This is a genomic window from Photorhabdus luminescens subsp. luminescens, assembly GCF_001083805.1.
Lineage (GTDB): Bacteria > Pseudomonadota > Gammaproteobacteria > Enterobacterales > Enterobacteriaceae > Photorhabdus > Photorhabdus luminescens.
This window is the reverse complement of the sequence record NZ_JXSK01000004.1, coordinates 230,687-288,357: the sequence shown is the minus strand read 5'-3', so window position 1 is coordinate 288,357 and position 57,671 is coordinate 230,687. Positions and strand designations below refer to the sequence as shown.

Sequence of the window (57,671 nt, the reverse complement as noted above, 5' to 3'; positions counted from 1 at the left end):
CTTCTTCTCCGCGGGTATAAGGTACGACGCAGAAAGTACAGTATTTGTTGCAGCCTTCCATAATGGAAACGAATGCAGACGGACCTTCAGCGCGTGGTTCAGGAAGGCGGTCAAATTTCTCAATTTCTGGGAAGCTGATATCAACAACCGGGCTGCGAGTGCCTTTCACCTGATTGATCATCTCAGGTAAACGGTGCAATGTTTGCGGTCCGAAAATAATATCTACACATTGAGCGCGTTGACGGATGAAATCCCCTTCCTGAGAGGCTACACAGCCACCGACTCCAATGATGATATCTGGATTAGTATCTTTTAGGTTTTTCCAGCGGCCTAATTGATGGAAAACCTTTTCCTGTGCTTTTTCGCGGATTGAACAGGTATTTAATAGTAAAATGTCTGCTTCTTCGGCGACATCGGTTAACTGATAACCGTGAGTACTTTCCAGCAGGTCGGCCATTTTAGATGAATCATATTCATTCATCTGACAGCCCCAAGTTTTAATATACAGTTTTTTTATCGTCGACATTTTCTTGTGCATCCGAGCTTTCTACCGTGCTGAAAGGTGTTATTACACGGCAAAAGCAATTGTGTATTAGGCATAAAGTTGTCGGATATTGTAGTCATTTGCAGGAGCAGTGACCAGACTGTTAAACAGGATATTCTCTACCGGAGAATTAAAAATTCGGTACACTGTACTAATCAATGGGTTAATAGCATGGCTGAGATGAATAATTCACAACAGATTTTTGATGTAGTGGTGGTTGGTGCTGGCATGATCGGCGCTGCAACAGCATTGGGGTTGGCACAGGAAGGTTGGACAGTTGCTTTATTGGATCATCAACCGCCACAATCATATGATGCACAGAGTCAACCTGATGTACGTGTGTCAGCGATCAGTTGTGCTTCTGTAGATTTGTTCAAACAACTTGGCGCGTGGGATGCGGTATTACAGATGCGCAGCGCGCCGTATCGAACATTAGAGACTTGGGAGCAGAATGATTCTAATTTGGTGTTTGATGCACAAAGTCTAGGGCTGCCTGAATTGGGCTATATGGTTGAAAACCGTATTTTGCAATTGGCTCTGTGGCAGCAGTTTGATAAATATCCTAATTTGACTTTGCTGTGCCCGGCAGTATTGCAATCAATGCAGCGGCAGAAAGAGGGGTGGTTAGTGACTCTGGCTGACGGATCGGAAATGACTGCCCGCTTGATTGTCGGGGCTGATGGTGCGCGTTCTCAGGTTCGGCAAATGGCGGGAATTGGCAGTCGTGGCTGGCAATACAGACAGTCTTGTATGTTGATCACAGTAAAAACAGAACGGCCGCAGCAGGATATTACCTGGCAGCAGTTTTTTCCCTCTGGTCCAAGAGCGTTTCTTCCACTGTTTGATCAATGGGCCTCGCTGGTATGGTACGACAAACCGGCACGCATACGACAATTACAGGCAATGTCAATGGCTCAACTTGAACAGGAGATTTTCCAGGCATTTCCTGTACGGTTAGGTAAAGTGACTCCTGTTGCCGCCGGTTCATTTCCTTTGGCTCGTCATCATGCTAACAGTTATGTTCGTGAAGGATTAGTGTTGTTGGGTGATGCGGCTCATACCATTAATCCACTGGCTGGACAGGGAGTAAATCTTGGTTATCGGGATGTGAATACTCTGCTTAATATTTTGGTAAGGGCGAAGGAATTAACAGAGCAGTGGGATTCATTGGAGGTATTGATGCGTTATCAACGTCGCAGAATGCCGGATAACCTAATGATGCAAGCTGGAATGGATCTATTTTACACCGTGTTCAGTAATGAGTTGCCAGGGCTGAAAGTCGCTCGTAATCTGGCGCTGATGGCAGCTCAACGGGCTGGCGTAATGAAAAAAGCGGCGCTTAAGTATGCACTGGGATTGTAACGTATAAATTGGTATTGAAGCTCACAAGCACGTCGTAAATCTATTTATGGCGTGGATAATTTGCTTTTTTTAATATGCAGTTAATTGACAGGAGAGAAAAGTAACACATTGATAAATATGGCTGGGGTACCAGGATTCGAACCTGGGAATGCTGGAATCAGAATCCAGTGCCTTACCGCTTGGCGATACCCCAATGAATGGTGGCTACGACGGGAATCGAACCTGTGACCCCAGCATTATGAGTGCTGTGCTCTAACCAGCTGAGCTACGTAGCCTTATTTTGATGCGAGAAATTCACGACAAAACATTGAGTGAACAACATTCAGTTAATGGCTGGGGTACCAGGATTCGAACCTGGGGATGCCAGGATCAAAACCTGGTGCCTTACCGCTTGGCGATACCCCAACTGAAAGTAGTTACTGTACAACGTGTTGTCAGAATTGTGTTATCAGGATTATGGCTGGGGTACCAGGATTCGAACCTGGGAATGCCAGGATCAAAACCTGGTGCCTTACCGCTTGGCGATACCCCATCTGAATAACGACAACTCGATGAATGAATGGTGCGGGAGGCGAGACTTGAACTCGCACACCTTGCGGCGCCAGAACCTAAATCTGGTGCGTCTACCAATTTCGCCACTCCCGCAAAGATGGTGGCTACGACGGGAATCGAACCTGTGACCCCAGCATTATGAGTGCTGTGCTCTAACCAGCTGAGCTACGTAGCCATCTTTTTTGCATTACCTTCATCGGCGTTGCGGGGCGCATTATGCGTATATCAGCTAAATGCGTCAACTGCTTTTTTCTCGAAATCTGCTTAAAGTCGCTTGTTTGTTTGGCATATAAGCATTTTGCTGACAAAACCAACAAAAAATGGTGTTACCCTTCGAGTAAGTGTTGTAACAGAACACCATTAAGCATAGCACGTTTAGTCAGAGCGAAGGCGCCAATAGCAGAACAGTGAACTAATTCAGAAACAACGATCGGCAGATCTTGACGAAATTCTTTCAAGACTTGAGAGTTGATACAACTTTGAATAGCGGGTAAGAGCACTTTCTGAGCTTCAGTAATTTCTCCCGCCAGAACAACCTTCTGTGGATTAAATAAATTAATCGCGATAGAGATGGCTTTACCGAGGTAATGGCCGACACTTTTTATCACTTCAGAGGCTAGAGGGTCATTTTGATTAGCGGCTTGGCAGATAGCTCTGATATTGCAATTATTCAATGTTAGCTGGCTTGGAAAACCTTGCTTTAATTGATGCTGAACTCGTGCTTCTATTGCTGAGTTAGCGGCGATAGTTTCCAGGCAGCCAAAATTGCCGCAGTGACAGCGTTCACCGAGTGGATCAATTTGAATATGACCAATTTCACCTAAGTTTCCTCTATTATTGAGAAGTATCTGGTTATTGATAATCACCCCGGCGCCGGTACCTCGATGAATACGTACCAATATTGAGTCTTCACAATTACGGGTGGCGCCGAAATAGTGTTCAGCTAATGCCAAACTGCGAATATCATGACCAACAAAACAGGTAATGTTGAAATGCTTTTTCAAATTATCGACCAGAGTCCAGTGAGTCACTTTAATATGGGGCATATAACGGACGATGCCAGTATCTGGGTCAACTAATCCCGGCAGAATAACTGAAATGGCGATGAGTTCACGGATCCTTGGTTGATTTTGTTGAATAAAGTTTTCTATTGCGTTGATGAGCTGGTTTTCAACTTTTTGCTGAGTGGCTTCAGGCAGTGGATAATGTTCTTCAACCAAGGCTTTACCACTCATATCATAAAGAGCAAGAGTAGCATCATGGCGGCCAAGACGAACACCGATAGTATGGAAGTGACGATTTTCTGTAACGATGGAAATGGCGCGGCGGCCTCCGGTGGAGGCTTGCTGATCGACTTCTTTAACCAAGCCCCGTTCGAGTAGCTGACGAGTAATTTTAGTCACACTGGCTGGCGCAAGTTGACTTTGCTCAGCAATTTGAATGCGAGAGATTGGCCCTTGTTGATCAATCAACCGATATACCACAGCCCCGTTAAGTTGCTTTACAAGGTCAATATTACCAATTTGTTTTTGTGTGTTGTTATAATTCATCAGCTATTTCGTCCGTCAAAGTTCAGTTTCTTTTCCGTTAACAATGGTCTTGCGGATTTTAAAGTCGTGACTGAAAACACTAAGGTTAGCGATTTTCCCGGTTTCGACGGCGCCAAGATATTTATCAACACCAATTGCGCGGGCAGGGTAGAGAGTTGCCATTCTCAGTGCTTCATCTAGTGCAATACCAACATGTTCAACGCTATTTTTAACGGCATCCATCATAGTGAGAGAGGAGCCGCTTAGAACGCCGTTTTGATCAACACATAATCCGTTGCGATAGTATATGGTCTTACCTGCGAAGGTGAAATGCGCCATTTTACAGGTGGTAGGATCGAGCCCGGCAGGAGCCGTCGCATCCGTTACCAAAATTAATTTATCATTTTTCAAACGTTTAGTATTACGAATATTGGGCCATGAAACGTGCAAACCATCAGCGATGATTCCAGCATAGATTTCAGGTGTATCAAAGATAGCGCCAATCAAGCCAGGTTGACGCCCGGAAATAGCTGGCATGGCATTATAAAGATGGGTTGAGATAGTAATCCCGTTTTGGAATCCCTGTCGGGCTTCTTCATAACTGGCATTTGAATGACCGGCGGAAACAACAATACCGGCTTCTACCAACTGCTGAATATATTTTTGTTCAACCATTTCCGGTGCGAGGGTCAACTTAGTGATGACATCAGCGTTATCGCACAGAAAATTTATCATTTTAGATGTAGGTTTACGAATAAGTTCTGGATTATGAGTGCCTTTCTTTACCGGATTGAGATAAGGCCCTTCCAGATGCAGGCCTAAAGCTTGATGTCGATTATGCTTAAGATAAGTGCGCATTACTTCAACAGAAGCCATCATCAATTCGTCTGTGCTGGTAATCAGAGTTGGTAAGTAGCTGGTGCAGCCAGAGCGTTCATTAGTGCTTTGCATGATATCCAGCGTTTTTTCTGAAATGTTTTCCAACTGATCGTTGAACTGAACGCCGCCACAGCCATTCACTTGCAGATCAATAAAGCCGGGGGAAAGAATTGCGCCATTTAGATCACGTTTTTCAATATGTTCGGGCAATTGTTGTGTTGGGCAAATGTGTTTAATTAAGCCGTCTGCAATTATAACGGCATGCTCATCTAATCTGTTATGACCGGTATATATGATGCAGTTGGTTAAAGCATACATCTGAGCCTCCTATGGGATCGGGAGATGATGATTGAAGGTAATGACGGTAATCAGGCTGCGTAGATTTTTATTTTTTACTGGCGAATTCGCCGATAATATCTGCTTCCAGTTGGTAGAAGTATTTGACTGTTTTTACCTTCAATTCCATTGTTGCCGGTTCGTCACAGACAATGATGGATTTAGGGTGCATTTGCAGACAGCTTATTGTCCACATATGGTTGACATTGCCTTCAATTGCCGCCTGAATGGCTTGGGCCTTATTTAGACCTGTTGCCAGGATCATAATTTCTTCTGCATCCATTAACGTACCTACACCTACGGTCAGGGCGTATTTAGGCACCTGATTAATATCGTTATCGAAGAAGCGGGAGTTAGCTGTACGGGTTTCTACGGTAAGTGTTTTAATGCGTGTACGGGAAGTCAAGGATGACGCAGGCTCATTGAAAGCAATATGACCGTCGTTACCGACACCTCCTATAAATAGATGAATTTGGCCGTAAGATTTAATTTTGTCTTCATAACGTTGACATTCCGCTTCGACATCAGAGGTATTACCATTGAGTAGATTGATATTTTCTTTTGGGATATCAATATGATCAAAGAAATTCTGGTGCATAAACCTATGGTAGCTTTGGGGATGATTTTCGGCAATACCGACATATTCATCCATATTGAATGTCACGACATGTTTAAAACTGACTTTCCCTGCTTTATGCAGAGCAATGAGTTCTTTATAAGTTGCCAGTGGTGTACTGCCGGTTGGCAACCCCAAAAGAAAAGGATGCTCGGCGGTGGGGTTAAATGCATTGATTTTGCTAACGATATAGTGTGCGGACCATTTACCAACGTCACTTGCATTCGTTAGGGGGATCAGCCTCATAAGTGCCTCTTAAAACAAGAAATTATAGCGGTTGGATAAATTAGCTGATTAACTAATCTTCTTATCGTGCGAATACTTAAATCATTTGTATAAGCAAGAGATATGCTGTACCTCAAAGATATTTTTTATCTTAAAATAAGATCCAAAAAATAGCCAGAAAATTCCTGGCGGAAGTGATGATTTTTACGGATTTTATCACTTATTAAGCCACCTTATTTTTGCAAGAAAAATAAAAGGGAACGAGAGATGTGTTCCCTTTTAAGTTCGAGGTGTTTTTAACTACAACCTTTTGTTTAACCTATCTGAAGGTAGTTGAGTACGTATCTGCTCGGCAATGCTTTCTGCCTGGGGGCCCAATACAACTTGAACACTTTGTTTACCTATTTTCAGTACGCCTTTTGCGCCTAATTGTTTTAACCGGTGTTCATCCAATTGTGTATTGTCTTCAACGGTTAAGCGAAGACGGGTAATACAGGCGTCTACCGTATGAATATTTTGTGCGCCGCCAAGAGCGGTAATGTAGTGTTGGATTGTTTCGTTATCTTGGGCGGCGGAAACCGCTTGAGTTGTCTCTTCAATTTCGCGGCCTGGCGTACGGAAGTTGAAAATACGAATCATGAGGGTGAAGCAAACAAAGTACAGCACAAAGAACAAGGCGATTAACGGGATTAATAACCACGGCTTAGTTGCCAGACCCCAGCTCAATACAAGGTCAATTAATCCGGCAGAGAATCCAAAGCCATGCAGAATACCCAATGAATTGACGATAACCATGCTAACGCCAGCTAATATTGCATGCAGAACATATAAAGCTGGAGCTAGGAATAAGAATGAAAATTCTATTGGTTCCGTTATACCGGTTAAGAATGCTGTCAACGCGACGGATAATAGCATCCCGCCGATCTGAGGACGACGTTCCTTTGGTGCTGCGAAATACATTGCCAGTGCAGCGCCGGGCAAACCACCCATAAAAATAGGATAAGCCCAGGCCATGTAAACTCCAGCATGTGGATCACCGGCAAAGAAACGGTTCAAATCGCCGCGGCTCATATCGGTGGCTATTTGGGTAATCGTTGAGCCATCAATACCGGGAACTGCTGCGCCGATGGTCAGAGAACGGGCAACATCTGGCGCCAGGCAGATATTATGTACAGAACTGGCTAAGTCATAAGTAATTTTCAGACAGTCACCCAAACTAAACCAAAAAACAGAATGCAGGATATAGTGCAAACCAAATGGAATGAGAGAGCGGTTAAGCACACCATAAGTAAACCATCCGACCGTACCGCTCTTTGATACTAAAAGGCTAAAAGAATCAATACCGTGCTGGACATATGGCCATGCATAACCACATATCCACGCAATGAATAGACAAATAATGCCTGTCATGATGGGGACTAATCGCTTGCCTGCGAAGAAGGCAAGAAACTCTGGCAAACGTGTATCTGAAAAACGGTTATAACAGTGACCAGCAACAATACCCGAGATAATTCCGGCGAAAAAAGACATATTGATAGTCGAGTCTATGACGGACGTGGCTTTAGTGAGTACTAAAAAGCCAACTACACCTGCCAGTGCGGCAGCGCCAGCATTATCTTTTGCTAAGCCTACTGCGATACCTAGTGCAAATAGCAGAGGAAGGTTTTCAAAAATACCACCGCCAGCGCTGGCGATGAAAGGAATATTAAATACATCGGGTTGGCCGAAACGTAGCAAAAGCGCAGCTACGGGAAGCGTGGCAATGGGAAGCATTAATGCTTTTCCCAATCGCTGCAAATAATTGAATATACCCATAATGCTTACCTTAGTTGTAGGACGTTTTATTGAAAAAATAGCTCGCTATGAACAACAGCAATACAACTTATTTTTAGTTGAAAAATAATAAAAAGCTACACATAAATGAGTAATTGTGATCACTGTAGCGATATTGTTTAAAATTGCATAAATTAAGTCATCTGTAGTAAACGGATTCAAACTTTCAATTGAATTAACATAATGATTTATTTGATTTTATGGCTTTTAGCTATCGAAATAGATTGAGTGACATAAAACTTGATTATGAAAAACATATAATTAGACAAGAAAATCACAGGAAAGTACTGATAACCGTTTTATAAATGGGAGCCTGTCTGTGCACATTGATTTGGCGAATAGTTGAAGTGTCATTATAGACACTCAGAAATGGTTTTTTTGTTTGTCATATCATTTATTGAGATTTCTTTTATTAGTCTAATTGTAAATTTATTTTCAAATAAATATCCATTAGAATCATGGTGTAATTTAGATTATTATTAATATTGTTTCAATTATAAATTTTTATATATAATTATTTATTATATTTTTAGAGTGGAAGTATTAATTAATAGATAATTTATAAATTTAAAATATAGATTTATTTTAATCTTATCAAATAGTTATTTCTAATAGGTATAGTGCCAATTATTTATTCTTTAAAATTGGTGGTTATTATTCATAAATATTTATTATGGTTGAATTAAATATTAAAAACGGTTTCACTGATTATTTCATATCGTAAATTACTCAATGCTACTTCGTTTTCACGGATAATTATCATAAAACGTACTGTATTGTTGATATGTGCTATTGTTGAGTGTTTTTTCGACATTAAGAAAGTTCTATTCTTAACTATTTGTTCTATATAAGATTATAGGAACTTGGATAAATGAGTTTGGATTGCTAAGTATCGTGCTTATTTTTCAGTAAAAAATTATAAAAACTGTTCCTTTTCGACAAAGAGTCGTTTTTTCGCCTCAACTTTGCACTGAATCGCCATTTTACATGAACAAACGGTTGTTTCTCATCACTGCTTGTTGGATTATAGGCGGTTATGTGACGCATTTTTGCATTATTGAGGTATAAAAAATGAGTGAGGCAGACGCCCGCCCGACAAACTTTATTCGTCAGATAATTGACGAAGATTTGGCAACTGGTAAACATACATTGGTACATACTCGTTTCCCGCCTGAACCCAATGGTTATCTGCATATTGGTCATGCGAAATCTATCTGTCTGAACTTTGGTGTTGCAAAAGACTATCAGGGCCAGTGTAATCTGCGTTTTGATGATACCAACCCAGTTAAGGAAGATGTTGAATACGTCGATTCTATTAAAAATGACGTTCAGTGGTTAGGTTTTGAGTGGAGTGGCGATATTCGCTACTCTTCTAATTATTTCGATACGCTGTATCAATATGCTATTGAATTGATCAACAAAGGTTTGGCTTATGTTGATGAATTGAGTCCGGAAGAGATCCGTGAATATCGTGGCACATTGAAAGAGCCAGGTAAAAACAGTCCGTACCGTGACCGCAGTATTGAAGAAAATTTGGTGTTGTTCGAAAAAATGCGTGCCGGTGAATTTGACGAAGGCAAAGCTTGTCTGCGTGCCAAAATTGATATGGCATCACCTTTCATTGTGATGCGTGATCCGGTTTTGTACCGGATTAAATTTGCAGAACATCATCAATGCGGTGATAAATGGTGCATCTACCCAATGTACGATTTTACTCACTGTATTTCTGATGCGCTTGAAGGGATTACACATTCGCTGTGTACGCTGGAGTTTCAGGATAACCGCCGCCTGTACGACTGGGTGCTGGAAAATATCACCATTGATTGCCACCCTCGGCAGTATGAATTCTCGCGTTTAAATCTTGAATACACGGTTATGTCTAAGCGTAAGTTGAATCTGCTGGTGACAGATAAGATTGTTGAAGGTTGGGATGACCCACGTATGCCAACGATCTCAGGCTTGCGTCGTCGTGGTTATACTGCCGCATCTGTTCGTGAATTCTGTCGTCGTATTGGTGTCACCAAGCAGGACAACAATGTGGAAATGGCAGCGTTGGAATCTTGTATCCGTGATGATCTGAACGAAAATGCCCCTCGTGCAATGGCGGTTCTCGATCCGGTTAGATTAGTGATCGAAAATATGCCGGAAGGGGAGCAGATTTTGAGTATGCCTAATCATCCGAACAAACCGGAGATGGGTAGTCGTGAAGTGCCATTTAGCCGTGAGATCTATATTGATCGGGCAGATTTCCGCGAAGAAGCGAATCGTCAATATAAGCGTCTGGTATTGGGTAAAGAAGTTCGTCTGCGTAACGCTTATATCATTAAAGCGGAGCGCGTTGAGAAAGATGCTGACGATAATATTACGACAATCTATTGCAGCTACGATGAGCAAACGTTGAATAAAGATCCAGCGGATGGCCGGAAAGTAAAAGGTGTTATTCATTGGGTTAGCGCGGCTCATGCGGTTCCCGCGGAATTCCGTCTGTATGATCGTCTGTTCAGTGTACCAAACCCAGGCGCAGAAGATGATTTTCTGGCGACAATTAACCCAGAATCATTAGTGATCCGTCAGGGCTTTGTTGAGCCGAGTTTAGTGGATGCTAAGTCGGAACAAACTTATCAGTTTGAGCGTGAAGGCTATTTCTGCGCTGATAGTTGTCATTCTAGTGCAGAAAATTTGGTATTTAACCGTACTGTTGGTCTGCGTGATACCTGGGCAAAGATTTCTCAGGATTAATTAAGATAATGAACTGTACCTCACAAGTTGGACATTTAATCCAGCAATTGAGGTGCAGTTTTTTTGTGTATACCCGTCATCTTTCAAATTGCCTCTTTGTTGGCTGCGCTCACTCACCCCGGTCACATAGTTATCTATGCTCCCGGGGATTCGCTCCCTTGCCGTCGCGATGCATCTTGAAATCCATTGGGTATATATAAGTTATTGATAAATAATTTATTTCTCTTTTGGGAATAAATTATCTGCCATGAAATCGACAAAAGCTCTGACTTTAGGTAATACCCAACGGTTAGATGGCCAGAGAACACGGAAGATGGTTGAAGTACCCGCCCATTTATCCAGGATGGTTAACAATGCACCGCTAGCCAAGGCTTGTTTAACGGTAAAATCAGGCAAACAGGCGATGCCGTGACCTTGGATCGCCATGTGTAGCAGTGTTTCGACATGATTGCTGGTTATTTTTGCTTGAAGATGTATGTCTATTTCAGATTTTCCTAAGCACAGTGGCCATTTTTCTAAAAGACCGGTAGTTGGAAAACGATGCATCAAGCAGGCGTGGTGCAATAATTCTCCGGGGTGTGATGGTTTACCGTGTTGTGCAAAGTAGCTTGGAGCGCCAACGTAGACAAAATGGCTAGACCCTATACGTTTATTCATTAATCGTGAATCATTTAGTTCTCCAGTGCGAACAACGGCGTCGAACCCTTCATCGATAACATCAACTAATCGATCACTAAAATCCAGTTCTAGTTCTATCTGTGGGTAACAAGCGGCAAAAGCAGATAATACGGGTAACATCAGGTTACTGAGCGATGGCAAACTTACTCGCAGGCGGCCTTGAGGGACAGAGATGGAGCTTAATAGTTCATGTTCCGCAGTGGAAATCTCGTCCAGGATACGTTTGCAGCGCTCAAGGAACAGTGTGCCTTCAGCCGTCAGACTGACACTACGGGTGCTACGTTGAAGCAGACGGACACCTAATTTCTCTTCTAATCGGGATATGCTTTTGCTAACGGACGAAGGAGAGAGTCCGAGTTGCCGGGCTGCTGTCGCGAAGCTACGAGCTTCGGCTACATGGATGAAAATTATGAATCCACTCAAATTATTCATTTGGGCCTCCTGGGATTTTTTTAGGTCACTATTGGTGACAAGAAAGTCACTTCAGAAGTGATTGTAGGTCTATTTATCCACTATTAGCGAATCTGTAGTATGAAATAAAATTCATTTTGTTTTAGCTGCTATATAGCGGAAAGACACACAGATTCAAGGCTGAAAATCGAAATGGTCATGAAAACTAAAATGGATACGGGAGCGAGTGTAAATAAAATTTCACTCGTCTTGTTTTATGGCTGTGATTATCCCTTTGAATATGGTGCGTGATCGAAGCACAGTAGAGCTAAATTGGGTCATTAACATTTATATTCTTACCTACAGCGTTGCAGCAATCTGTGCTAACAGATTGATAGAATTGTATAAACATAGAACGACTATTTTTGGCTTGAGAATAGCCTATATATCATCCATTTCGTCGGTTGAATGTTACTAAAAGGGTTTATTATGGAACTCGCTATCAACACTCAAAACGAGCTTAAAAAAGAAACTGGTTACTTTTTATCTCCACTATGGGAAGACGTTTTCTCTAAAGAACTATTGGAGGAACTTAATTCGAATATATTTCTGGTCGCTTGCCGTTCTGGACAGGTGGACCAGAGTTTATTAAGAAAGTTTATGATCCAGCACCATTACTATTCACAATATTTCACTCGCTATCTCTGCTCATTAATGGGAGGGTTAGCAGACCAAAAAGATTTTACCCTGCTTTCTCACAATCTGTTAGAAGAGCTAACAGGAACCGATGCTGCAAAGGTATCTCACGCAGAGTTATATAAAAAGGCGATGGCGGCTATTAACGCTGCTCCTAAAAGTGACCCGATGCTTAACAGCACTCAGCAACTGATTGATGCTATGTTTCGCCACTGCCGCAGTGATGACTCTCTAAGAGGACTTGCGGCACTGTGTTTAGGCGCTGAGGCAATCGTACCTTTGGTTTATGGCCCGATTTTGGATGCCTTACAATTCATAGAGGCGCCTGATGATGCATTGCATTTCTTTAGAATCCATGTTGAAGAGGATGAAGATCATGCAATTGCGATGAGAAAAATTATTGATCGAATGGTTGAAGAGAAACCTTACCGGAGGGTGGATGTTATAGCCGTTGGTGAAGAAATGGTGCGTTTTCGCATTGCGATGCTTAATGAACTATATCAAAGCAATATCAAGGTAAATACAGATGTGGTGACACTTTTATCCGAATGTGATTGAGGTACTTGGCGTCATAAATGATATGTACAGCAAAAGTACTTGAGATGGTTTCTAGCGATGAAATATCAGCATAAGATGTTGATGGATATATTTCTGGCGAGAGAGATGATACAAACGTTCGTGATCATATATAATGCAATAATTATTGGATTGAATTCATATGATGTCAAAAATAAAAAATGAAATTAGTAATTATTGGTTTTATTGAATGGGGAATTAAATTTAAATGCGAATATTGTAGGATAACAAATTATGCAGCTAATATTGGAAATGGCTGAGAATAAATACTATATTAGAGGGTGTGTGATTATTGTGAATAGCTTTTAAAGTTTCTATGAAGATGATAAGTGAAATTCGAAAACCATATCTAATAATTAGGATTGATTATAAATAAGGTAATATATTGTCAATGGAGTTTTTCATGATAATGCTGTTATCGAAGTTGTAAAATAAAAGTTGACTCTTGTTGAATCTCCCGATGTTTCTGAGTTTGAACGTATGGAGTGGTTCTTTAACATTCACAAAGATGTGTTCCCACCAACTCATTTTCAGTCCACCGGTGTTTTACTAAAAATTCTAGATACCTCTTTTGGCGAATTAGGCTACGGCGTAAGAGTTATTGTTGCCTTAATAGCATTAGAGGTACTATCCATTTGTTGTTTCTGATATTGAAGAAATGATGAACAATACCTTGTTTAGTATAATGCGATATAGGGTAAATAAATTCGTTTCTGTGGGAAATAGCAATATATTTTAAATATTAAAGAATGGTGGAAATTTTGATGCTATTTTTTTGAATGCTAATCTTTTATTTATTCTTGAAAGTCACCATTTTTAAGAGGAAACTTATCATGTGCCTAATAGTCTAGAATATATAATACATAAATGCTTCTTTAAGAAAGTATCTCAATTCTAAAGGGAAGAGGTTTGTGAAGTTTAGCTATTAGGGAAATGGAGCAACGTTTAATCAATGATTCATAGAACATGGTTATAATGATTTTTTTATATGAAGAGAGGGCAATAATTCACAGATATATAAAAATTTTTAACTGATATCTTTGGCCTGAAATATTTATTGCTATATACCCTATGGATTTCAAGATGCTTCGCGGCGGCAAGTGAGCGAATCCCCAGGAGCATAGATAACTATGTGACTGGGGTGAGTGAAAGCAGCCAACAAAGCAGCAGCTTGAAAGATGAAGGGTATAGAACGATAATATAGTCCAACCACCACTGTTATTACTCAGAATGATGCAGTTAATATGATTAAAAAAATTTATAAGTAAACTTGATAGAATTTCTTGCACTTTTTTCAGAACTAATAGATATATAATATAGTATTACCAGGATAATTAGAGAGCATAGGCAGAAATGATGACTGAGATATTTGTAAGATAAAATATTTTGAGTATTATTTCAGAATGAAAATTTCACAATAAACTACGATATTGGAGGTAATTATAGTGAATAAAACATTTTTCTCATCTGGAGACTTTGGCAAAGTTCCCGAAAAATTAATTGAAGATAAGCCTGCTAAATTGATTCATGAAGATGTATTGAATTCTGAAGTGAGCCAAGATTTAAATTTCTCAAATGAAAGACGCCATAAAGTGGCTATGGTTAATTTACCCAGTAAAGTTCTCAGTATGACTCTGGGAGGGTTACAACCTGGACAATCAACCCGTAAACACAGACACAGTTATGAAACTATAATATATATCGTTAATGGTGAAGGGTATTCACTCATTGGTGAACAACATGTTGCGTGGAAAGCCGGTGATGCGATATATGTGCCTGTGTGGGCATGGCATCAGCATGTTAATAGTAGTGCTATTAATGAGGTACTCTATGTTGCATGTGAGAATGCGCCAATGTTACAAAACTTAGGTCTTGCTGTTCGTGAAGAGCTTTAAATTCAAGTAAATATATGTTTTATGTGAAAACAGATAATGATCTAACCGGGATAAAAGCTTATTAGCAACATCCCGGTATTTTATATATATTAATTGCCTTAACTGGATCTTTAATACTATTTATAATATATTTACTGTCATGTGCTGAATGGGGATAATGGTAGTTTCTTCGAGTTTAATTCTGATGGAAATATGCTGCTCACCTCAATTGCTGAGTTTTTTATTTAATTAAAATCGGATTGCTTAACTAAGAATATAAAAAATCACAATGGATAGTTTATTTTTTTGAATATTATCACTGGTAAATAATTTTACATCTATTTTAGTTGGAAAATATTTTTATCAATCAATCTATTTTTTAGTGCGTTTTTTATATTGTTGACTTTGTGTTTTTGTATTATTTTTTATTTTTATATCAATAGCATATATAGTTTTGATTGCGTTTATTTGTAATGTGTTCTCTGTCATGTTTTACAAAAAATCCCTTTTTTACCATTGATAATTAGTGATGCGAAAAATAATCTTTATAGATGTTGATTAAGTGACTTTAATTTTCTTTCTTAATATAAGATTTTTTATTTTATAAATCGATTTACATTTTTGGCAGTAATTCTATGGTTACACATGGCACAAGATTGGCATTTATCTTTCCAAAATGAGAAAGAGATTAAATTCAACATCATCATGCCATTTATTGTCTTCTCATGGCTCATTGTCGCTGCACTCAGTGTTTCTGGGCAGTGACTTACCTTACATAACTTTTGTGTTTGAAAGAGGTAATTAATGAAGAAATTTAAATTGCATACATTAGCAGCACTGACTGCAACAGTTGGACTTATGGGCTTTGCATATGCCTCCCAAACAGCGCAGCAAGTGGTTGATACACTGAGTCAATTAAAAGTTAATTATAAAGTTGTTGATAATCAGGCTGGAGATCACGGCGTTAACTGTGCGGTACTCGGGGCAGACTGGGCTAAATGTAATCGAGTAGATATTACTTTAACCAATGGTAATCAGACGATTGACTCTTCTGACTGGGCGATTTATTTCCACAGTATCCGCCAGGTTCTGAGCGTAGATAATGAACAGTTCAAAATCACGCGCATCACAGGCGATTTACATAGACTGGAGCCAACCGAAAAATTCGCCGGTATTAAAGCTAATGAGCAGGTAAAACTGCCGTTTATTGGAGAGTATTGGCAGATTTACAGTACTGATTTTCTACCCCGCTGGTATGCAACGTCAGGTGATGCGAAGCCTAAAGTGCTTGTTAATACGGATACGGAAGATCTAAGCCAATTTTTATCTGATTTCACCGGTGATCAATGGAAACGCACACAGACAGATAACAATATTCTAATGACGCCTGAAAATCGTTATATGAAGAATTTGCAGGTTAAAAAGGTTGGATCAGAAAAATTGCGTGGGCAAATTATCCCGACCCCAAAAGAGGTTCAGATTTTTACCGAGGATGTTGATTTATCTGGCGGGGTGAGGCTGGAGTTAGGTGGTTTAAATGACGAGGCGGTTATTCTCGTCAGAAAACGTTTTACTGATCAAGGAATTAAATTAGAGAATAGTGGCTACCCCGTTGCGACTCAGATTGTTTCTTCAGATTTTATCGGTGATTGGAAGACTAAAGGGGCTTACCGTCTGAATATTACCCAAAATGGGGCGCAAATTGTCGCTTTTGACCAATCAGGCGTGTTTTACGGTCTTCAATCTCTGTTGTCATTAATTCCGGCTGATGGCGATAGGAAGATTGCTACTTTAACGGCAAAAGATGCGCCCCGCTTTGAATATCGTGGGGTTCTCCTTGATGTAGGGCGTAATTTCCACAGTAAACAGGCTGTTCTGCGTTTGCTTGACCAAATGGCAAGTTACAAACTGAATAAATTCCATATTCATCTGTCTGATGATGAAGGTTGGCGTTTGGAAATTCCTGGATTACCTGAGTTGACGGAAGTTGGCAGCCAGCGGTGTCATGATTTAAGTGAAACTCAATGTTTATTACCACAACTGGGTTCAGGCCCTGATAACAACAATATGGGGAGCGGATATTTCAGCCGTCAAGATTACATTGATATTCTGAGATACGCTAAAGCCCGTTATATCGACGTTATTCCTGAAATTGATATGCCAGCCCATGCTCGTGCCGCCGTTGTTTCTATGGAAGCCCGCTATAAGAAATTAATCGCTCAGGGGAATGTGAAAGGGGCGAATGAATATCGTTTGCTGGACCCAGAGGATACCACCAGAGCAACGTCTGTTCAGCTCTATGATCGTCGCAGTTATTTGAACCCGTGTATGGATTCTTCAAAACGATTTGTTGAGAAAGTCATTGGTGAAATTGCTGCTATGCATCAGGCAGCAGGCTCACCATTGGAGACCTGGCATTTCGGCGGAGATGAAGCGAAGAATATCCGTTTGGGAAATGGATTCCAGGATAAAAATGGCCCTATCGTACCGGGTAAGGGCATTATTGATAAAAGTGTGGAGGATAAACCTTGGGCTAAATCTCCGGTTTGTCAGAAGCTGATAGCACAGGGCGTTGTGAAAGATATTGATCAACTTTCCAGCTACTTTGCAATTGAAGTGAGCAAGATTGTCAATGCTAACGGTATTGAGAGGATGCAGGCATGGCAGGATGGTTTAAAACATGTTGACAGCGCTAAAGATTTTGCCACTAAACGCGTTGGGGTGAATTTCTGGGACACTCTCTACGATGGCGGCTTTGATTCAGTCAATGATTGGGCGAATAAGGGCTATGAGGTGGTGATATCTAACCCAGATTATATTTATCTGGATATGCCATATGAAGTTCATCCGCAGGAGCGTGGCTACTATTGGGCAGCCCGTTTTAACGATGAAGCTAAGATCTTTAGTTTTGCGCCTAATAACGTTCCACAAAATGCTGAAACTTCCGTTGACCGTGACGGTAATGTATTCCGTGCGAAAAGTGATAAGCCGTGGCCGGGCGCTTATGGGCTTTCAGGTCAAGGATGGAGTGAAACGGTTCGGACGGATGAACAGATGGAATATATGATTTATCCACGCTTGTTACCACTGGCAGAACGGGCATGGCGCCGGGCCGGTTGGGAGTTGGATTATGTTCCGGGCCAGGTATATAAGCGGGGAGAAACGTATAAAGTCGATATCGATGCGCTTAATCATGATTGGACCCGGTTCGCTAACCTGATAGGGCAACGTGAACTTAGTAAACTGGATAAAGCAGGCATTGCTTACCGTCTGCCGGTTCCGGGGGCTAAGGTAAAACGTGGCATTTTGCGAGCTAATGTTGCGTTGCCGGGGTTGGTAATTCAGTATTCGACTGATGGCGGCCGTCACTGGGAAGTTTATAACAACCATAAACGTCCAAGAGTGAAAGGTGATGTGTTGATCCGTTCTGTCAGTCCGGATGGTAAACGTTACAGTCGAATTGATAATGTAAAGGCATGATCATGTTGTAGCAATAGGGGAACCCTTGATGGGTTCCCCTCTCTAGGTAGATAAAAAATTAGAGGTTCAGGCGTGAATTACTTCTCGTCATGTGCACTACTATCTTCGCGGCAATTACCGGCGGAGCAGTGACCATATAAATAGAGGCTGTGGTTTGAAAGTTTAATCCCATAACGCTCAGCAATGTTCTTCTGGCGTCTTTCGATATATTTGTCACTGAATTCAATGACTTTACCACAGTCCAGGCAGATTAAATGGTCGTGGTGGTGTTGTTGAGTGAGTTCAAAAACCGATTTGCCGCCCTCAAAGTTGTGACGGGTGACAATACCGGCATCATCAAACTGATTCAACACGCGGTAGACAGTAGCAAGTCCAATCTCTTCACCGTTATCAATCAGTTTCTTGTAGAGATCTTCCGCACTGACATGGTGGTATTCAGGCTCCTGTAACACTTCCAATATCTTAAGACGAGGAAGTGTAACTTTAAGTCCAGCATCTTTTAATGCTTTATTGTTGTCGGTCATGCGGATTCAGTCCTGTTACTCAGTAAAGTGAGCTTAGCGATACTTCAAAAAGTACCAGTTAGTTATCAGATTATGATTATAGGCATGGCTAATGAAAATGAAAACCACGTTAACCTTAACTTTCATTACACATTTTGCCAGAATAATCATTTATAAAACGCAGGAATAACCTTACTGTTTATCATGTTTAGGCTGTTTTTTACCGTTCTTCGTAATAAAAAGCGGATTTAAACAGTGTTCTGATAAAAGTAATAGCCTTTGAGTGCGATCCCACAGGGCGAGTGAAGCGAGTCACTTCTCACCTACCGTGGGTTCACTATTGATAAGAAATGGCCTGCATCCATTATGCTTATTGGGATAGGCCGCTATCCTGCAAGAATTTCTGACAAACTCAGCTCTTCGTAAATCTGCTTAGTCCAGGCATTAACACGCTCTTCGGTTAATTCTGGTTGGCGGTCTTCATCAATAGCAAGCCCGATAAAATGGTTATCATCAGCCAGACCTTTTGATTCTTCGAAGTGATAGCCCTCAGTTGGCCAATGACCAACGATAACGGCGCCGCGGGGTTCAATAATGTCACGGATAGTTCCCATAGCATCACAGAAATATTCCGCGTAATCTTCCTGATCGCCGCAACCAAAAAGGGCGACTAACTTCCCTTCAAAATCGATCTCTTCCAGAGTAGGGAAGAAATCATCCCAGTCGCACTGTGCTTCACCGTAGTACCAGGTAGGGATGCCGAGTAGCAGAATATCGAACTGTTCGATATCTTCTTTGCTGCTCTTGGCAATATCATGGACTTCTGCAATGTCGGAACCCAGAATTTTTTGGATCTTTTTGGCAATATTTTCTGTGTTGCCGGTATCGCTGCCGAAAAATATACCTATAATTGCCATAGGATAATATAACCTCTTGTTTTATTTGTGTATTTCTGTATGAGATATACGTATAAAATGTTAAAAATCAGTGAAAAAGATTCTGATTGTATTAATAAAAAAATAAAATCCCATTTTGACTAAACAGTCAGGACAATTCTGTCAAGTTTGTGTGATTTCGTGCCTTCAATGCTATCAAGTCGTGATGTTACTTTCTGCTAACTGGGCCAGCAAAATTTGCTCGATGAGTTCACTGCGGCTGATGTTGCGTTGCTGTGCAAGAAAGTTAAGCGCATCTACTGCATCAGCATTTATTTTCAGTTCCACACGACGCAGACCACGCACTTTGTCACGGCGAAGTTGGTTACGCTTGTTGACTCTGAGTTGTTCATCCCTGGAAAGTGGGTTAGTTTTTGGGCGCCCCGGTCTGCGTTCATTTGCGAACAAATCCAGAGTGGTGCGATCCATTTGTTCTTTTGCCATAAATTCAATTAGTAAAGGGCGTATACCATAAAATATAGCACGCCATGATACCCCAGCTTCTAGTGTATCGCTACTGCCTGACAAAGATAAAGGCGGCGTCATTGCTTATCTGTAAAGGATTGTGATTGAGTTTCCGTTTTAGCGGTGCTGGTATTTTCTGCGGTACTCTATTGGTGTTAACCCATTAAGTTTCTTGAATAACTCTCTGAAATAACGAGTATCTTCATAGCCAACTTCATGGCTGATCTCTTCTATGGTTTTGTTCGATTTTTCTAACCGACATTTCGCCAGAGATAATCGAATCTGTTGGATATATTGAATAGGTGTCTGGCCGGTTGCGGTCTTAAAGCGCCGCTTCATTTGTCTTTCACACAGATGAATTTTATCGGCCAAATTGCCAACCGATAATCTGTCTGATGGGGCAGAATGCATCCAGTCTTGCAGTTTGTGGATTAATGTATCTGAATGTTGGCGATAGGGAATAAAACTTGCGAGAGTATGCGAAGGCAGACCTTCCATATCGCCAAATATAAGTTGACTACAGGTTTCCCTGGTATTTTGACCATATATCTGTTCAACAATATGCATCATGACATCGTTGTATTCATAGGTGCTAGAAGTACAAAAGATATTATTATCTCTGGTGACTTTTATTTCCGAGTGTAACTGTACTTGTGGAAACATATCCTTAAATAAGTTGGTAAACAGCCAGTGTGTGGTGGCTTTACGGTTGTTGAGCAAGTTAGCTTTAGCCAGGATAAATGAACCAGAGCAAATGGAGACAATAGGGATATTTTTTTGTTCCATCATTTGCAGCCAATCTAAGGTTTCCTGATTGCAAGAATCGAGATCGTTGTAGGGAAGCCCGATAGCCCCCACCAAGACAATATCTGTTTGTTTAATTTCTCCTATGAGTTTGTTGGGCTTTAGCCGAACACCGCCTAGCCCGATAACATCTTGATTATCCTGGGTAATGATATTAATTTCTGGTTCCGGCGCTCCGGCTAAATGAGCGGCGGTGGTTAAAATTTCTATCGGGCCGGTAATAGAAGTTAGAGATCCTCCTGAAAATGCTAAAGCGCTTAACGAAACTGGATTCCTATCCATAAGAATTCTCCAACTTAAAAGTTAAGATGTATAAAGATATTTGATTTATCTAACATATTAATAACTGAACGTTACAATTTAAATAATTTATTTACATTTTGTTAAATTATTGGTCGAATAAATAAAAATAGACACATTTTGAGTCAAAATTTATGCTCCTTTTTTAAGCAATGAAACTGAATGTCAATTCAGCTTTCGCCAATTTGTTGATGCCATAAATGGGCGTATAAACCGTCTTGTTGAAGTAGTTGATCATGTGAGGCAAATTCGACGATTTGCCCTTGATCTAATACGCAGATTTTGTCGGCATGGCGAATCGTGTTGAGCCGGTGAGCAATGCTAATAACTGTTCTGTCACGGCATATTTCATCCATATTTGCCATGATTGCGGCTTCGGATTCGTAATCTAATGCTGAGGTGGCTTCATCGAGGATTAGAATAGTCGGGTTGACCAAGAGTGCTCTTGCTAATGCAATGCGCTGTCTTTGACCGCCAGAGAGATTTGCTCCTTTCTCCCCGACCGGATGAGCAAAACCGTGAGGAAGCGATTGGATAAATTCAGTGGCGCCGGATAACTTGGCAGCGCGATAGACTTCTGCATCAGTGGCGTTGGGTTTACATAGTCGAATGTTATCGATGATGCTGCCGGAAAAGAGGATACTTTCCTGGAGTACAACACTCATATTGCGGCGTAAAGAGACGGGATCGGCAATAGCCAGATCCATACCATCAATTAGAACTTGCCCATGTTGAGGGACATATAGTCTTTGTAGTAAACGGGTGAGAGTACTTTTACCTGAACCTGATGGTCCTGTTATTCCAATAAATTGGCCGGATTTTATTGATAACGATAAATTTGCCAGAACCTCCGGTGTGTCGTCATGGTAGCGGAAACGAATGTTTCTGAATTCAATCTGGCCTTCCAGCTTAGGCACAGAAGCTAATCCCTGTTTACTGTTCTCCATTGGTTCATCAAGAATATCCCCCACACGTTTCAGGGCGATTAACGTATGCTGAAAATCTTGCCAAACCTGCGCCAGCCGGAGGATAGGTTGGGTGACATGTCCGGCTAGCATATTAAAAGCGATAAGTTGCCCCGGAGTCAGTTCCCCGCGTAAAACCTCTGTCACTCCCCACCATAAGAGGATTGCGGCGGTAAATTTCTGGACAAAATCGATTCCTTGCCCGGCAATTAAACCGCTTTTTTGTGCCGCAAAGCTTTTAGTCAATTGTTGACTGAGAATGCGTTGCCACTGATGTAAAAAACGATTTTCAGTAGCGGTGGTTTTGATGGTTTCAATGCCTGTTACGGCTTCGGTCAGAAAGCTCGTGGCATTCGCATCGGTTTCATATTCTGCTTCTACTTTGCGGCGAATAATTGGCCCGGCGATAAGCCAGAATACGAAATAAATAAAGAGTGATCCAATAACGATCAAGGTCAATATCTTGGCATAGTAAAACATGACGCCAATAAACATGATGACGAAAACCAGATCTAACAGCAACATCAGAGTAGAACCGGTCAAAAACTGGCGGATTTGAGACATTTCTCTGACTCTGGCAATAATCTGCCCGGTTTGCCGTTGCTTAAAATATTGCAGCGGCAAGCTTGTCAGATGACGATACAGCCGTCCGGAAAGTTCAGAGTTTATCTGGCTTGCCATGTGTCCAAATACGGTGTTGCGCATAAAGCTATACAAAGGTTCGGCAAGGGCGATTGCGAGCATAGCCATACCTAATACATGCAGGCTGGATAAACTTCGTCCTACCAATACTTTATCAATGATATTTTCAAACAGGATCGGGCTAACTAGCGCAAATAATTGCAGCACAATGGCAAATAAAAATAGATCTCTTATCTGACTTTTCTGACGGAAAATAGAGGGGTAAAACCAATTCAGGCCGAATTTGACATGTTTTTTAGTTAATTCCTGATCAGCGATCAAAAGGATCTTATAGACATGCTTTTTATTATCAACAAATAAAGAAAACGACCGCGTTTGTTCAGTCGCAGGATCGAGAATAATAATATGGGTATTACTGACCTCAATCAGGACCCACCATTGCTGTTCCAGTTCAATCAATGCCGGCAAGGGTAACGTTGGTCCTGTATTGGCAGTTAATTGCTCAATTTTACTGTGTAGTCCAATAGCGTCAGCGGCTTCGCGTAGTTGTAAGTCATTCAGATATAAAGAATCAAAACCCAAGCTGTGTTGAAGTTGATCGACAGTGGCCGATTTATGAAATTGTTTTCCCACATAGACAATGCAGTCTAGCGCCTGATTATGGATGTTGTTACCGGAATTGGTAGCAGAAGAGGGTAATATGTTCACGATTATTTCTCCCTTAATGCTTCAGATTGATACTCTCTGATAGGGCTCAAGAGATAATCGATAACGCGGCGTTGATCAGTTTTGATTTCAGCGACGATTGACATACCTGGGGTAATGTCAACACGTGTGTTGTCTATGACGATATTATTACTCTTAAGGCTTACCTGAGCCGGGAAGACTAACCCTAACCGTTCATCGGTGGTTGAGTCTCTGGATATACTCAGCAGTTCGCCATCAATCGTGCCGTAACGTGTATAGGGGAAAGCGTCTATCTTAACGGTGACTTGTTGTCCTTGATGAACAAACCCGGCATCTTTATTGAGAATTTGCACTTCTGCCAGTTGCACATTGTCATCAGGGACGATCACCATTAAGTTTTGCGCGGGTTGCAAAACTGCGCCTAATGTATGCACACTAAGTTGTTGAACGGTTCCTGTAACAGGAGAGCGAATAACTTCAAGTTGTTCTCGCACTTGAGCTTTTGCCAGTTCTTGCTCTAAAACAACCAATTGAACTTCGGCCTGCTTTCTTTTATCAAACCATTCACGTTCTTTTTGCGTTTTCAGGCTGTTTAAGCGCTCCTCAAGGCTGATATATTGGGATTGCAGTACATTAAGTTCTGCGTTTTGTTGAGCAATTAGACGTTCTGTTTCCAGAAACTCTTTTTCCTGTTCAAGATATTCGACTTTACTGATCACTTGTTTTTGGCTTAAGGTCTGGCGTGCTTTTAAACGCTGGCTAATATTTTGCCGGAGCTTAGTGAGCACATTGATATCGCTTTTCCGTGATTGTTGAGAAGAGAGATTGACGTTCATCTCTGCTTTCAGATTGGTTACGCTCGCTTCATACTCTCTTTTCTCACGGGAATAGTTTTCAACAACTTGTGCTTGTTGAGATATCGGCAATGTTTGAAATAGCGCTTGTTCTTTTGGCGCCTGTTCCTCAGTTAAAGCCTGATAACGAATTTTTTCATGGGCTTGATATTCGAGCTGCTTGAGTAACCGAGCGATATCTTGATTAACGCCGAGTGTGTCCAATGTTAGAAGTGGAGCGTTTTTCGTGACCCGCTGTCCGTTCTGAACATGGATAGCTGTCACCCGGCTCTGTTCATAAGCTTGAATTATCTGAGAGCGACCTGAGACGATCAGACGGCCAGTTGCTGTCGCTTGGACGTCCAGCTTGCCCAGATAAGCCCAGAGCAAGGCGATGATGACGCCGACACTGAGCGTGATTGCGGTATAACGAGCAAATGGCGAAGGTGGGCGCTGCGATAACGCCAAATGTGTTGGTAAAAAATCGTAATGTTGCGGACGAGGGCGCAATCGGGTTTTAATTTTATCCTTAAAAGCCTTAATCATGACAAGGCGTCTCCTGTTTTAATTCTTGTTGTAACTGCCAGAGCTTGCGGTACTGCTTGCCGTGGCTAAGCAATTGAGCGTGCGAGCCTTGTTCGATAATTTCTCCCTGCTTAACAACAATGATGCGATCACAATGACGTACAGTTGAAAGGCGGTGTGCGATGGTAATTACCGTCCTACCTTGGGCAATTTCCGCCATATTGGATTGAATGAGTGCTTGTGATTCATCATCAAGGGCACTGGTGGCCTCATCAAGAATAAGAATTTTGGGGTTAGCCAAGATAGTCCGGGCAATGGCAAGCCGCTGACGCTGACCGCCGGATAAAGATTGCCCGCCTTCTGCGATAGTTGTGTCATAGCCCATCGGGAGCTTGAGAATAAATTCATGGGCGCCCGCCAGTTTAGCCGCTTTAATGACCGCTTCCAGATCGGCATCGGGTTTTGATTGGGCAATATTCTCATATACTGTTTTGTTAAATAAAAAATTTTCTTGCAGAACCACACCGACTTGCTGCCTGAGCGTTGCAATATTTATATTTTGCAATGGAATCCCATCTAAGGTGATTGCGCCTGTTTCTGGGGTATAAAGGCGGAGTAATAAACGAGCCAACGTACTTTTCCCGGAACCAGAAGTACCCACAATACCGATGGTTTCTCCAGCTCTTATATTGAGAGTCAAACCCTTAATCGTCGGTGGAATATCGGGTTGATAGCGAAAGACAACCCGGTTAAATGAGATCGCTCCTTGCAATGTGATTTGTTGTTGACCGGATTGCTGTTCGGTTGGCAGGTTTAACATATCTCCTAATTTATCGACGGCTACCTGTGTTCTGATAAATTGTCCCCATAGCTCCACCAGTCTGGCTAATGGTTGGGAAGTGTGATTTACCATCATGTTGAAGGCGATTAACTGACCAATGGTCATTTGCAGTGATAAAACCTCTGACGCACCTAACCAGAGAATTGCTGCATTGGTGACTTTTTGCAGTAGCATCACCAGATGGTTTGAACGGTTACTCAGTTGCTGTACCGCGTAACTGGTATTTACCATCTTTTCAGTCTGGTTATCCCAACGGCGAACGAATCTTGGCTCTACTGCCAGACTTTTCAGGGTTTCAGAACCGGAAACCGTTTCAGTCAGAAAAGAGGTATTTATTGCTGCATGGGTGAACTGTTGTTCAATGGCTTTTTCCATGCGAGGAGTCAGCCGCCATGCCAAAATGGCATAAAAAGGAAGGGTGGCGAGAAACACCCAGGTCAGTGTGCTGGATAACAGAGTCATCACATAGATGAAAATAAACATAAACAGCAGATCGACAGATAAGGTAAACATTGAACCCGTCAGAAATTCTCTGACGGTATTCAGTTCACGCACCCGTGTGACAATTGCTCCGACCTGACGGGATTTAAAAAAGAGTAAAGGCAGCCCAAACAAATGCTGGACCAGTTTTAATCCCAATTTGATATCAATGCGATTAGCGGTGTGAGCGTATTGGTATTCGCGCAATCCACGTAAAATCACCTCAATGATGCCGGCAATAATTAAGCCAAAGACTAATACATCAAGTGTCGATAATGCTTGATGGATTAAAACCTTATCCATAACCACCTGAATAACTAAAGGTGAAATTAGCGCAAGAATCTGTAACACAAAGGAAAATAGCAGTATTTCACCCAGGTTTTTCTTTTGTGCCAGGAATTCTGGAATAAACCAACTGATGTTAAATTTGGCTTGTTTCTGTTTGATTTTAATCCATTTTCCATTCCACTCTTTTATTAGCCTTTCTTCCGACCATATTTCGGGATTTTCTTTATCAATCCTCTGAATTAATGAACTCTCTTTATTCGATTTGGCTAAAACAAAGGGCAGGCCATTATTATCAAACAAGATTGCGGGTAAAGGTATGTTATGGTGCTTTTTGCTGACGGAATTTTTATTTGAAAGAGATAAGTTAAATTTCTTCTCTATATCCTTTATAGAGGAATGGTAACAATCAGAGCTTTTTAAGTTATCAATATCAGTAATATTTTCTTTTCCATTGCATATCATCAATATTAATCTTAATGATGCTATGGTCAATTTCTCAATTTCATTCATGAAAAAACATCTTTAAAATTCACAAAAATATTAAATAAAGCAAAATATTATGTTGATTTGTGTAGTATTTAAGTATTGCGTTATTATCTTATATTTATTGCCAGTACCAGTGTGGGTAAATGGGACTATATGTGGGGGGTAAAAGGACTTTTTGTATATAAATATTGATTTTGAGTTTTGTCTCTATATTATTTTACTGATTCATTTACTTTTAATGTATTTATAGATATACAAATTCAAGATATCCCTGAATTGAACGCTTTCCTTGTTGTAAACATTGTATAGCCCCATTAAAAAATTGTTTATTTTTGGTAAATAAAAATATGTCTGAAAAATTCGTACAAACTGTCTCTAGCGTTAATTATAACAAAGGTGTTTTTTCTCTTTATTTTGTTGGTCAAGAGCCCAATCGTATGGCGAATGGGATAATGGCAGAAAATGATAATGAACTTGAATTAAAACAAGTTATCCATATGCCAGCATCGGGATTTATGTATATGGTTTCAATGGTTAAAAATATGTTGGAAGATCCACGGATGACGGCTGAGTTTGACAAATTGGTTGCAGCGGGATTTCTACCTGCGCCACAAGTGGCTGAAGAACAAATTACATCAGAATCAATAGCAGAAGAACCTGCTGATGCGAAAAAACGCCCATCTAAAAATACAAAATAAGATTTCATGGTTGATTAGCACATGGCGATTGTACATCAACCAGCGAAACTGAATAACGCAGAAATTCAAGCGATGATTGGCGGAGTCATGCTGCTGAGTCAGCATTCTCCGCTGCATCGGAGATACCTGGTGTCCGAGTGGCAACAGCGTATCTTGCCTGCATTTGAGCTGAATCAGTTTTGCTATTATGAAGATGAACACGGGCGCCCAATCGCTTTTTGTAATTGGGCTTTTTTATCTGAGCAGAATCGAGATGAGCTTCTTTCGGGAGAAAGAGAGCTTACCCACACAGACTGGCGCTCAGGTCCACATATCTTTTTTCCCGAAATGATTGCGCCTTTTGGCCACGGGCGTGAAGTTGCCAGGGATTTGCGCCGCCGTGTCTTTTTGCCGTGGAAAGGTCAGAAAGCGTGTACTGTCCGTGGGAAACTTGATATCCAAAACAACCGCTGTATTCGTCAGGTGCAGTGGTTTTTTGTTTGATTTTTGTATGAATTAAAGGGATTTTTGATGGGGAAATCATCAAATAGAAGTACAGAGTACTTCTTTACTGGAAAATACTACGACGATAATGATGGTAATAGTATTACTGCTATTGGTGTTGGTGGTGAAGTTTATGCTTATGGCGGCAATGATGATGTTACTGTTGGGTCAGTTAAAGTCGATGTATACCATACAGATGGTGACCTTTCGGTAAAGGGAGCTTCAGGTTACGCCGGCATTAGTAAAACGGGAAATGGCAGTCTGTCATTTTCGGGCGCAGCCGGCGCGGCTATTATTAATCACACAGGTAAAACGGGAAATTTAAATTATTCTGGGGCTGCCGGTTATAACAAACTGGTTCGTAAAGGTTTATCTGGTGATACAAATTTCAAAGGGGCTGGTGGATACAATAAGTTATGGCATGAAACTAACCGGGGAAATTTAGATTTTGCTGGCGCAGGGGCATACAATGACATTGACCATACTTGGCTTAACCGTTATCAAGATTCACAGGGAAATGTGACTTTTAATGGCGCAGGCGCGGCAAACAGCATCAGTTCACGAGTAGAGAGCGGTAACGTTACATTCAATGGAGCAGGTGCGGATAATCACATCGTACGTAAAGGTAAAGAAGGTAATATTATCTTACGTGGCGCGGGGGCATCGAATCGAATTGAGCGTGTACGCCAAAATAAAGACGAGTATGAACAGACCCGTGGCGATATTACTTTTGAAGGTACGGGGGGTTATAACAAACTCCATTCTGATGTCGCGCATGGCAATATTAATTTCTCCGGTGCTGGTGCTTACAATGAAATCACCAGAATAGACGCGAATAGCGATTTCGATGGTAAGACACTGGAATTTGCTAAAGCCGAAGAGATCGTATTGACGACGGCAACGATGGGAGGAAGCTGGATTCAGGAGTCTCAGCAAGTTACAGCTATTAAGTCAACTGTCGAACCGGATACCTATCTTTTTGCATTTGCTGATAAAACGTACACTAAAATCAGCAAAGTCCAGCTCCAAAATAATCCCATTACAGGTAAGCTCGGCTATCATGCCACTTCTTGGTATAAAGTGGGCAATCACCTTAAGAATCTTGCTGCGAAAGACATTTCGTCAGGCAATGGATTTATCGCGGTAAACACGAATGGCGCTTACCGTCTCTCCAGTCTGATCTTTGAGCATCAGCAACCCGTCAAGGTTCATGCTATCGAGGAAAACCTGCTGATAGATCGGTGGGTAACCTACGCGGGCGGCATACTAGTTAAGGCCGAGGATATCTCGCTAGGTGATGCCAAAATGGGGGGCTATGCGATCTTCTCCGATGGCCGCAAAGTCGATGTTTCCGCAGTCAAATCGAACCGTCAGCCCAATACTTATGTGTATGCTAAGGTAATGGGGCCATATACCAAAATCGTTGAAGTTCAGTTGAAAAACGATCCTCATACACGGCAACTGAAATACAAAGCAATAGCATGGTACAAAGCAGGCGATCATACGGGTAATTTGGCTAATGAAGAGATTTCCTATGCTAACGGATATACCTCTATCGGCCCCGGCTACACCTTAAGCCAGCTTCAATATAGCGCCAATACAGTGCGCCGAACTTCCCATCGATTAGTGCATAGCGAAGAATATAGTCAACAAGACCTTGTTGAGTCATCCACAAGTAGTGGCTACGTTAATTTTAACGGTGCGGGTGGTGGAAATGTTATTAAATCTAATGTCACGCGGGGAAATGTTAATTTTAAAGGCGCAGGAGCGGCGAATGTCATTTTGCATGGCTCAAAATTTGGCGATACGAATTTTGATGGTGCGGGTGCAGCCAACGTCATTGTAAAAAGTGGCGAAAAGGGCGATCTGACATTTCATGGCGCGGGTTTAGCCAATGTTCTGGTTCACCAAGGCCAGAGTGGGAAGATGGATGTTTATGCTGGTGGCGCGGTAAATGTTCTCGTGCGGGTCGGGGATGGACGATATCTGGCTCATCTTCTGGCTTATGGCAATATCTCAATTCACAAAGGCAACGGTAACAGCCGGGTGCTGATGTTGGGCGGGTACAACACGCATACCCAAATAGGCGCTGGTAGCGCGAACTGGGCCGGAACGGGTGGTTTTAACGTTATCACGCAGGCGGGAAAAGGGGATATTTCGTCCGCACTTTTGGGCGGTGCTAATGTGCTAACTAAGCTTGGCGCCGGGGATTTGGTTGCCGGAATGTTTGGCGGCGCTAATATTATCACGCATATCAGTGATGATATTGAAACCGCCGACACCACTGCTATTGCGTTGGGCGGCGCTAACATCTTTACCAAAAAAGGGAAAGGTCATGCACTGGCGGTCATGGGCGGTGGCGCTAACGTCCTCACGCATATAGGGGACGGCAATACCACGGGCGTTATGCTCGGTGGCGCTAATGTGTTGACCAAAGTCGGAAAGGGTGACACGACCGGCATTATGTTCGGCATAGGCAACGTATCGACCCATGTTGGCGACGGTTTGACTCTGGGCGTGATGGCTGCGGCAGGAAATATCTTCACCAAAGTTGGGGAGGGGACATCGATTGCGGCCATGATTGGCGCAGGCAACCTGTTTACTCATGTTGGCAAAGGGGATGCATGGGCGTTAATGGGCGGCGCAGTAAACGTTTTTACCAAAGTGGGTGACGGTGATGCACTGGCGTTAATGGTAGCCGCAGGCAATGTGTTCACTCATATCGGGGATGGCGCAAGTGTTGCGCTGATGCTGGCAAAGGGCAATATTGCCACGAAAGTGGGTAATGGTATGACCTTGGCGGCGATGATCGGCAAAGCCAATGTTTTTACCCATGTCGGGGATGGCAATACCTTTGCTGCCATGATCGGTGGCGCCAATGTGCTGACCAAGGTCGGTAATGACCTGACTGCCGCCTTAATGATAGGAAAAGCCAATATCTATTCCCATGTGGGTGATGGCGCCAGTATCGGTTTGTTTGCCGGTGAACTGAACGTGATGACTAAAGTCGGTGAGGGTACAACGCTGGCGGCCATGTTCGGTAAAGCCAATATTATGACTCATGTCGGCAATGGCTTGACTGGCGTCTTAGCATTAGGTGAGGCCAATATCGTTACCAAGGTGGGTGATGATTTTATGGGGGTGGTTGCGGCGGCGAAAGCGAACGTTGTTACCCATGTGGGCAACTCAACGACGGCGGCTGTTTTGCTTGGCAAAGGCAATATTCTAACCAAAATAGGAAAGGGGACGACAGTCGGTCTACTGGTGTCTGATGTAGGCAATGTTATGACTCATGTGGGTGATGGCGCGACGGTGGGTTTTGCCAAGGGTAAAGCCAATCTGATTACTAAAATTGGCGATGGTCCCGGAGTGAATGCGGCTTGGGGTGAAGCGAATATCCTGACTCAAGTGGGAAATGGCGACCGTTACAACTTCGCGAAAGGTAAAGCTAACCTTATTACCAAAGTGGGGGCTGGACAAGAAGTCACGGTGGTTCAGGGGGATGCCAACATTATCACCCATGTGGGTAACGGTGATGATTACACTGGCGCCTGGGGAGAAGCCAACGTTATCACTAAAGTCGGTGACGGGCGTAATGTGGTGCTTGCCAAAGGTAAGGCTAACATTGTCACTCAGGTGGGTAAGGGAGACAGCTTTAATGTCTTATGGAGTGAAGGCAATGTTGTCACCAAAGTAGGAGACGGTATGCAGGTTACGGCGGCAAAAGGGAAAGCTAACGTAACGACGACAGTAGGCAATGGCTTAAGTGTAACCGCTACTCATGGTGACGCTAATATTAACACTCATGTGGGCGATGGTATTTCGGTTAACGTGGCGTGGGGGAAATATAACGTCAATACCAAAGTTGGCAATGGCCTCAATGTTGCGGTTATGAAAGGCCAAGGTAACGCTAATATTCAGGTTGGTCATGGCTTAGATGTTAATGCCTCATATGCTCGCAACAACGTGGCGATTAAGATTGGCGATGGTGATTTTTACAGCTTGGCGGTGGCATCGAGTAATACAGAGAGCCATAAACTTACCTCTTTCTTCGACAATATCAAACAAACAGTACTGGGTGTGGGTGGCAGTCAGGCGATCAACTACTTGGTGCATGGGGATGAAGCCAATACATCGGGCACTCATAAGGGCAGAGGTGCGATTAACTTAACCGAAGTTTCCTCCATTGATGGTTTTAAGATGGATGAAATTGATCAAGTTGGTTCGGACTTAAGCGGTCATCTGAGTAGCTCGGTGACAGCGGTAGAAGTGCCTGATATTGACTCAATAGAAAGTTCTTTAGCCGGTTCGTTGCATCGAAAAACGCGATCGGTATCAGATCGGAACGAAAATCTGATCGTCAATGGCGACTTTGAACAGGGTAATCGAGGTTGGCAGTCAACCAAGGGTGTTGAAGCATATCATGCGGCGAGCGCTTATGGCCTTAATAATACTGGTCATGGGAAGCGAGTCAGTGAACTTGATGTGGATGTCAGTACCACTATTTACCAGGATCTGAAAAACCGGTTTGAAGGTGAAGTTATTTCACTGAGTTTCGACTTTGCAAAACGTGCAAATGTTTTTATGCCTAATGAAGGTATGGAAGTTATTTGGAACGGTGAAAGTAAATTTGCCGTGACTAATGGTGACACGGCATGGCAAAGTAAGACGCTGGAATTAATCGCCAAAGCAGGTACTAACCGCGTCGAATTTAAAGGTATCGGCGATAGTAATGGTATTGGCTATATCTTGGATAACGTTGTTGCAAAATCTGTAGATACATTGCCAACCAATAGTGTTATTAAACATGCCCGGCAAGATCAGGCGGCGAAAAATGCGTTAAGTGATAAAGAAAAAGCCGAAAAAGATCGCCAACTTCTCGAACAAGAAAAAGAGAAACAACTGGCAGCGATTGAAAAATCGAAATCTCAATTGGAATCGACGGATCAGGAAGCACTTAACCGAAATGGGCAGGCGCAAAGTGATGCGATAAAAGAAGAAGCTCAGGCAGTTACTGAAGAGCTGACTTTAATAGCTGACAAATTTAAGCAACTTAAAGATGAAACTAATGATAGTCGTAAGTTAGATAGTCATTATCTCGACTATGCGGGTGGAATCTCTGAAGATATCCAAAAACGGTTGGATGATGTCAAACCGATATTAGAAAAACGGCTGGCGGATATACACTGGAATACTATTGATACACAGCAAAAAGTAAAAGATGCGATTGCTCAATCAGAGGTTGCTGAAATAAAAGGTAAACAAAATCGGGATAAGGCAATTCTTGATGGTGTAGACGCGCAATTCAAAGCAGATCAAAGAAAAGAAGAAGCATTTTCACAACAGCAGCAGGCAGAAAAGGCAAAGGATAGCGCCAATATCGCCTATCAGAATGCAGAAAGCCGTGGTAAGCGTGATACTACAGCGGCGGAAAGTAAAGCGGCTCAGACCCAAGCAGATGCTAAAAGGGAGAAACTGAGCGATTCCAAACCTGTTCGCATTGGCGCAAGCGGCAGCGGCTTGTCAGGAAAAAAAGCCTATGAGTCAACGGGCGCGGGAGAAACTGGCAGCCATATTGATCCTGAATCGATGGCGGAAGCGAGAAACCGATATTATCAAGGGCTGACCGAAGAAGAATTGCAAGCGTTGGAGAGTGCTAAACACGCTGTTAACCGGTTGCAGATCAACGCGGGAATTCGTGCAAAAAATACCGATGTTTCGCTTATTCCTCGGTCTGTTGAAACACTATCTGACCGCATGGTGGTACTGTCTCCGCATGAGACGCGTGAACTCATCAGAAAAGCGCCGATAATTTCTGGTATTAATCTGGCAGGATTGGGGAGCAGCAAAAAGAGGGCGATGGCATCTTCCGTACTCAGTCGTGCACAAAAAATCGCCCACATCTACCGTTGGCTTGATAATGGTAACGCGAATACGTCGGACGAATATATTCCTGTTCCCGGATTTGAGCGTGTTAATGCCGATATTTCCGATAAGACCAGACAGCGGATGGTGACTTTTGTTGAACGGCATCTCAAAAATCCCAATGCCAAAGTTAAAAACAACGTACCTGAGAATGAAACTGCATCTTTAGCAAAACTGTTTGTTGACGCGACTCTGGATTATGACTGGGATAAACGAGTTGAATTTATTGCCAAACTGGACCGTTATGGCTATAGCTTTGAAGCGGCCCGTGATGACAAAAGTATTGTTTCATTCTGGTCCGGGAAGAGTTTTAGAAGGCATCGAGATGTTCTTGAGGCAGCTCAACCGGATGGTAAGAAAATTGTTTACGATGTCGATGTGCCAGGAAACGCTTTTGCGATTCAACTCAATCAGCAACTCATGCGCTGGGGCATTATGTACCTCTCTGATCCTGAAAATAGTGAACATAAAGCGCTAAGAGCGGCAATTGATGCTGCTACATATAGCAACACCGGTTTCTGGAGCTCCATCTATGCCGCAGGATCACGTGGTGATGTTTATTTGATCTCTGAGGGGGGCTTACGTCTTGGCAACTATTTCTGGAATGTTGAATTACCTGTATTGCGTAAACTACAACGTGAAGGATTAGTCGGTGATATTCGATTGTTGGATAAGCCGGCAAGTGAATATAAAGGGTTGCCTACAAAGTCGATTGGCCGCAAATTAACAGAGGCGGGTATTGCTGTGTGGGCGCGGTTTGATGCTTTGACTATTGAAGAGCAGAAAAAACGGCTGGCAGCTAATCCCGGCGGCTATAAAGCTGATACCATTGTTGAACTCGATATTAAGCTCAGCGCTATCGACACTATGCTGAATCAATCATTGCCGTTTTATGGATTACGAACAGAACGTAACTTATTAGTGCAAAAGAGTGATGAAGGATTTGAGGTGCGTTCATGGCCGGGTAATGGCAATGAATTTAAGCGAATTATTGTAAAAAATACAACCAGTAATAATCTGCTCAAAGCGGTTGAACGTTTTATTCTGGCTAATTACGACAATTATGCACAGCTACCTGATGAGTTGTATTTCATTGCAGATCGGATTATATCTCATCATCAAGGGCATACCCGAATTCTTACTGAGAAAGTGGATGGCATCTGGAGGCCGGTACCAAAATTGATGTCGGTGAGTGAATTCCAGGAAGCCGCATCTGTTGCGGGTAAAATTCGGGGCGACAGTTACCAAAAAGTCATTGATGCACTAGAAAGTTATCACCATGTCTGGCAAGGAAGAAAAGACGATGAGTTGGATGTGATTGAAAAATTATCCAATTTGCGCCAACAAGTTGAAGGTTATCTCTTAGGCCATCCTGACTCTGGTCGTGTACCGGCAATGAAGGCATTGTTGTCTCAAATTAACACGCGCTTTGAAGAGTCGACGGTGCTTGCTGAATCCACTGTGAGAATCCCGGATCAAGGCGATTTCAGTAGTCTGTACGATAAGCTTGATAGTGCGAATCTCAAGGATTCAAAGCACCTTTATGTTGATGAAAATGGCGATTTTGTCACTCGGGGTAAGGCAAATATTCATATTAACCAGAAAGCGGAAAATTTTGATAAAGCGATTGAGCAAGTCAAAGCGGCGGTTATTAAAGAATATGGTCAAGATGTTTCAGATGCCGTCTTCTCGCATCTGAAAGCCAGTGATTTATCGAATGATGGTAAAGGTATTGATATCTCTGGTTTAAGGAAGATCCATCAGGCGATTGAGAATGTGTCGACACCTCCTAGTTTTCAGAGCAAAGATCATAATGTAGAAAAGAAAAGCTTATTCCAGGAAGTGGGTTATGCCATTTTTGACATTAAAGCAGATGGAAAACAATTGGCTGATTACTCATTCCACTTTAGTCAGAATGAAGATTTATTGGGGGAGCTTAGGAAGCTTGTTCCAGAAATTGGTCATGTACTCGTGACCAAGGGTAATGACGTTCAGTCCAAAGAGTTTCTGGAAGGAATATGCTTTGCTTTGTCTTCCCGCTATATGATGGAAGAACGAGTGAATGGCGTGGGAGGCGGAAAAGCTTATATGGAGTGGTTGAAGGATGTCGTTAAAGCCTACAACGACAACTCCGTGAATAAGAAAACGGATATCAACTCTGTTGAATCTTCTTTGCTTAACCGATATCGCCGTCAGAAAGTCGGCTCGGCTATGGAAGAGTTGTTGTCAATACAACATTTTCAACATCTTGATGCTGGCAGTTTGATCGATAAAGCGAAAGGGAATATTGATTATAGCGCAAGGCTAAAAGCAAATGGGTTAACCGGGGCGAGGATCGGTGATCCGCTGAATTATGAGGTTGATGGCTATGAATCTGTTATGGAGCAATTGCGCAATGTGAAGCAATCGACTTATATGATGTTTATGTCTGAAGATCACGCCATGTCGGTTGTTGTACATAAGAGTGAAGCTCAAACAATCTGGTCATTCTTTGATCCTAACTTTGGTGCTAAATCGTTTGATAACTATGATGATTTTCACCGTTTTATGGATTCTTTCCATAAGGGAATGATCACGGGTTACCGATCGCCTATAGGTTATAAATATACTTCTGCCAACCCTGAGGACAGTGCAAAATCGAGCTTCAATATTAACTATAATACATTTGAAGATAGCGCTATTACGGGTTATGACAATACGTGGAAACAGGCGCGTGAGGGTGAACAAAGTCATGTATTGCACGCACTGAAAGAGCAAGAAATAATGTTTTCGCTGGATTCAGGTGTCGAAGGGCGGATCGCTGATTACCATGAAAATATCGTCACTCTGGAAGTCATGGATAAGAAAGGCCAAAAGGTCTCTGTTGAAGTTGAAAGCAACAACTTTAAACAAGCCGCCAGTTTAGTACAGTTGAATATTGGTAAGATATTTGCTGACCCAACCGTCAGTAAATTGACACTGAAAGGCTCAGAGAATGGTGATGCTACGGTATCTGTGCTGGAAAAATTATCGTCGGACGCTGTTCTAAAAAACAACGATGTCGAATCTTGGGAGCGCATTTCAGTCACATCACAAACCGATGGCCGAGAAACCCGCTTTGATGGTCAACTCATTATCCAGATGGAGGATGATCCTGTAGCCGCCAAAGCAGCGGCCAATCTGGCGGGTAAACACCCGGATTCCAGCGTGGTTGTTCAGCTTGATTCTGAGGGGCAATACCGTGCTATCTATGGTGATCCGGCTAAATTATCAGGCAAATTGCGTTGGCAGCTTGTGGGGCATGGTCGTAGCGAATCAGAGCAGAATAACACGCGTCTGAGTGGTTACAGTGCTGATGAGCTGGCAATAAAACTCAAACAATTTACTCAGAATTTTAGTCAGGCGGGTAAACCAGACCACATTAGCATCGTGGGTTGCTCGCTGATTAATGATGACAAACGAGATGGTTTTGCTCGTCATTTTATCACCTCCTTAAAGGAGCAAGACATTCACACGACGGTTTCGGCTCGTCGTAGTGAAATTGCCGTTGATGTGACGGGGCGTAAATTTACCCGAAATGAAAATAATCAATGGATCAATAACCTGACTGAGAACAAAGTCGTCTTGAGTTGGAATGAAAAAGGCGAACTTGAAACTCATTCAGAGCGAGTGCGTCGCAATATTGCTGAAAGCGATATCAATCTTTCTCGTATCGGTATAGCGGATGCAGATACGCCAGCTAAAGGGGCGATTGTGGATAATGCAGATATTTTCATTGCACCTGAGAAACGTAAAAATAAAATTGAAACCGATTCAAGTCATATATCGAATAACCAACTAAGTTACTCGGGTAATATTCAGGTGAATGTGGGAAATGGTGAATTTACTGCGCTCAATTGGGGAACATCGAACGTTGGTATCAAAGTAGGTATTGGCGGTTTTAAGTCACTGGCCTTCGGCGATAATAATGTGATGGCGCATATCGGCAATGGCGACAGTCAACATAGCTTCGATATTGCCGGTTATCAGGCGCTTGAAGGGGCGCAAATGTTTATTGGCAATCGTAACGTCAGTTTCAACCAAGGCCGTAGTAATGACCTGATTGTGATGATGGATAAATCCCTGCCGACGCCACCGTTGGTTAATTCATTTGATGGCGCAGCCCGTATTTCTGGTGTATTGCAAAGCATTGCCCATTCTGGTGAAGAGCAGGACTGGCTAGCGGCGCAAAATCAGCAATGGACAATCGCTGGCGCGAAAAAATTTGTTCAGGATATGTCTGGTTTGGACCAAACCAGCAGCGTTGACTATAAAACGCTAGTTGATTTGGATTCTCAACATCAGCGTAGCAGCCGTGGTCTGAAAAGTGATAGTGAAGCAGCGCTGAATAAGAAATTCAACCAGTGGTTAGGCGGTCGTGGCAATAGCGTTGATCCAGGCAAAATGAGCCGTGCAGATAAATTCCGTCAGGCTAATGAGAAACTGGCATTCAACTTTGCGGTCGGGGGGCAAGGCGCGGATATTCAGGTGACCACGGGTAACTGGAACTTTATGTTCGGTGACAATATCCAGTCGATTCTCGATACTAACCTAGGTTCATTGTTTGGTTTAACGACTCAGCAATACTCAACAACCGGTATAGCGAAAACAACGTTTACCTATAATCCGCAGGATTTGCCTCGTCAGCTTAAGAACAGATTGCTGGGTCGGTTAGCCAGTGTGAATGCAGATACCACTTTAGCGGATATCTTTGATGTGGATTACACTGCCGATGGTCGTATTGTCTCCCGTGGAGGCGAGCCAGTGGATGGTGTGGCTATGCTAAAAGAGATGATTGAAGTCATTGGAAAATTCGGCGGCGAACAACTGAAAGTTTTCACTGATCCAGATAAATTGCTTGATGACCTGAAATCTCACCTCAATATGGGGACGGATGGTATTAAATCCTTTGCTGAGAGTCATGGTCTGAAACAGAAAGAGCCTGATGAGAATGAAAAAGCGCAGAGCGGTACTCCAGCTACTTTGGAGACGGAGAGCGCTAAACCAGAGCGTGCATTGGGTTTTCATTCGCTGAATTTGCCTAACTTGTTTACGACGATGTTCAGCAAAGATAAACAAAAAGAGATGAAGTCATTAGTGACCAATCTGAAAGAAAATCTAACCGCAGATCTGCTCAATATGGAGCAGAAAACCTTTGATTTCTTGCGTAACAGCGGTCATCTGCAAGGGGATAGCGATATCCATGTATCGTTGGGGAACTATAACTTCAATTGGGGCGGTGATGGTAAAGATCTTGGCGCCTATCTGGGCGATAACAACAACTTCTGGGGTGGGCGCGGTGATGATGTTTATTATTCAATCGGCGTTTCCAACATCTTTACAGGCGGTGCAGGTAATGATTTGGGCGTCCTGATGGGACGTGAGAACTGGATGTTTGGCGGTAATGGCGATGATACCGCGGTAGTAGCTGGTCGTATTAACCATGTATTTATGGGTGGAGGTAATGACCAGACGTTTGTCTTTGGCGAAGGCGGCTTAATCAATACCGATAAGGGGCAGGATTTCGTTGTCGCTTCAGGCAACTACAACCGGGTGGATACTGGGGAAGATCAAGATTATGCCGTGACCATTGGTAATAACAACCGGGTTGAGCTAGGTGCAGACCATGACTTTGCCAGGGTATTTGGTAATGACAACCAGATTGATGGTGACGCCGGTAACGATGTGATTAAGTTGATGGGTTACCATGCGGTGATTAATGGTGGAGAAGGCGATGACCATTTGATAGCGGCCGCTATTTCGAAGTTCAGCCAGTTTGATGGCGGTGATGGTCAAGATCTGCTGGTGCTAGGCGGTTATCAAAACCGCTTCCAGGGTGGTGCAGGCGCAGATAGTTTTGTTGTCAGTAATGAGCTGATTGACAGTCAGATTGATGATATCAATGCCGAAGATATGATCGTTTTTGACGGTATTGACTGGCAAGACCTATGGTTCCAACGCAGCGGATATGATTTGGTGTTATCAGTAAACCGCCATACTGAGGATAAAACCGCTCAGGGTACATTTGAATCAATAAGTTCGGTCACTTTTAGCAATTACTTTAATGATCATCGTGCCAAACTGGTGGCGAAGATGGGGGATAAAGATGCATCGGGAGAGCGTGAATTGACGGCTCTATCGGATAATGCGGTTGATACCTTGATCCAATCAATGAGCAGTTTTGCTCCGACAGCGGGCGATAATGGTTTTATTGAAAATTTGGATAGTAAGGCGAAAATTGCTATTACAACGGCTTGGGCAGATACCACTATTGGCAAGGCGAGATTTGCGTAATTAATTCGCAAGAATAGGTAATAAAAATGGCTCACAGAATTGGTGAGTCATTTTTTGCTATTGATTGACTAATGGTTATTTTCATTAATGAATTTTACTTGTCATTATTATTTCCTGACTAAAAAAGTAGGATATTATTATCTCGTTTACTTATATTGTTTTAATAGTTATAATCTGTGTGGTTATTTATTGAAATGGAATAAAGTAATTGATGGAAATTTGTATCTTAGTTTATAAGTGACTTTATTACCTTATCTGTATTTTCCATATTTTTGTGGAAAATATATCTGCACTAAATGTCTTTTTGGATTTTTCTTGATTTTATTCGATGGATTTATTTGAAAGTGTTTATAGAGGCATTAGTTCGAAAACTTTCTGAACTTAGTATTTTTCTTGCTATATACGATACGTTTTATTAATAAATTCCTTTTGGAAAAAAGTATGTCTGATAAGTTCGTACAAATAATCTCTGATGTTAATTTTAATAGCGATTTTTTTCTTTATCCAATTTTTTGCTATTAAAAAGTAGGAATATTTCACTGTTTCGTAACAACTTGAATATTCAAAATAACTGCTCTATCCATTAGATGCAGTGGTTTTCTGCTTAACCTCAATGATACATTAAAGGGCTATTGATGGGTAAATCATCGAATAGAAGTACAGAGTACTTCTTTACTGGAAAATATTACGACGATAATGATGGTAATAATATTATTGCCATTGGTGTTGGTGGTGAAGTTTATGCTTATGGCGGAGATGATGATGTTACTGTTGGTTCATTAAAGGTCGATGTATACCATACAGATGGTGAACTTTCGGTAAAGGGAGCTTCAGGTTATACCGGTATTCGTAAAACGGGAAATGGCGGTTTATTATTTGCAGGCGCATCCGGTGCGGCTTTTATTGATCACGCCGGTGCAACAGGAAATTTATATTATTCGGGTGCTGCTGGTTATAATAAACTGACTCGTAAAGGTGTATCTGGTAATACCAGTTTTAAAGGGGCTGGTGGATATAATGAATTATGGCATGAAACTGATCAGGGAAATATCTATTTTGCCGGTGCAGGAGCGGCTAATGAAATTGACCGTACCTGGTATAATCATTATGAAGGCACTCAAGGAGATGTGACATTTAACGGCGCAGGCGCTGCAAATAGTATCGATTCGCGGATAGAAAGCGGCGACATCACTTTGAATGGTATTGGTGCTGATAACCGTATCGTGCGTAAAGGTAGAAAAGGTAACATTATCTTACGTGGAGCGGGAGCAGCAAATCGGATTGAACGTATACGCCATAGTGAAGATGGATATAAACAGACACATGGCGATATTATTCTTGAAGGTGCCGGTGGTTATAATAAACTCTATTCTGATGTTGCCCACGGTAATATTCATTTTACTGGCGCAGGGGCTTATAATGAAATTACCCGAACAGGTGCGAAAAATGAAATAGCATTTGCTCAGGCGAAAGATATTATTATGACCTCAGCAACAATGGAGGGAGACTGGATTCAACAATCCCGGAAAATTAAAGCCGTTAAATCCATTGTAGAGCCTGATACTTATCTCTTTGCCGTTGCCGATGATGTTAATACCAACGTTGTTGCTGTGCGGCTGCAAAATAATCCTGATACTGGTAAGCTCCGTTATTATGCGACTTCTTGGTATAAAGAGGGTAATCATCTTAAGGATATTGCTAAGGAAAATATTAATGTAAATAATGGATTTATCCCTGTTAAAGAGGAAGATGCTATTACGCTTGCCGATATTAACTTTATATATCGACAAGAAACCACAATACAGGGTGTTGAGGAGGCATTATTAACCGATAAATGGGTGAATTATGCTGATGGTAGCAATATTAAAGCAGAAGATGTCACATTGGGTGGCGCCAAAATAGGAGGATATGCGATCTCTTCTGATGGACTGAAAATCGATATCTCTCCGGTTAAATCAAATGATCAGCCGAATACTTATATATATGCAATATATCTGGACCCTTACACCAAAGTGGTCGAGGTTAAATTAGCGAATGATTATGAAACAGGAAAGCTGAAATATATTGCAAGATCTTGGTATAAAAAAGGTGATCATACTAGCCGTATAGCAGACGAAGCTTTTTCCTATCCTGGTGGTTATCGATCAATAGGGGCCGGTTATACGTTAAGTCAGCTTCATTATGATTTGAATGTAGCAGATGATATTACTGATTGTTTGACGGATCTTAAGGGTTATTCTGAGCAAGATCTTATCGAATCATCAAAGAGTGGAGGGGATAGTTCTGGTGATATTTATTTCAACGGCGCAGGTGGTGGAAATGTTATTACATCCAATGTGACGCACGGTAATATTAATTTCACCGGAGTGGGGGCGGCCAACGTTATTCTGCACAGTTCGACATTCGGTGATACCTATTTTGACGGGGGTGGTGGGGCTAATGTCATTGTGAAAAACGGTGAAGAGGGCAATCTATCATTCCGTGGTGCGGGATTAGCCAATGTCCTTGTTCACCAAAGTCTGCATGGAGAAATGGATATTTATGCTGGCGGCGCGGCAAATGTTCTTGTGCGGGTCGGGGATGGACGATACCTGGCTCATCTTCTGGCTTATGGGAATATCTCAATTCACAAAGGCAACGGTAACAGTCGAGTGCTGATGTTGGGTGGGTACAACACGCATATCCAAATCGGTAATGGTGATGGAAACTGGTCTGGAGCGGGTGGTTTTAACGTCATCACTCAGGTAGGAAAGGGAGATATCTCCTCAGTATTTTGGGGTGGCGCTAACGTGCTAACTAAACTTGGCGACGGAGATTTGGTTTCCGGTATGTTCGGTGGCGCTAACATTATCAGTCATCTCAGTGATGAAACTGAAACTTCCAACACCACCGTAATTGCATTGGGCGGCGCCAATATTCTTACCAAAAAAGGGAAAGGCAATGCGCTGGCGGTGATGGGGGGCGGTGCAAACGTCCTCACACATGTCGGTGACGGTAACACAATGGGCGTTATGCTCGGAGGCGCTAATGTGTTGACCAAAGTCGGAAAGGGTGACGCGACCGGTATCATGTTTGGGATAGGGAACGTATTGACCCATGTTGGCGACGGTTTGACATTGGGCGTGATGGCAGCAGCGGGCAACCTCTTTACTAAAGTCGGGGATGGAACCTCGATTGCGGCCATGATTGGCGCAGGCAACCTGTTTACCCATGTCGGCAAAGGAGACGCATGGGCGTTAATGGGCGGCGCAGTGAACGTTTTTACCAAAGTGGGTGACGGTAATGCGCTGGCATTGATGGTAGCCGCAGGCAATGTGTTCACTCATATCGGGGATGGCGCAAGTGTTGCGTTGATGCTGGCAAAGGGCAATATCGCCACGAAAGTAGGTCATGGCATGACTCTGGCGGCTATGGTCGGCAAGGCCAATATCTTTACCCATGTGGGTGATGGAGAAACATTTGCCGTTATGATTGGCGGCGCCAATGTGCTGACAAAAGTCGGTAATGATCTGACCGCCGCTTTAATGATCGGGAAAGCCAATATCTATTCCCATGTGGGTAAGGGGACCAGTATTGGTTTGTTTGCCGGTGAACTAAACGTGATGACCAAAGTCGGTGAGGGGACAACACTGGCGGCCATGTTTGGTAAAGCCAATATCATGACCCATGTGGGGGATGGCTTAACAGGCGTGTTAGCACTGGGTGAGGCGAATATCGTCACCAAGGTGGGTGATGATTTTATGGGGGTGGTTGCGGCGGCGAAAGCGAACGTTGTTACGCATGTCGGCAACTCGATAACCGCCGGTATTCTGTCTGGCAAAGGCAATATTCTGACCAAAGTAGGAAACGGTACCACCGTCGGCCTGCTTATTTCCGATGTGGGTAATGTGATGACTCATGTTGGAGAGGGTACGACGGTGGGTTTTGCCAAAGGTAAAGCTAATATCATCACGAAGGTTGGTAATGGTACCGGCGTAAATGCGGCTTGGGGTGAAGCGAATATCTTGACTCAAGTGGGAAATGGCGACCGTTACAACTTCGGGAAAGGTAAAGCTAACCTCATTACCAAAGTAGGAGATGGACAAGAAGTCACGGTAATTCAGGGAGATGCCAATATCATTACCCATGTGGGTAACGGAGATGATTACACCGGCGCTTGGGGCAAAGCCAACGTTATCACCAAAGTCGGTGACGGGCGTAATGTGGTGCTTGCCCAAGGTAAGGCCAACATTGTCACTCAGGTGGGTAAGGGAGACAGCTTTAATGCCTTATGGAGCGAAAGCAATGTTGTCACCAAAGTGGGTGATGGTATGCAGGTTACGGCGGCAAAAGGGAAAGCTAACGTAACGACGACGGTAGGAAATGGCTTAAATGTAACTGCTGCTCATGGTGACGCTAACATTAACACCCATGTGGGTGATGGTGTTTCGGTTAACGTGGCGTGGGGGAAATATAACGTTAATACCAAAGTTGGGGATGGCCTTAATGTTGCAGTCATGAAAGGTAACGGCAATGCCAATATCCATGTGGGTGATGGCTTGGGCATCCATGCCTCTTATGCACGTAATAACGTGGCGGTTAAGATTGGTAATGGTGATTTCTACAGCTTCTCTGCGACGGAAAGCAGCAAACTCTCTTCCCTGTTTGAACATATCAAACAGACAACATTGGGCGTTGGAGGAAGTCAGGCGATTAATTACCTGGTTCAGGGGGAGGAAGCTAACACGTCTGGCACCCATAAAGGCAGAGGCGCGATTAATTTAGCGGAAGTTTCTACCATTGATGGCTTTCAAATGGATGAAATTGCGCTGGTAAGTTCAGATTTAAACCATAGTCTTAATAGTGCTGTAACAGCCGTGGAGACGCCTGATGTCAGTTCAATAGAAGGTGCTTTGAGTCAAAAAATGCGATCGGAGTCAGATCAGGATGAAAATCTGATTGTCAATGGTGACTTTGAACAAGGTAAATTGGGTTGGCAGTCAACTAATGATATAGAGGCATATAACCCGGCGAGCGCTTATGGTCTTGATAATACCGGTGATGGTGAACGAGTCAGTAAATTTGATGTTGATAAAAACACTGTAATTTGGCGGGAATTACAAAATTTGTCTGAAGGAGAAGTGATTTCACTGACTTTTGATTTTATGAGTCATTTGGAGATGGCGGACCGTGATTTAAGTGACAGCGGAATAATGGTGTTGTGGAATGGTAAGTCTGTATTCTCAGCTTCTGGACCGCGGGCTATATGGCGCACTCAAAAACTCGATTTAATGGCAAACGCGGGCACTAACCGGATTGAATTTAAAGGTACAGGTCAGGATGATAAATTTAGTTATATCTTAGACAATATCGTTGTGAAATCTGAAACGTCACTGATTATTAATGACGACTTTAAACAAAGTAAGTTGAATTGGCAGTCAAGCAATGATATTGCGGCATATAGCCCAGTGAGTACTGATGGTCCTAATGATACCCGTTATGGAGAACGAGTCAGTGAACTTGATGTTGATAAAAACACCACTATTTATCAGGACCTGAAAAACCGTTTTGAGGGAGAAGTGATTTTACTGAGCTTTGATTTTGCTAATCGTCCCGATGCTTATTCAGCCGACAATGGTATGGATGTTTTTTGGAACGGCAAACTTGTATTCTCGACTTTTGGCGACGCAGCGAAATGGCAAAATAAAACACTAGAGCTGACAGCAAAAGCGGGCAGTAATCGAATTGAGTTTAAAGGAACCGGTTTGAATGATGGCGTAGGCTATATTCTGGATAACGTCATTGCAAAATCTGAGAGCTCACGACAGGCCAATATTATTACCGAACATGTGAAACAGGGTAAAGCGGCGCAAAATGCATTAAGCGATAAAGAAAAAGCAGAAAAAGATCGCCAACTGTTGGAACAAGAAAAAGAAAAACAACTGGCGTCGATTGCGAAATCGCAATCCCAATTGGAATTAACGGATCAGGAAGCGCTTAGCCGAAATGGGCTGACACAGCGTAATGCGATAGAAGCAGAAGCGCAGGCGGAGACTGACAAACTGATTTCCATGACGCAAGGTTTAGATTTGCTTGATAACTATAAAAATTACAGCGGCAAATCCGGTGACCAGTGGCGCAATCAATTTGCTGGCAAATTCTTGGACCGTGTTCAGAGTGAGTTGGATTACACCAAATTTATTACCCAGAAAAGATTGGCCAATGCTCAACACGTTATTACGGATAACCAACAACCAATAAAAGAAGCGGTTGCGAAATCCGAGGCCGGTGTAGCACAAAGTGAGCAGCGCCATGCCAGTGTAAAACAAGATATTGCAGAAGCTCAGGAAAAAGCAGCATTAAGAAAAGAAGAGGCGTTATTGCAGCGACAACGGGCCGAAAAAGCGGATAATGACGCAAATATCGTCTGTCAGGAAGCGGAAAATCGAGGTAAGCGTGATACCGCTATGGCTGAAAGTAAGATTGCTCAGGTACAAGCAGATGCTAGAGGGACAAAACAGAGTGATGCCAGACCTGATCGTGCCGGTGGTAGTGGTTTGTCTGGCAATGCCTACGAATCGACAGGCGCAGGGGAAACAGGTAGTCATGTTGATCCTGAATTCATGCCGAAAGCTGAAAAAAGATTCTACAACGGGTTGACCGAAGAAGGGCTACAGGGATTGTTTAGTGCTAAACAAGTGGTTGATCGTCTACAGATAAATGCGGGTGTTTTAACGGCTCCAAAATTTACCAAAGTACCCTCTGACGACATGGTAATCCCCACTTCGAACAGTTCGGGGGAGCTTGGCAGAAGAGTGCCGCGAATTTCAGGCATTAATCTGGAATCGTTGGGAAATGATGTCAAGGTGGAGCAGAAAAATTCCGCTATATTTGAAAATGCAAAATTTAATTTATTGAAAGAGGGAAATAAGCTATTTATCAATCCCAATGTGCGAACATTGGGGCGGAAAAGGCAGCTTAGTAAAGCGCTGGTTGTTGTACGTGATACTTTCTATAAAACGATGAGCCATTTCGATGAAGAGCATATATTGCTGCTTGAACAGGCGATAGCGGATTGGCAACAGCGTAGCCCAAAGGAATTTGCTCTGCGCACCAGTCAGGTGAACTTAGTACGTTTTAAAATAGGCCGAATGATTGAGCATTTGCAGGCCCAGAGAGCCGAATCCGCAGGCGTGCTTGGGATTGCAGTGCCGCCTCAGCGTGCTGATCAACTGAATCAATGGGTAATATTTGATGGAACCGGACGTGTTGTCGGTTTAAAAGGCGACATAACACAAAACGAAATTAATCATCTTATTGAGTGGCAGATTACCCCGTTGACTCGAACGAATTCAACCGCTAAACGGGAAGCGCCAAGGACCGAAAGTGAAAGTTTGATTGCTTTTATGACCCGATTGGAGACTGCTAATATCCCGGAAGCGCTGCCTTTAATTGGACGAGCGAGAAAACTCTGGCTTACTGGGCAAGTCACATCGCAGGAAACTATCAAATTATTTGATGATGCTGCCAGTCAGCTACAGGCATACCCTGAGTTACATGGTTTGGTACTGTCATTACAGGCTGATGCTCACAAAGAAAAGTCGACTACCCAATATATTGATAACTTATTTGGCCGTCGTTTTGACTCTGAATTGGCGCATGCGTTGGTGAAAACCGTGTCACCGGATGCGATAGCCGCCTCCAGGCGGATAGGTCAGTTTCTGGTGCAGGAGTTTGAGCTGTATATACAAAGTACTTCTGGCTCAACCGTCCGCGACGGGCAGATTGCTATCAGGATGCAAGCTTTTGCTGAAAAAATTAAAAAGGATGTTCGTCCTTGGTTCAGTCGGGTGCCTGAACTGACCGCATTCCTGCAAAAACCGACCTTTGATAACTTTAAAATCATGATGACTAAGGTGGATAACGGTTTTGAAATGATAAAAATTCCGTTTCTGGCGGTAAAAATGTCGAACACTGATGGTATGGGGTTACATTTATCTCAGTGGAAGGCGGAAGCGGACATTTTCTATCGGGATCAGATCTATAAGGCGCGTTCCACCAGTAGTAAGTTAACTAATATGGCTGATGTTACCTATAAAGTGAAGTTAACTGAGCAGCAAACCAATGATTATGGTATTGCATTGCCCTACCAGCCATCCGGTGATCAATATGAAGATTTCTTGTATGGCAGAAAGGTGGCAGCAGGCAGAGTACTAACGCCTGGGCAGGAAACCGCGCTTGAGCGTAACGCTCTGGCGCAAGGGCATTCCGTGGTGACGGGGGCATCTGGATCGACCAATATCATGGTTCATCTCAATAACTATATTGCTAGTCAAGATCCCACTTTCTCGCAGGAGCAGGCATATCTTAATACTTTGGTGTTTCTGGTATTTGATGGCGGTCATTCGGTTAATGAAAGTTTGGTGGTTTACAAAGCGTTACAGGAGATCGGCGATGAACGCAAACAGGTACTCCAACACTACACCGCCAGTTATACGGATCTGATGGATATCGCCGGAGATAAAGGAGAACTATGGATAAATCAGGCATTAAATAGTGCGTTTGAGAAAACCCAACACCTTTATCGAGAAAATACCCCTGAGAGAGAACAGAGCGACTCTCCAGTGGAAGCGTTACAGGCGTTATCGGGTAAAAATGGCGCGTCAGAGTCGGTATTAATTGAGGATGATGGTACTTCGCCACGGGATACAGACTCTTTGAACCCATTGACCCGATTCTTTAACAACGAACTGTATGGTTTTAAAGAAGATCGCCGCCATATCAGTGATGAGACGCAGATAATTCTTAATGATGCTGTTGCTAGTGGCAAATCGAGCAAAATCACCTTAAAAGGCGAGGGGGGATATTTAACGGGATATTATCATCAAGGCGACATAAAACCAGATGATACCTCGATGGTAGCAGAGAAAAAAGTCGTACTTTTCCTTCATGGTTCAGGTTTATCCGCCGAAGAGCAAACGCATGATATCCAAAACCACTACCAAAATCAGGGCGTTGATATGCTTGCTATCAACATGCGCGGCTATGGTGGTAGTGATGGTAACCCCGGTGAACAAGGGTTCTATCAAGATGCCCAGACGATGTTGCGCTATTTGGTGCAAGATCGCGGTATCAAGCCGGGTAATATTATCATTCATGGTTATGACATCGGTGGGCCGGTGGCGGCGGATCTTGCTCGATATGCAGCGCAAAATAATCAAGCCGTGTCAGGTCTGTTACTCGACAGGCCAATATCGAGTATGACCGAAACCATAACTGAGCATGACGTACCAAACCTTGGCGGCATGATTGGAGCATTGGCGAAAGCGATGAATGGGCAATTTTCAGTAGAGAAAAACCTCAAAAGTTTGTCGATCAATACGCCGATCATGTTGTTAACTGACAATCAAGGTTTAGGGCATGAGGGAGAAAAGCTGCGTACAAGATTGACCGATGCGGGTTATCGCGTCTCGGGTGAACAGACCTTTTATGGTCATGAAGAGAGTGGTGCTTTGATGAGCCAATATGCCGATAGGATTGTCTCGACATTCTCCGGTTCTCAAAATAAAAGTCGGGATGTGGTAAATAATTCGCTGCAAAAGCGTAGTGATTGTGGGACACGTTTTGGTAGTCAGATCATTATTCAGATGGAGGATGACCCGATTGTAGCGAAAGCTGCGATCAATCTGGCGGGTAAACACCCGGATTCCAGTGTGGTGGTTAAGCTTGCTGCCGATGGCGAATATCAGGTCATTTATGGTGATCCGACCAGATTATCCGGCAAGTTACGTTGGCAGGTTGTCGGTCATGGCCGTGAAGAATCGGCACAAAATAACACTCGCTTGAGTGGTTACAGTGCCGATGAACTTGCAATAAAACTGAAACAGTTCAGCCGTAATTTTAACCAGGCGGGTAAACCTGATCGCATCAGCATCGTGGGTTGTTCACTGATTAGTGATGATAAGCGGAATGGTTTTGCCTATCGCTTTATCACCGCCTTAGATAAACAAGGCATCCGTAGTGATGTTTCAGCGCGTCGTAGTGAAGTGGCTGTTGATGCGACAGGTCGTAAATTTACCCGCGATAAAAATAACCAGTGGGTTAACAAATTGAACGATAACAAACTGGTGTTACGCTGGAATGAACAGGGTGAACTAACGACCACAACAGAAAGATTGCGACGGGGTGTGGCTGAAAGCGATATCAACCTTGCCAAAGTGGGGTACACGGAATCTGATTCAATAACCAAAGGGGCAATTGCAGATAACCATGATGTTTTCACTGCGCCAGGGAAGCGCAAAAACAGGATAGAGCTTGGTTCAAATCCTCAATCGGATAAGTCGCTGAGTTATGCCGGCAATATACAGGTGAACATAGGCGACGGTGAATTTACCGCGATCGATTGGGGAACATCGAACGTAGGCATCAAAGTGGGTACGGGTGGTTTTAAGTTACTGGCCTTTGGCGATAACAATGTGATGGTTCACATCGGGGATGGCGACAGTCAACATAGCTTCGATATTGCCGGTTATCAGGCGCTTGAAGGGGCGCAGATGTTTATTGGCAACCGTAACGTCAGTTTCAACCAAGGGCGTAGTAATGACCTGATTGTCATGATGGATAAATCCATCCCTACGCCACCGCTGGTTAATCCATTTGATGGCGCTGCTCGTATTGCCGGTGTACTGAAATCTATAGCTCATTCCGGCAGAGAGTGGGACTGGTTGACGGCGCAAAATCGGCAGTGGACGTTATCTGGTGTGAAGAAATTTGTGCAGGACATATCTGGCTTAGACCAAACCAGCAGTGTCGATTACAAAACATTGATTGATCTAGATTCGCAGCATGAGCGCAGTAGCCGTGGTTTGAAAAGTGATGCAGAAGCGGCATTGAACAAGAAATACCACCAATGGTTAAGTGGTCACGGCAACAACATTGATACGGGCAAAATGAGCCGTGCGGATAAATTCCGTCAAGCCAATGAGAAACTGGCTTTCAATTTTGCGGTAGGTGGTCGGGGGGCGGATATTCAGGTCACAACCGGCAGTTGGAACTTTATGTTCGGCGACCATATTCAATCGATTCTGGATACCAACTTAGGTTCTCTGTTTGGTCTGATGACGCAGCAATATTCGACGACGGGCATAGCGAAGACAACATTTACTTACAATCTACAGGACTTACCGCGTCAGCTTAAAAACAAACTGCTTGGTCGATTAGCCAGCGTGAATGCAGATACCACTTTAGCGGATATTTTTGGTGTGGATTACACCCCGGAGGGCCGGATTATTTCTCGTACCGGCGAACCTGTTAATGGTAAAGCTATTTTGCAAGAGATGCTGGAAGTGATTAAGCAGTTTGGTGGTGACCAACTACGTGCTTTCACTGATCCGGATAAACTGATTGATGGTTTGAAACAGAACGCCAATATGAATGCAGAGAGTATTGACTCATTTTTTGTCAGTCATGGGCTGAAAGAGAAAGCGCCTGATGAAAATCGGAAAAAGGGTGTTCCAGTTGCCATTAACAGCGGGAATATTCAGGCTAATAACAAACCAGAGCGTGCATTGGGTTTTAATTCGCTGAATTTGCCTAACCTGTTTGCAACGATATTCAGCAAAGATAAACAAGAAGAGATGAAATCGTTAGTGGCCAATCTGGAAGAGAATTTAACCGCAGATCTGCTTAATATGGAGCAGAAAACCTTTGATTTCCTGCGTAACAGCGGTCATCTGCAAGGGGATAGCGATATCCACGTATCATTGGGGAACTACAACTTCAACTGGGGCGGCGACGGTAAAGATCTCGGTGCTTATCTGGGCGATAACAACAACTTCTGGGGTGGACGTGGTGATGATGTTTATTACTCAATCGGCACCTCCAACATCTTTACCGGTGGTGAGGGTGATGACCTGGGCGTTCTGATGGGACGTGAAAACTGGATGTTTGGTGGTGAGGGAGATGATACCGCAGTGGTAGCCGGCCGCATTAACCATGTGTTCATGGGTAAGGGTAATGATCAGACGTTTGTTTTTGGCGAAGGTGGTCTTATTGACGCTGGTAACGGGCAGGACTACGTTGTTACTTCTGGTAACTACAACCAAGTGGATACTGGGGAAGATCAAGATTATGCCGTGACAATCGGTAATAACAACCGGGTTGAGCTAGGTGCAGGCAATGACTTTGGCAGGGTGTTTGGTAATGACAACCGAATTGATGGCAACGTGGGTGACGATGTCATTAAGCTGATGGGCTATCATGCGGTGATTAATGGTGGAGAAGGTGATGACCACTTGATAGCGGCCACAATTTCTAAATTCAGCCAGTTTGACGGCGGTGATGGTCAAGATCTACTGGTTTTGGGGGGATATCAAAACCGCTTCCAGGGCGGTGCAGAGGTAGACAGCTTTGTGGTCAGTAATAAGGTGATTGACTGTCAGGTTAATGATATCAATGCGGAAGATATGATTGCCTTTAATGGTATTGACTGGCAAGACTTGTGGTTCCAGCGCAGTGGATACGATTTAGTGCTATCAGTGAACCGCCGTACTCAGGATAAAACCGCTCAGGGTGTATTTGAATCGGTGGGTTCAGTCACCTTTAATAATTACTTTAATGGTAACCGTGCCAAATTAGTGACGCAGATGGGGCGTAAGGATGCATCAGGAGAGCGTGAATTTACGGCACTTTCCGACAATGCGGTTGACACCTTGATTCAGGCAATGAGCAACTTTGCCCCAACAGTCGGTGATAACGGTTTTATCGAAGGGCTAGATAGCAGGGAGAAAATGGCTATTACGACGGCTTGGGCAGATACCACAATTGGCAAGGGTAAATTTGCCTGATTAATTTTCTACAACACTAAGTAATAGCAGTAAAAATGGCTCACTAGATAGGTGGGCCATCTTAATCTCGCAAGGGTATTATCGTTCTTGGGTAAATTGTCTAATTTCGGGGAACAATTCATAAGACTGAGGTATTTTTGACTGTCATATTTTTTGAGTAAATATTAATTATAAAAATACATCTACTCTTATTGAATATTGTTTGCAAAATAATTTAACTTTAATCATTACTTTATAAATGTTCTTTTAACTCGAATAGATATAATAAAATAAGGAACCCATATACATGTATAAAGCATAATTCTAAAAAGCAAGAAGAGATAATTATAATCCAGTTTTATTTCATATAGATAATGAGCCAATACTAAATCAGTGATTACAAATAATGAAGTGAAAACTAAAAGGATAATGTAAAATAAAGGTGTTTTTTTCTTTTTTCTAAAGAAAAGAATAGATGTATAAAGTGCAACTCCAAAAATAATGGTAAAGCAAATAAACTCAAATCCTATAAGGATACGTAATTCACTTAGAAAATCATAACCAGAGATCAAGATTGTCATTGTTTTATATGAACTAAATAAAGAGCTGAATATTGAAAAGATAATATTTATTGCCGGGAAATAGAGAAATCCATCAATTCCACTCAATTCTTTCTCTTCGCATGCTGCACAAAAGTCTGATTCATTTAACGCTGGGTTTTCACATTTAATACACTTCATAAAATTTCTCCAAATAGTAACTTCAATCAAAAGATTGATTATTAATTTACGTAAATCATACAGGTGATGGTATATAAACCAATAACTTATTAGTTCGATAAATACCCCTATTTTTAAAGCTTTATTTGTATCTTCAAGTAAAAAAAGAAATATTTCATCTATAAAAATTAAGATAACCATCTGATAACAAAGAAATAGTTGGATTCATAAAAATATAACTAATATCCATATGATATTTTTAATAAAGAAAAACTTTACTCGATCATTCTTTAAATCTCACATTTTACATAGCCCAAGCCAGTCCCACTGGCTGTATTCCAGAGTATTGTGTCCACAGACCGGAATTGGCCGTTAATGCGCCAGTCCAGTGCACAAAAACGATATCATTAGGATCAACACTGCTATTAGCAAAATATTAAATACCGGTGTTGATTCCCGCACCAATTCAACTGGTTATTACCGCAGCTTACAACAACGGCAAGGTCAATGTACTCCCCTCTACAACAACCATAGTCTGGCAAGAGAGGAGTATCACCGCTACAGGCTTTCTCGGTTTTGGTCTGCTTATCCTGTTTCCATTTTTCAACCGCGCCTTTTTTAATTCTCTTTCGTTGCCTCCAGTACATTCGTTAAAAAGTTATTCTCCACAATAGACATTTTATTTTTCCTCCTTGTTTTTGTTTAATGAAGAAATTTTCTTGCAAAATTCTTGCATTAGACTAAATAAATAAATAAAAAATCCAAATATTGCCCCACCACTACCGCCTACTTTTATACTGAATTTTAATCCATTAATAGCTGGTTGAATATCTAAAAGAAAATACCCCTCTTTAAAAAAAATAATAAGGTACGTTAAAGGAATACTAATCATACAACACACTGAGAAAATCATTCCCCACCCCAATACTAGATAGATAAATTGTTTTAGTCTAAAAATAATGCCCCTTTTATTATTCATTTTTTTCTTCCTTGTGTTTTCTTTACTCCTTCTTCTGCAATGTAATCTGTTGCAGTTCCAGCGTAATTTCCGATAATTGTCCCACCAACCTCGGAAGCTTTATTAGAATAACCTTTAGAAAGCATTGCATTGGTAAACTTACCCCCCACTTTATTACCAATTACAGTACCAACTGCATTACCTAACATTGAGGTTGTAGGATCTTCTCCTTTAACTTTACTTCCTAAATAAGCGCCTCCTGTATTAACAAAAGTGCTAAGTAGTGTTCCTTTACCTTGCGTTAATGCGCCTGTTCCTACCGCTATCAGTGTATCTGTTGCACTATAATTTTCTCCTGGCTTCAACGTTAAAAGCTGTTTGGTGACATCTGTTGCTCCTCCTAAAATACCGCCACCAATTACTGCCGCAGCCCCAGCAACAGGCGCAACTATAGTCCCTCCCACAGCAGAAGCGCCTGCACCCCAAGCGACCAACAATCCTCTTACCGGGTCTTGCCCTTCCGGGTGATCGCCTTTGGCATGTTTTGACAATGCTGCCGAAATCTCTTGAGAGGATTTACCTTCATTTAACATAGTGGTAGACAGACTTGATGCTGACCGACCGTAATCCGCCATCCCTTTTGGCAAGCTCAGTGCATTATTGTCCGTCGCATTCTTCCCGGCCTGTGCGCCAGTGAGGGCGCTGGCGCTGGAATCACCCGCAATCCCACCGGCCAGCCCTGCCGCTAGGCTGGAAAGGGTGCTGACAGTTTGTTTCTGCTCCTCCGTTAACTCACTGACGTTAGCCTTATCGCCGTAAAGTTGCTTAATCAATACCTGAGCCGCCAGTTCACCAGAAGCAGCACCGGCTGCTCCTGACAAGGCATTGTTACCACTCACCTCCGCCGCCACCGCGCCTAAAATCGCATGGGCCAGCGTATTGGTGGCGATATCCACCTGATGGGTTTGCGGGTCCGTAGTCAGTTCTTTAATCACGCCAGCCAGATATGGTGAAGCACCGCCGGCCAGCGCCTGACCGAGATTGTTCCCGGCTAAGCCCTGAATCGCTGCCGTAGCCGCCTGTAACGCTTTCTGGTATTTACCGCCGGTCCCCAGGCCGGAGTCATTCAGCGCCTGCGTGTAAGCGGTGTCATAGATTTGTTGGTTGATATCCGCCGGAGTCGGATGTTTATTCCCTGCGTTGATCAACTTTTCTCTGGCATCGGCTTGGTCCTGTTCACTGATATGGTCCAGTTTCGCTTTCGCCGCTTTTGTGGCGATAATTTTCCCTTCCGTCCCGGCTATCTCGGTCATCTGGGCGCTGAGTTCGCCAATCAGTTGCGCCTGTTTCAGCCGTTGTTGCTCTTTCTCCTTATCAAATATCGGACTCAGGACATTGGCGGCGTTATCGGTATCGCGGCTTAAGTTCGCGGTATCCTGCGTCTGGTGCGCCTTATCCCGGATAATCAGGTTGCCGTCACTGACCGCGGCATGCGTGGTACTGCTGTCATGGCCCTGATTATGGGCCCCCGTTAGCGCATTGACCGCCAGATTATTCAGCACCTGACCGGTGGTTGGCTGACCAAGGCTGACGCCCGCACTCTGCTGCTCAACAGTAAAGTCCGCTTTATTTTGAATATCTTTAAAGCCCAGTGTCCCGGTGTTGAGGGTGTTTTTGGCTTTGTCAGCTTGACTCGCTATCACCGCGCCGTCCAGTTGGGTGTGGTCGCCGACATTAACCTGATAACCGCCTTTACCAGCAAACAGCCCGGTTTGCTCCTGCACTGAATCGTAATTGCTGTGCAGTTTGTTGCGGCTGGCATTGAGGCTCGCTGTACCGTTGGTGAGGGGGCCTACGGTGGCACTGACGCCGGCGCTGGCGTTGTGTTGCTGGCTGTCATAGCGCTGGCTGTCTTGTTCACTGCTCAATGACAGATGGCGTTTTACTTCGGCGGTAATTTGCTCACCCTTCACCTGCGCCCCTTTTAACGTCGTATCCCGGCCGCTGTTGAGGGTAATGGTCTGTCCTGCGTCTAACGTGGTGTTATGGTGGCTGATGCCGTTGCCGTTTTCACGGCCGTTGCCCCGACTGACATTGGCCGAGACGTTCAGACCAGCGCCTCCGGGTCCGGCGGTCAGGCCCACGCCCAGCGAGCTGCCGTGGCTGCTGTTCGTACCGGTGGTCTGTTCGGTGTTCTGGCTGGACGAGAGCGTGATGTCCCGATTCGCATTGAGTTGCAGGTCTTTACCCGCCTGTAACTGGCTGCCCTGAACGCGGATATCGCCTTTCAGACCTGATGTCCCTTTATCGTCACCGTGCGCCGTTATCATGAGGTTATCCCCGGCAGTGAGATGGCTGCCCTGTTGGGTGGTCTGACGATACTGCTGTTCTGAACGGGAAGACTGGCGACCGTAGGACAGGCTAACCCCGGCCAGGTTGTTATTGCTGCTGTTGTCGCTGCCCTGGGCTTCGGCCAGTCGGGCGGCCTGCGTCGCTTGCACTCCGCTGAGGGCGGCTTTGGTATTTTGCAACGCTTTCAGGCGCGGGTCGGCAGTCTGTTGCGCTTCATGGGCCGTTTGCACGACGCTGTTGATAGCACCTCCTGCGGCGCCGCTCAGCGCCACGGTTAAGCCGCTCTGCTTCTGTTCGGTTTTTGTCGAGGTGTGATTGCGGTTTTCCGCACTGGTGACCGTGACCTGTCGGCCGGTCA

At 43.1% G+C, this 57,671-nt stretch carries 25 protein-coding genes and 6 tRNA genes (2 of these 31 running past the window's edge); 9 read left to right on the top strand and 22 right to left on the bottom strand.

Annotation, left to right across the window (positions count from 1 at the left end; translation table 11 throughout):
- Positions 1–526, bottom strand: partial view of a tRNA (N6-isopentenyl adenosine(37)-C2)-methylthiotransferase MiaB gene (gene miaB / locus TI10_RS12235; RefSeq protein ID WP_036813394.1) — the start only. The gene continues 905 nt to the left of window position 1, outside the view; only the first 526 of its 1,431 coding nucleotides appear in the window; it begins with the start codon at positions 524–526; its stop codon lies beyond the left edge, outside the window.
- Between the two features lie 198 nt (positions 527–724).
- Here miaB and ubiF point away from each other — a divergent pair, with 198 nt between their 5' ends.
- Positions 725–1,906: a 3-demethoxyubiquinol 3-hydroxylase gene (gene ubiF, locus TI10_RS12230; RefSeq protein ID WP_080985051.1), complete on the top strand. Its 1,182-nt coding sequence runs from the start codon at positions 725–727 to the stop codon at positions 1,904–1,906.
- Positions 1,907–2,024: 118 nt separating this feature from the next.
- Here the strand turns inward: ubiF and TI10_RS12225 are convergent.
- The 10 genes from TI10_RS12225 to nagE form a co-directional block, all read right to left on the bottom strand.
- Positions 2,025–2,099: transfer RNA gene (locus TI10_RS12225), tRNA-Gln, on the bottom strand.
- 5 nt (positions 2,100–2,104) lie between these two features.
- Positions 2,105–2,181 (bottom strand) — tRNA-Met (locus TI10_RS12220).
- Between the two features lie 55 nt (positions 2,182–2,236).
- Positions 2,237–2,311: transfer RNA gene (locus TI10_RS12215), tRNA-Gln, on the bottom strand.
- Between the two features lie 52 nt (positions 2,312–2,363).
- Positions 2,364–2,438, bottom strand: a tRNA-Gln gene (locus TI10_RS12210).
- A 28-nt stretch (positions 2,439–2,466) separates the two neighbouring features.
- Positions 2,467–2,551, bottom strand: a tRNA-Leu gene (locus TI10_RS12205).
- A gap of 5 nt (positions 2,552–2,556) precedes the next feature.
- Positions 2,557–2,633, bottom strand: a tRNA-Met gene (locus tag TI10_RS12200).
- Between the two features lie 151 nt (positions 2,634–2,784).
- The gene (gene nagC, locus TI10_RS12195; RefSeq protein WP_049583620.1) at positions 2,785–4,008 is read right to left on the bottom strand and encodes a DNA-binding transcriptional regulator NagC; all 1,224 of its coding nucleotides are present in this window, start codon (positions 4,006–4,008) and stop codon (positions 2,785–2,787) included.
- A 15-nt stretch (positions 4,009–4,023) separates the two neighbouring features.
- Positions 4,024–5,184 (bottom strand): N-acetylglucosamine-6-phosphate deacetylase, encoded by a 1,161-nt coding sequence (nagA, locus tag TI10_RS12190; RefSeq protein WP_049583619.1) that lies wholly within the window; start codon positions 5,182–5,184, stop codon positions 4,024–4,026.
- Between the two features lie 67 nt (positions 5,185–5,251).
- Positions 5,252–6,064 (bottom strand): glucosamine-6-phosphate deaminase, encoded by an 813-nt coding sequence (nagB, locus tag TI10_RS12185; protein WP_049583617.1) that lies wholly within the window; start codon positions 6,062–6,064, stop codon positions 5,252–5,254.
- A gap of 279 nt (positions 6,065–6,343) precedes the next feature.
- Positions 6,344–7,858: an N-acetylglucosamine-specific PTS transporter subunit IIBC gene (gene nagE / locus TI10_RS12180; RefSeq protein WP_049583615.1), complete on the bottom strand. Its 1,515-nt coding sequence runs from the start codon at positions 7,856–7,858 to the stop codon at positions 6,344–6,346.
- A 1,089-nt stretch (positions 7,859–8,947) separates the two neighbouring features.
- Here nagE and glnS point away from each other — a divergent pair.
- A complete protein-coding gene (gene glnS / locus TI10_RS12175; RefSeq protein ID WP_049583614.1) occupies positions 8,948–10,615 on the top strand; it encodes a glutamine--tRNA ligase in 1,668 nt (555 codons plus the stop codon).
- Positions 10,616–10,831: 216 nt separating this feature from the next.
- Here glnS and TI10_RS12170 read toward each other — a convergent pair whose 3' ends face one another.
- A complete protein-coding gene (locus tag TI10_RS12170) occupies positions 10,832–11,725 on the bottom strand; it encodes a LysR family transcriptional regulator (RefSeq protein ID WP_049583613.1) in 894 nt (297 codons plus the stop codon).
- A 447-nt stretch (positions 11,726–12,172) separates the two neighbouring features.
- On the opposite strand from TI10_RS12170, the gene TI10_RS12165 reads away from it, so the two are divergent.
- From TI10_RS12165 to TI10_RS12155, 3 genes are all read left to right on the top strand, one after another.
- A complete protein-coding gene (locus TI10_RS12165) occupies positions 12,173–12,937 on the top strand; it encodes a TenA family transcriptional regulator (protein WP_049583612.1) in 765 nt (254 codons plus the stop codon).
- A gap of 1,463 nt (positions 12,938–14,400) precedes the next feature.
- A complete protein-coding gene (locus tag TI10_RS12160) occupies positions 14,401–14,850 on the top strand; it encodes a cupin domain-containing protein (RefSeq protein WP_080985041.1) in 450 nt (149 codons plus the stop codon).
- A 783-nt stretch (positions 14,851–15,633) separates the two neighbouring features.
- Positions 15,634–18,309, top strand: coding sequence for a beta-N-acetylhexosaminidase (locus TI10_RS12155; RefSeq protein ID WP_049583610.1), 2,676 nt, complete (start codon positions 15,634–15,636; stop codon positions 18,307–18,309).
- A gap of 77 nt (positions 18,310–18,386) precedes the next feature.
- Here the strand turns inward: TI10_RS12155 and fur are convergent, their stop codons facing one another.
- From fur to TI10_RS12120, 7 genes are all read right to left on the bottom strand, one after another.
- A complete protein-coding gene (gene fur / locus TI10_RS12150; protein ID WP_036776678.1) occupies positions 18,387–18,833 on the bottom strand; it encodes a ferric iron uptake transcriptional regulator in 447 nt (148 codons plus the stop codon).
- A 365-nt stretch (positions 18,834–19,198) separates the two neighbouring features.
- Positions 19,199–19,729 (bottom strand): flavodoxin FldA, encoded by a 531-nt coding sequence (fldA, locus tag TI10_RS12145; protein WP_049583609.1) that lies wholly within the window; start codon positions 19,727–19,729, stop codon positions 19,199–19,201.
- Positions 19,730–19,903: 174 nt separating this feature from the next.
- Complete coding sequence (gene ybfE, locus TI10_RS12140) at positions 19,904–20,191, bottom strand: LexA regulated protein (RefSeq protein ID WP_049583800.1); 288 nt, start codon at positions 20,189–20,191, stop codon at positions 19,904–19,906.
- A gap of 138 nt (positions 20,192–20,329) precedes the next feature.
- A complete protein-coding gene (locus tag TI10_RS12135; protein ID WP_049583608.1) occupies positions 20,330–21,298 on the bottom strand; it encodes a GlxA family transcriptional regulator in 969 nt (322 codons plus the stop codon).
- Between the two features lie 188 nt (positions 21,299–21,486).
- The gene (locus tag TI10_RS12130) at positions 21,487–23,631 is read right to left on the bottom strand and encodes a type I secretion system permease/ATPase (RefSeq protein ID WP_049583607.1); all 2,145 of its coding nucleotides are present in this window, start codon (positions 23,629–23,631) and stop codon (positions 21,487–21,489) included.
- A gap of 2 nt (positions 23,632–23,633) precedes the next feature.
- Positions 23,634–24,989, bottom strand: a complete 1,356-nt coding sequence (locus TI10_RS12125) for an HlyD family type I secretion periplasmic adaptor subunit (protein WP_049583605.1) — start codon at positions 24,987–24,989, stop codon at positions 23,634–23,636.
- Positions 24,982–27,087, bottom strand: coding sequence for a peptidase domain-containing ABC transporter (locus TI10_RS12120; RefSeq protein ID WP_049583604.1), 2,106 nt, complete (start codon positions 27,085–27,087; stop codon positions 24,982–24,984). Before TI10_RS12120 ends, TI10_RS12125 begins: the two co-directional genes overlap by 8 nt.
- A 323-nt stretch (positions 27,088–27,410) precedes the next feature.
- Between TI10_RS12120 and rtxH the strand changes: the two genes are divergently transcribed.
- From rtxH to rtxA (TI10_RS12100), 4 genes are all read left to right on the top strand, one after another.
- Positions 27,411–27,761 carry a protein RtxH gene (gene rtxH / locus TI10_RS12115; protein ID WP_049583603.1) on the top strand — a complete coding sequence of 117 codons (351 nt, stop codon included), beginning with the start codon at positions 27,411–27,413 and terminating at the stop codon, positions 27,759–27,761.
- 21 nt (positions 27,762–27,782) lie between these two features.
- Entirely contained in the window at positions 27,783–28,244 is a 462-nt protein-coding gene (gene rtxC, locus TI10_RS12110; RefSeq protein WP_049583602.1) for an RTX toxin-activating lysine-acyltransferase RtxC, read from the top strand.
- A gap of 27 nt (positions 28,245–28,271) precedes the next feature.
- Positions 28,272–40,481: an MARTX multifunctional-autoprocessing repeats-in-toxin holotoxin RtxA gene (gene rtxA, locus TI10_RS25990; RefSeq protein WP_049583601.1), complete on the top strand. Its 12,210-nt coding sequence runs from the start codon at positions 28,272–28,274 to the stop codon at positions 40,479–40,481.
- A 635-nt stretch (positions 40,482–41,116) separates the two neighbouring features.
- Positions 41,117–53,305 (top strand): MARTX multifunctional-autoprocessing repeats-in-toxin holotoxin RtxA, encoded by a 12,189-nt coding sequence (rtxA, locus tag TI10_RS12100; protein WP_049583600.1) that lies wholly within the window; start codon positions 41,117–41,119, stop codon positions 53,303–53,305.
- 227 nt (positions 53,306–53,532) lie between these two features.
- On the opposite strand, the gene TI10_RS12095 is transcribed toward rtxA (TI10_RS12100), so the two are convergent.
- From TI10_RS12095 to TI10_RS12080, 3 genes are all read right to left on the bottom strand, one after another.
- Positions 53,533–54,204 carry a DUF2569 domain-containing protein gene (locus TI10_RS12095; protein WP_049583599.1) on the bottom strand — a complete coding sequence of 224 codons (672 nt, stop codon included), beginning with the start codon at positions 54,202–54,204 and terminating at the stop codon, positions 53,533–53,535.
- A gap of 478 nt (positions 54,205–54,682) precedes the next feature.
- On the bottom strand, positions 54,683–54,982 hold the full coding sequence (locus TI10_RS12085; RefSeq protein ID WP_049583596.1) for a hypothetical protein: 300 nt from the start codon (positions 54,980–54,982) through the stop codon (positions 54,683–54,685).
- Positions 54,979–57,671, bottom strand: partial view of a two-partner secretion domain-containing protein gene (locus tag TI10_RS12080; protein WP_080985040.1) — the 3' portion only. It continues 6,172 nt past the right edge of the window; only the last 2,693 of its 8,865 coding nucleotides appear in the window; the start codon falls outside the window, past its right edge; it ends in the stop codon at positions 54,979–54,981. The genes TI10_RS12085 and TI10_RS12080 overlap by 4 nt, the downstream gene beginning before the upstream one ends.

Excerpts from the sequence above, each read along its gene's own strand:
- ubiF (WP_080985051.1), top strand. The coding sequence starts at position 725 with ATGAATAATTCACAACAGATTTTTGATGTAGTGGTGGTTGGTGCTGGC.
- nagC (WP_049583620.1), bottom strand. The coding sequence starts at position 4,008 with ATGAATTATAACAACACACAAAAACAAATTGGTAATATTGACCTTGTA.
- nagA (WP_049583619.1), bottom strand. The coding sequence starts at position 5,184 with ATGTATGCTTTAACCAACTGCATCATATATACCGGTCATAACAGATTA.
- nagB (WP_049583617.1), bottom strand. The coding sequence starts at position 6,064 with ATGAGGCTGATCCCCCTAACGAATGCAAGTGACGTTGGTAAATGGTCC.
- nagE (WP_049583615.1), bottom strand. The coding sequence starts at position 7,858 with ATGGGTATATTCAATTATTTGCAGCGATTGGGAAAAGCATTAATGCTT.
- glnS (WP_049583614.1), top strand. The coding sequence starts at position 8,948 with ATGAGTGAGGCAGACGCCCGCCCGACAAACTTTATTCGTCAGATAATT.
- TI10_RS12170 (WP_049583613.1), bottom strand. The coding sequence starts at position 11,725 with ATGAATAATTTGAGTGGATTCATAATTTTCATCCATGTAGCCGAAGCT.
- TI10_RS12165 (WP_049583612.1), top strand. The coding sequence starts at position 12,173 with ATGGAACTCGCTATCAACACTCAAAACGAGCTTAAAAAAGAAACTGGT.
- TI10_RS12155 (WP_049583610.1), top strand. The coding sequence starts at position 15,634 with ATGAAGAAATTTAAATTGCATACATTAGCAGCACTGACTGCAACAGTT.
- fur (WP_036776678.1), bottom strand. The coding sequence starts at position 18,833 with ATGACCGACAACAATAAAGCATTAAAAGATGCTGGACTTAAAGTTACA.
- fldA (WP_049583609.1), bottom strand. The coding sequence starts at position 19,729 with ATGGCAATTATAGGTATATTTTTCGGCAGCGATACCGGCAACACAGAA.
- ybfE (WP_049583800.1), bottom strand. The coding sequence starts at position 20,191 with ATGGCAAAAGAACAAATGGATCGCACCACTCTGGATTTGTTCGCAAAT.
- TI10_RS12135 (WP_049583608.1), bottom strand. The coding sequence starts at position 21,298 with ATGGATAGGAATCCAGTTTCGTTAAGCGCTTTAGCATTTTCAGGAGGA.
- TI10_RS12125 (WP_049583605.1), bottom strand. The coding sequence starts at position 24,989 with ATGATTAAGGCTTTTAAGGATAAAATTAAAACCCGATTGCGCCCTCGT.
- TI10_RS12120 (WP_049583604.1), bottom strand. The coding sequence starts at position 27,087 with ATGAATGAAATTGAGAAATTGACCATAGCATCATTAAGATTAATATTG.
- rtxH (WP_049583603.1), top strand. The coding sequence starts at position 27,411 with ATGTCTGAAAAATTCGTACAAACTGTCTCTAGCGTTAATTATAACAAA.
- rtxC (WP_049583602.1), top strand. The coding sequence starts at position 27,783 with ATGGCGATTGTACATCAACCAGCGAAACTGAATAACGCAGAAATTCAA.
- rtxA (WP_049583601.1), top strand. The coding sequence starts at position 28,272 with ATGGGGAAATCATCAAATAGAAGTACAGAGTACTTCTTTACTGGAAAA.
- rtxA (WP_049583600.1), top strand. The coding sequence starts at position 41,117 with ATGGGTAAATCATCGAATAGAAGTACAGAGTACTTCTTTACTGGAAAA.
- TI10_RS12095 (WP_049583599.1), bottom strand. The coding sequence starts at position 54,204 with ATGGTTATCTTAATTTTTATAGATGAAATATTTCTTTTTTTACTTGAA.
- TI10_RS12085 (WP_049583596.1), bottom strand. The coding sequence starts at position 54,982 with ATGAATAATAAAAGGGGCATTATTTTTAGACTAAAACAATTTATCTAT.